The 57394-nt window shown below is 69.2% G+C and carries 48 protein-coding genes (2 of these 48 running past the window's edge); 23 read left to right on the top strand and 25 right to left on the bottom strand.

Annotated elements, in window-relative coordinates:
- Positions 1–2073: the 3' portion of a SpoIIE family protein phosphatase gene (locus ACZ7L5_RS32525; RefSeq protein WP_471521253.1), read on the top strand. Its footprint begins 48 nt before the window's first position; 2073 of the gene's 2121 nt are visible here — the last part of the coding sequence; its start codon lies off the left edge, out of view; its stop codon occupies positions 2071–2073.
- 56 nt (positions 2074–2129) lie between these two features.
- On the opposite strand, the gene ACZ7L5_RS32530 is transcribed toward ACZ7L5_RS32525, so the two are convergent.
- From ACZ7L5_RS32530 to ACZ7L5_RS32545, 4 genes are all read right to left on the bottom strand, one after another.
- A complete protein-coding gene (locus ACZ7L5_RS32530; RefSeq protein WP_471521255.1) occupies positions 2130–2663 on the bottom strand; it encodes a hypothetical protein in 534 nt (177 codons plus the stop codon).
- 110 nt (positions 2664–2773) lie between these two features.
- Entirely contained in the window at positions 2774–2944 is a 171-nt protein-coding gene (locus tag ACZ7L5_RS32535; protein ID WP_471521257.1) for a hypothetical protein, read from the bottom strand.
- Positions 2945–3062: 118 nt separating this feature from the next.
- A complete protein-coding gene (locus ACZ7L5_RS32540; RefSeq protein ID WP_471521259.1) occupies positions 3063–5483 on the bottom strand; it encodes a SpoIIE family protein phosphatase in 2421 nt (806 codons plus the stop codon).
- A gap of 76 nt (positions 5484–5559) precedes the next feature.
- The gene (locus ACZ7L5_RS32545; RefSeq protein WP_471521261.1) at positions 5560–9831 is read right to left on the bottom strand and encodes a HAMP domain-containing protein; all 4272 of its coding nucleotides are present in this window, start codon (positions 9829–9831) and stop codon (positions 5560–5562) included.
- Between the two features lie 320 nt (positions 9832–10151).
- On the opposite strand from ACZ7L5_RS32545, the gene ACZ7L5_RS32550 reads away from it, so the two are divergent.
- From ACZ7L5_RS32550 to ACZ7L5_RS32560, 3 genes are all read left to right on the top strand, one after another.
- Complete coding sequence (locus ACZ7L5_RS32550) at positions 10152–10382, top strand: hypothetical protein (protein WP_471521263.1); 231 nt, start codon at positions 10152–10154, stop codon at positions 10380–10382.
- Positions 10383–10692: 310 nt separating this feature from the next.
- Complete coding sequence (locus ACZ7L5_RS32555; RefSeq protein WP_471521265.1) at positions 10693–11094, top strand: hypothetical protein; 402 nt, start codon at positions 10693–10695, stop codon at positions 11092–11094.
- A 183-nt stretch (positions 11095–11277) separates the two neighbouring features.
- Positions 11278–12021, top strand: coding sequence for a class I SAM-dependent methyltransferase (locus ACZ7L5_RS32560; RefSeq protein WP_471521267.1), 744 nt, complete (start codon positions 11278–11280; stop codon positions 12019–12021).
- Positions 12022–12253: 232 nt separating this feature from the next.
- On the opposite strand, the gene ACZ7L5_RS32565 is transcribed toward ACZ7L5_RS32560, so the two are convergent.
- The 5 genes from ACZ7L5_RS32565 to ACZ7L5_RS32585 all read right to left on the bottom strand — a co-directional run bounded on the left by ACZ7L5_RS32565 (position 12254) and on the right by ACZ7L5_RS32585 (position 20052).
- A complete protein-coding gene (locus tag ACZ7L5_RS32565) occupies positions 12254–12637 on the bottom strand; it encodes a VOC family protein (RefSeq protein ID WP_471521269.1) in 384 nt (127 codons plus the stop codon).
- Between the two features lie 52 nt (positions 12638–12689).
- Positions 12690–13973, bottom strand: coding sequence for a S1 RNA-binding domain-containing protein (locus ACZ7L5_RS32570; RefSeq protein WP_471521271.1), 1284 nt, complete (start codon positions 13971–13973; stop codon positions 12690–12692).
- A gap of 328 nt (positions 13974–14301) precedes the next feature.
- Complete coding sequence (locus ACZ7L5_RS32575) at positions 14302–14865, bottom strand: IclR family transcriptional regulator domain-containing protein (protein ID WP_471521273.1); 564 nt, start codon at positions 14863–14865, stop codon at positions 14302–14304.
- 178 nt (positions 14866–15043) lie between these two features.
- On the bottom strand, positions 15044–17176 hold the full coding sequence (locus tag ACZ7L5_RS32580) for a glycoside hydrolase family 99 protein (protein WP_471521532.1): 2133 nt from the start codon (positions 17174–17176) through the stop codon (positions 15044–15046).
- Between the two features lie 14 nt (positions 17177–17190).
- Positions 17191–20052, bottom strand: a complete 2862-nt coding sequence (locus ACZ7L5_RS32585; RefSeq protein ID WP_471521275.1) for a carbohydrate-binding protein — start codon at positions 20050–20052, stop codon at positions 17191–17193.
- Positions 20053–20445: 393 nt separating this feature from the next.
- Here ACZ7L5_RS32585 and ACZ7L5_RS32590 point away from each other — a divergent pair, with 393 nt between their 5' ends.
- Positions 20446–21165, top strand: a complete 720-nt coding sequence (locus tag ACZ7L5_RS32590) for a hypothetical protein (RefSeq protein WP_471521277.1) — start codon at positions 20446–20448, stop codon at positions 21163–21165.
- A 95-nt stretch (positions 21166–21260) separates the two neighbouring features.
- On the top strand, positions 21261–21902 hold the full coding sequence (locus tag ACZ7L5_RS32595) for a nucleotidyltransferase domain-containing protein (RefSeq protein WP_471521279.1): 642 nt from the start codon (positions 21261–21263) through the stop codon (positions 21900–21902).
- Here ACZ7L5_RS32595 and ACZ7L5_RS32600 read toward each other — a convergent pair.
- Positions 21818–22156 carry an undecaprenyl diphosphate synthase family protein gene (locus tag ACZ7L5_RS32600; protein ID WP_471521534.1) on the bottom strand — a complete coding sequence of 113 codons (339 nt, stop codon included), beginning with the start codon at positions 22154–22156 and terminating at the stop codon, positions 21818–21820. The genes ACZ7L5_RS32595 and ACZ7L5_RS32600 overlap by 85 nt on opposite strands.
- 186 nt (positions 22157–22342) lie before the next feature.
- On the opposite strand from ACZ7L5_RS32600, the gene ACZ7L5_RS32605 reads away from it, so the two are divergent.
- From ACZ7L5_RS32605 to ACZ7L5_RS32630, 6 genes are all read left to right on the top strand, one after another.
- Positions 22343–23374, top strand: coding sequence for a LacI family DNA-binding transcriptional regulator (locus ACZ7L5_RS32605; RefSeq protein WP_471521281.1), 1032 nt, complete (start codon positions 22343–22345; stop codon positions 23372–23374).
- A gap of 575 nt (positions 23375–23949) precedes the next feature.
- Positions 23950–25044: an ABC transporter substrate-binding protein gene (locus ACZ7L5_RS32610; protein ID WP_471521283.1), complete on the top strand. Its 1095-nt coding sequence runs from the start codon at positions 23950–23952 to the stop codon at positions 25042–25044.
- 78 nt (positions 25045–25122) lie between these two features.
- A complete protein-coding gene (locus ACZ7L5_RS32615) occupies positions 25123–26682 on the top strand; it encodes a sugar ABC transporter ATP-binding protein (RefSeq protein ID WP_471521285.1) in 1560 nt (519 codons plus the stop codon).
- Positions 26675–27637 carry an ABC transporter permease gene (locus ACZ7L5_RS32620; protein WP_471521287.1) on the top strand — a complete coding sequence of 321 codons (963 nt, stop codon included), beginning with the start codon at positions 26675–26677 and terminating at the stop codon, positions 27635–27637. The genes ACZ7L5_RS32615 and ACZ7L5_RS32620 overlap by 8 nt, the downstream gene beginning before the upstream one ends.
- Positions 27634–28668, top strand: coding sequence for an ABC transporter permease (locus ACZ7L5_RS32625; RefSeq protein ID WP_471521289.1), 1035 nt, complete (start codon positions 27634–27636; stop codon positions 28666–28668). Before ACZ7L5_RS32620 ends, ACZ7L5_RS32625 begins: the two co-directional genes overlap by 4 nt.
- Before the next feature lie 126 nt (positions 28669–28794).
- A complete protein-coding gene (locus ACZ7L5_RS32630) occupies positions 28795–31164 on the top strand; it encodes an AbfB domain-containing protein (protein WP_471521291.1) in 2370 nt (789 codons plus the stop codon).
- Between the two features lie 138 nt (positions 31165–31302).
- On the opposite strand, the gene ACZ7L5_RS32635 is transcribed toward ACZ7L5_RS32630, so the two are convergent.
- Positions 31303–34578: a LamG-like jellyroll fold domain-containing protein gene (locus tag ACZ7L5_RS32635; protein WP_471521293.1), complete on the bottom strand. Its 3276-nt coding sequence runs from the start codon at positions 34576–34578 to the stop codon at positions 31303–31305.
- 388 nt (positions 34579–34966) lie between these two features.
- Here ACZ7L5_RS32635 and ACZ7L5_RS32640 point away from each other — a divergent pair, with 388 nt between their 5' ends.
- The 3 genes from ACZ7L5_RS32640 (at position 34967) to ACZ7L5_RS32650 (ending at position 37593) form a co-directional block, all read left to right on the top strand.
- On the top strand, positions 34967–35749 hold the full coding sequence (locus ACZ7L5_RS32640) for a calcium-binding protein (RefSeq protein WP_471521295.1): 783 nt from the start codon (positions 34967–34969) through the stop codon (positions 35747–35749).
- 77 nt (positions 35750–35826) lie between these two features.
- A complete protein-coding gene (locus ACZ7L5_RS32645) occupies positions 35827–36963 on the top strand; it encodes a hypothetical protein (RefSeq protein ID WP_471521297.1) in 1137 nt (378 codons plus the stop codon).
- A gap of 114 nt (positions 36964–37077) precedes the next feature.
- Positions 37078–37593: a hypothetical protein gene (locus ACZ7L5_RS32650; RefSeq protein ID WP_471521299.1), complete on the top strand. Its 516-nt coding sequence runs from the start codon at positions 37078–37080 to the stop codon at positions 37591–37593.
- On the opposite strand, the gene ACZ7L5_RS32655 is transcribed toward ACZ7L5_RS32650, so the two are convergent.
- The 6 genes from ACZ7L5_RS32655 to ACZ7L5_RS32680 all read right to left on the bottom strand — a co-directional run bounded on the left by ACZ7L5_RS32655 (position 37572) and on the right by ACZ7L5_RS32680 (position 43218).
- Positions 37572–39074 carry a SpoIIE family protein phosphatase gene (locus ACZ7L5_RS32655; RefSeq protein ID WP_471521301.1) on the bottom strand — a complete coding sequence of 501 codons (1503 nt, stop codon included), beginning with the start codon at positions 39072–39074 and terminating at the stop codon, positions 37572–37574. The genes ACZ7L5_RS32650 and ACZ7L5_RS32655 overlap by 22 nt on opposite strands.
- A 238-nt stretch (positions 39075–39312) precedes the next feature.
- Entirely contained in the window at positions 39313–40128 is an 816-nt protein-coding gene (locus ACZ7L5_RS32660; protein ID WP_471521303.1) for an SAM-dependent methyltransferase, read from the bottom strand.
- Between the two features lie 81 nt (positions 40129–40209).
- Positions 40210–41070: a helix-turn-helix transcriptional regulator gene (locus ACZ7L5_RS32665; protein WP_471521305.1), complete on the bottom strand. Its 861-nt coding sequence runs from the start codon at positions 41068–41070 to the stop codon at positions 40210–40212.
- 84 nt (positions 41071–41154) lie between these two features.
- A complete protein-coding gene (locus ACZ7L5_RS32670; protein ID WP_471521307.1) occupies positions 41155–42552 on the bottom strand; it encodes an amidohydrolase family protein in 1398 nt (465 codons plus the stop codon).
- 65 nt (positions 42553–42617) lie between these two features.
- Entirely contained in the window at positions 42618–42764 is a 147-nt protein-coding gene (locus tag ACZ7L5_RS32675; protein ID WP_471521309.1) for an Atu4866 domain-containing protein, read from the bottom strand.
- A 130-nt stretch (positions 42765–42894) separates the two neighbouring features.
- A complete protein-coding gene (locus ACZ7L5_RS32680; RefSeq protein ID WP_471521311.1) occupies positions 42895–43218 on the bottom strand; it encodes a hypothetical protein in 324 nt (107 codons plus the stop codon).
- Positions 43219–43522: 304 nt separating this feature from the next.
- Here ACZ7L5_RS32680 and ACZ7L5_RS32685 point away from each other — a divergent pair, with 304 nt between their 5' ends.
- The 3 genes from ACZ7L5_RS32685 to ACZ7L5_RS32695 all read left to right on the top strand — a co-directional run bounded on the left by ACZ7L5_RS32685 (position 43523) and on the right by ACZ7L5_RS32695 (position 46698).
- Positions 43523–43813, top strand: coding sequence for an Atu4866 domain-containing protein (locus ACZ7L5_RS32685; protein ID WP_471521313.1), 291 nt, complete (start codon positions 43523–43525; stop codon positions 43811–43813).
- Between the two features lie 169 nt (positions 43814–43982).
- Entirely contained in the window at positions 43983–45221 is a 1239-nt protein-coding gene (locus ACZ7L5_RS32690) for a SpoIIE family protein phosphatase (protein WP_471521315.1), read from the top strand.
- A gap of 451 nt (positions 45222–45672) precedes the next feature.
- Positions 45673–46698, top strand: a complete 1026-nt coding sequence (locus ACZ7L5_RS32695; RefSeq protein ID WP_471521317.1) for an alcohol dehydrogenase catalytic domain-containing protein — start codon at positions 45673–45675, stop codon at positions 46696–46698.
- Between the two features lie 137 nt (positions 46699–46835).
- Here the strand turns inward: ACZ7L5_RS32695 and ACZ7L5_RS32700 are convergent, their stop codons facing one another.
- The 7 genes from ACZ7L5_RS32700 to ACZ7L5_RS32730 form a co-directional block, all read right to left on the bottom strand.
- Positions 46836–47453 carry a VOC family protein gene (locus ACZ7L5_RS32700; RefSeq protein ID WP_471521319.1) on the bottom strand — a complete coding sequence of 206 codons (618 nt, stop codon included), beginning with the start codon at positions 47451–47453 and terminating at the stop codon, positions 46836–46838.
- Between the two features lie 191 nt (positions 47454–47644).
- On the bottom strand, positions 47645–48196 hold the full coding sequence (locus tag ACZ7L5_RS32705; protein WP_471521321.1) for a hypothetical protein: 552 nt from the start codon (positions 48194–48196) through the stop codon (positions 47645–47647).
- Between the two features lie 14 nt (positions 48197–48210).
- The gene (locus tag ACZ7L5_RS32710) at positions 48211–48588 is read right to left on the bottom strand and encodes a PadR family transcriptional regulator (RefSeq protein WP_383243953.1); all 378 of its coding nucleotides are present in this window, start codon (positions 48586–48588) and stop codon (positions 48211–48213) included.
- An 85-nt stretch (positions 48589–48673) separates the two neighbouring features.
- Positions 48674–48931, bottom strand: coding sequence for a hypothetical protein (locus ACZ7L5_RS32715; protein WP_471521323.1), 258 nt, complete (start codon positions 48929–48931; stop codon positions 48674–48676).
- A gap of 117 nt (positions 48932–49048) precedes the next feature.
- On the bottom strand, positions 49049–49873 hold the full coding sequence (locus ACZ7L5_RS32720) for a hypothetical protein (RefSeq protein ID WP_471521325.1): 825 nt from the start codon (positions 49871–49873) through the stop codon (positions 49049–49051).
- A complete protein-coding gene (locus ACZ7L5_RS32725; protein ID WP_471521327.1) occupies positions 49870–50244 on the bottom strand; it encodes a TraR/DksA family transcriptional regulator in 375 nt (124 codons plus the stop codon). Before ACZ7L5_RS32725 ends, ACZ7L5_RS32720 begins: the two co-directional genes overlap by 4 nt.
- A 52-nt stretch (positions 50245–50296) precedes the next feature.
- Positions 50297–50623 carry a TraR/DksA family transcriptional regulator gene (locus tag ACZ7L5_RS32730; RefSeq protein WP_471521329.1) on the bottom strand — a complete coding sequence of 109 codons (327 nt, stop codon included), beginning with the start codon at positions 50621–50623 and terminating at the stop codon, positions 50297–50299.
- Between the two features lie 355 nt (positions 50624–50978).
- Between ACZ7L5_RS32730 and ACZ7L5_RS32735 the strand changes: the two genes are divergently transcribed.
- The 4 genes from ACZ7L5_RS32735 (at position 50979) to secD (ending at position 55425) form a co-directional block, all read left to right on the top strand.
- Positions 50979–51932 carry a HAMP domain-containing sensor histidine kinase gene (locus ACZ7L5_RS32735; RefSeq protein ID WP_471521331.1) on the top strand — a complete coding sequence of 318 codons (954 nt, stop codon included), beginning with the start codon at positions 50979–50981 and terminating at the stop codon, positions 51930–51932.
- On the top strand, positions 51929–52594 hold the full coding sequence (locus tag ACZ7L5_RS32740) for a response regulator transcription factor (protein ID WP_328884076.1): 666 nt from the start codon (positions 51929–51931) through the stop codon (positions 52592–52594). Before ACZ7L5_RS32735 ends, ACZ7L5_RS32740 begins: the two co-directional genes overlap by 4 nt.
- 119 nt (positions 52595–52713) lie before the next feature.
- The gene (locus ACZ7L5_RS32745; RefSeq protein ID WP_471521334.1) at positions 52714–53118 is read left to right on the top strand and encodes a hypothetical protein; all 405 of its coding nucleotides are present in this window, start codon (positions 52714–52716) and stop codon (positions 53116–53118) included.
- A gap of 66 nt (positions 53119–53184) precedes the next feature.
- Positions 53185–55425, top strand: a complete 2241-nt coding sequence (gene secD, locus ACZ7L5_RS32750) for a protein translocase subunit SecD (RefSeq protein ID WP_471521336.1) — start codon at positions 53185–53187, stop codon at positions 55423–55425.
- Positions 55426–56003: 578 nt separating this feature from the next.
- Here secD and ACZ7L5_RS32755 read toward each other — a convergent pair.
- Entirely contained in the window at positions 56004–56681 is a 678-nt protein-coding gene (locus tag ACZ7L5_RS32755) for an alpha/beta fold hydrolase (protein WP_471521338.1), read from the bottom strand.
- 261 nt (positions 56682–56942) lie between these two features.
- Here ACZ7L5_RS32755 and ACZ7L5_RS32760 point away from each other — a divergent pair, with 261 nt between their 5' ends.
- On the top strand, positions 56943–57394 hold the 5' portion of the coding sequence (locus ACZ7L5_RS32760; protein ID WP_471521340.1) for a DUF4352 domain-containing protein. The gene runs 178 nt beyond the window's last position; the window shows 452 of its 630 coding nt (coding positions 1–452); it begins with the start codon at positions 56943–56945; its stop codon lies beyond the right edge, outside the window.

Below are 57394 nucleotides of genomic sequence, written 5' to 3' on the forward strand. Positions count from 1 at the left end.
GCGTTCGCGGAGACGGTGCGCCGAACCGGCGCGTCCATCGGCGCGCTGTACCTGCTCGCACCGGACCAGCGGCTGCTGTGTCTGGACGTGCTGTGCGGGGTGCCGATCGAGTTCGCCGCACCGTGGGCCAGGGTTCCGCTCGCCTCCCCGGCACCCGTGGCCGACGCCGTACGTGAGGACCGCCTGGTGTGGGTCGGCAGCCAGGACGAGATGGTCCGCTCCTACCCGCGCACGGCCGTGGTGCTCCCGTACCCGTTGGCGCTGGTCGCCGCGCCGGTCACCGGCGTACGGCCGCGCGGGTCCCTGCTGCTGATGTGGCCGGCCACGCGCCCGCCGTACATGACCCAACGGGAGCGGGGCAACATCACGTCCAGCTGCCGACGGCTGGCCCGACTGGTGGAGGAGGCCGCCGAGAAGCCGGGATCCGCAGCCCGCCGCGAACAGCCACGCGTCGTCGCCGTCGGCATCGGTCGCCGAACCGCGAGCACCGATCCGGCCGTGGCGGACTTCGTCGAGCGCCTGCCCGGCGGAAGCTGCGCCCTGGACCTGGAAGGGCGCTTCACCTACGTCAGCTCCGGTGCCTGCGCACTGCTGGGCTGCGAGGCCGGCCGTCTGCTGGGCACCCGGCCCTGGCAGTCCCTTCGCTGGCTCGACGACCCCGCCCACGAGGACGGCTACCGCGCCGCGCTGATCAGCCGGGAACCCGTTTCCTTCACCGCGTGCCGTCCCCCGGACCAATGGCTGGACATCCACCTGTACCCGGACGCCAGCGGCATCAGCGTCCGCATCGTCCCCACCGGCGGGCCCGCGCCGCCCTCACCGGCGCCCCGCCGGTCCACGCGCACCGCCACGCCGGCTCGCGGCGGACAGCTGTACCAACTCACCCACCTCGCCGCCGCGCTGACCGAGGTCGTCGGCGTCCAGGACGTCGTCGACCTGGTCGCCGACCAGATCATGCCCGCCTACGGCGCCCAGGGCCTGGTCATGTCCACGGCTGACGCCGGCCGGCTCCGCATCACCGGTCACCGCGGCTATCCCGCCGACACCATCAGACGGCTCGACGGCCTCCCCCTCGACACGTCCTTCACCCCGGCCGGCAAGGTCCTCAGCAGCGGCATCCCCGCGTTCTTCGCCAGCGTGGACGAGATGCGGCGCGACTACCCCGAGGCACCGCTGATCAGCGGCAAACAGGCCTGGGCGTTCCTGCCGCTGATCATCTCCGGCAGGCCCGTCGGCGTATGCATCCTGTCCTACGACAGCCCTCACGAGTTCCCCGCCGAGGAACGGGCCGTCATGACCTCCCTCGCCGGACTCATCGCCCAGGCCTTCGACCGCGCCCGCCTGTACGACATCAAACACGAGCTGGCCCACGGCCTCCAGCAGGCGCTGCTCCCACGCAGCCTGCCCGCCGTCGCCGGCCTGCGCGTCGCCGCCCGCTATCTGCCCGCCACGCGCGGCATGGAGATCGGCGGGGACTTCTACGACCTGATCCGGCTCGGCGACACCGCGGCCGCAGCCGTCATCGGCGACGTCCAGGGCCACAACGTCGCAGCCGCCGCCCTGATGGGCCAGGTACGCACCGGTGTGCACGCCCACGCGACCCTCGGCACGCCTCCCGACCAGGTGCTCCACCGGATCAACCGGGTCCTCGTCGACCTCGCCCCCGACCTGTTCACCAGCTGCCTCTACGCCCACCTCGACTTCGCCCGCGGACGCGTGACCCTCGCCAGCGCCGGCCACCCGCCACCCCTGCTGCGCAGCCCCGACGGGGACACACGGCCCGTCGCCGTCCCGCCCGGGCCCCTCCTCGGCATCGACCCCGACGCCGACTTCCCCGTGACGGGGATCCCGCTCACTCCCGGGACGCTGCTCGCCTTCTACACCGACGGCCTCGTCGAAACACCGGGCACCGACCTCGACGACTCCATCACCCAGCTCGCACACCATCTCGCCGCCGCCGACGACCGAGACCTGGACGGCCTCATCGACACGCTGCTGAGGAACGCCGCCGCCACCGCACAGCGCACCGACGACATCGCCCTGCTCGTCCTGCAGCACGAGACGCACCACTGACGACAGGCGGTACCAGCGCTGTGACAGCGCCTGCACGGCCGCCCCGGCCGGCCTCCTCAGGAACGCTCGTCGGAGAAGCCCGGTTCATCGTGGTGGGTGGAGGCCTCCGCGACCCGCTTGAGCCCCGATGCCGTGGCCGGGTCCCCGACCTTGGCGGGTTCGTCGTGCACGGGGGCCGCAGGACGGTCCTGGTGGAAATGGGAGGAAGCCAGCTTGTTGCCGGGACCGTGGGGCTCCGGACGGGCGTCGGCGGCTTCCGTGGAGGCAGGGCCGGATCCGGCCGCAGGGCGCTGCCTGCCGTCTTGCGCCGCCTCCTCCTGCCCGCCCTGGCGCGGACGCGGCTGGGTCAGCCAGGCGACGGCCGCGCCGGTGACGGCGACGGGCCATTCCACCACCCCGGCCACGCCGAGCACTCCCGCTCCGGTGTAGACCGCGATCCGGCGGCCACGAGGAGACACCGCCCCGATCCGGTCCAGGGCACTGCCGGCGACCTTGCCCACCTGCTCAGCCCCGGGCAGACGCCGGAGCCCGGAGCCGACGATCCGCAACGGAAAAGGCAGATCCGACGCACTCGTCCTGACCTGGCTCATCTCGAACTCCCTCCGCAGGTCTCCAAGGGTCTTCGCCCCGGGTTTCCACTCTCACACCGCCTATCCGGTGTTCAGGAGGTTTGTGTGAATGACGGCATGACCAGGCACTCTCAGTGCTCGCTCCGCTGCCTGACAGTGGTCTCGGCCGTAGTACGGATCCGCTTGGCACGGCCGCCCGCGGCGAGGATCTCCAAGGCCTTGCTGCTCGACGCGGCGGCGGCTTTGAGCTGAAGCCAGCCGGCTCGGCGATCCAGGTGCCGTAGCACGGCGGACTGGGCCATCGACTGGTCCGTATCGGTGGGGTCGAGCGCCAGGAGCCTTGGCGTCCTCGCGGCCGATCCCGGCGATGTCGTCGGCCATGTCGCGCACCCGGTCGACCCGAGGGTGTATCCACTGCGCTCAGTCCACCCGGACGCCCACGATGCAGGTGTCGTCGTCCGTGTCGGACTTGCTGTAGGTGAGCAGACGGTCCAGCTGCTGTTCGAGCGTGGGCGGGACCGTGCGGGCAGCCGCAAGCAACTGGGTCAGCGATTCCTCCACGGTACGGTCACGGCGTTCGATCAGACCGTCCGTGTACATCAACAGCGTGTCGTCGACGGCCAGTTGGACCTCGTGTTCCTGGTACGCCGCTTCGGGTACGGCACCGAGCAGCATGCCCTTCACCAGGGGCAGCGGCGTCGCTTCGCTGCCGCGCACCAGCACCGGCGGCAGATGGCCGGCCCTGGCCCAGCGCAGCGTGCGGCGCTCGGGGTCGTACAGGCCGCACACCGCGGTGGCGGTGACGGCGCCCGTCAGATGGTGGGCCACCATGTTGAGCCAGGCCAGCAACTGGGCCGGTCCGGCACCCGTCACGGCGAGTCCGCGCAGCGCGTTGCGCAGGACGACCATGCTGGTGGCCGCCTCGATCCCATGCCCGGCGACGTCTCCCACGCACAGCAGCACCAGCCGGGACGGCAGCACGACCGCGTCGTACCAGTCGCCGCCGACGAGCTGCTGGGTCTCCGCGGGCCGGTAGCGCACGGCCACGCGCAAGCCGGGGGCCTCCAGCGGGGCATGCTCGGGCGGCATGATCGCGTGCTGCAGCTGGAGGGTGAGCCGAGCGCGTTCGATGGCCTGCTGCTCGGTGTGGGCGAGCTGGTCACGCGTGGCGGCGAGCGCGACCTCCGTCCAGTGGTGGGCGGAGATGTCCTGGTAGGCGCCTCGTACGACGAACAGCCGGCCGTCGGAGTCGAGTTCCGGCTCGGCGACCACGCGGATGTGCCGGGTCACCCCGTCCGGCCGCAGGAGCCGGAAGGCCGTGGACGCGGGACGGCGGTGATGCAGCAGGGTGCGCAGAAATCTGCCGATGGCGACCGCGTCGTCGGGGTGGGCATGGGCGGGCAGGTCCTCCAACGGAATCGGACCGCTCGCGGCGGGCTTGCCGTAGAGGCTGTAGAGCTGAACGTTCCAGGTGATCTCGCCGGTGAGGAGGTTCTCCTCGAAGCCGCCGATGCGGCCCAGGCGCTGAGCGTGCTGCAGCAGGCTCGCCAACCGTGCTGTTTCGTCCTCTATGCGCAACAGGAGCAGGACGCTGCCGCCATGCCGGCTGATGTTGATGTCGGCGACCGCTGCCAGCGGGACCTCGTCGACCAGCGCGGTGAGCCGCATACGCTGGGCGCGGAACGGCTCGCCCGTGGCGTAGACACGCTCGATCTGCTCGAACAGCTCGCTCTCCCCGGCGACCATCGGGTACGCCTCCAGCAGCAGGGAGCCGTTGACGACACCCCGCGGCCGGCCGGTCGGGTCCAGGAAGCGGCTGTTGACGTGGTGGATGTGGAAGTCGACGAGTTCCCCGGCGGCGTCCAGCCTGGGAACGAGCACCAGCGCCGGGTCGTGGAGGCCGTCGGCCAGGTCCATCAGCTCGGCGACGTCCGGCAGGACGGCGGGCCGCGCAGCGCCGTCGGGGTGGTGCGGGGCGGAGGTCTCCAGGGTGTGCGCACACAGCTCGGCCAGGGCCTCGACCTGGCGGACGATCTGCGGCGGCTGAGGTTCGAGCGGTGCGGGCCAGACGATCTCCAGTACGCCGTGGATCCGGCCTCCGGTGCCCGCAGGCACGGCGACCCGGCCGCCGTCCGGGTGGTGATGCCCGCCGATGGAGGGCAGCCCGGTCTCCGACAGACAACCGATCCACTGGCCCGTTCGCTCGCCGAGCCCACGACGCGCCACGGTCGCCACACCGGGCGGCACATATCGCCAGCGCCCCGCCTCGGCGAGCGAGAATCCCGCGCTGCCCGCCAACGTGAGCGACCCGTCGCCGCCCAGCGCCCAGATGGCCACCGCCTCCGCGCCGAGGGGCCTCAGCGCGTGCTCCATCAGTGAGTCGGCCACGGCTTGGGCGTCGCGGGCGGCCAGCGCACCGCTCTCGGCGGCCCGTAGCCGTACGGCGGAGGCGTCGCTCCTCGGTGGGCCGGTGACTTCGGCGCCGCCCGCTGTGGTCGCCAGGAAGGCGGAGGTCACTTCGGAAAGCCGGTCACGCGAGGCCTGGTTGATGACCTCGACCGCGAATTCGAGCGGTGTCATGCCCGCCTGCTCGGTCAGCTCGGCGAGCTGCCGTGCCGCCTGCGCCGGCCCGCACCGGAGCCGCTCGACGAGGATGCCCTTGGCCAGCTCGATCAGGGCACGCCCGTCCGCCTCCGCCTGGGCCGCCCGTACCTCCCGGCGCAACCGATCCACGGTCGCCGCCAGCCTGCCGACGGGGGAGGGGTTCGGTGTTCCGGCGGGTGGCCTGCCCGCCGGAACACGGGCGGATTCCGGCTCTGCCGGCTGGTGGGGATGGGTCACGGTTGACCTGTTCCTCGGCTCGGACGTCCAGGGACGCCGGGTGGGCGGCTGGTTCGGACGGCGGCATGACACCCCGTCACATGGCCAGCCAGTGCTGGACGCGGCCGATGAGCTCGTTGGTGTCGACAGGCTTGGTGACGTAGTCGTTCGCGCCGGACGCGAGACTCTTCTCCTGGTCCCCGGGCATGGCCTTCGCGGTGACCGTGATGATGGGCAGGTTCGCGTAGCGGGGCATCGCACGGATCTCCGCGGTGGCGGCGTAGCCGTCCATCTCCGGCATCATCACGTCCATCAGGACCAGCGAGATGTCGGTGTGCGCGAGGAGCGTCTCGATGCCCTTGCGGCCGTTGTCGGCGTGCAGGACGCGGAAGCCGTGGAGCTCCAACGCCCCGCTGAGTGCGAAGAGGTTGCGCGCGTCGTCGTCGACCACGAGCACTGTGCTGCCGACGAAGGCCTTGTCGACGACCTGCGCGATCGGTCGCTGGGGTTCCTCGACGCGTACGAGCGACAGCACGTCTCCCGGTTCCTCGGCGGACAGGTGCAGGGTGATGCGTTCGCGCAGATCGTCCAGGCTGGACAGGAAGTCCAACGGGCGGCCGTCCGCGCGGGAGCGCAACATCTGCTCCTGCGCCAGGTCCACGTGATGACCGGTGTGCACGAGCACCGGCACGCTGGCCAGCGCCGAGTCGCCCTCCATGGCCTGCAGCAGACGGGCGCCCTCGTCGTCGGGCATGTCCAGCTCCAGCACGACGCAGTGACAGGGTTCCGCGGCCAGCGTGCTCGCCGCTTCCTGCGCCCCGACCGCCGTGATCACGTCGATCACCCCGAGCGGGTTGTGGGGGTCGGTGGCGATGTCCGCCACCGCGCGCTCGGCGACCAGGGTCAGCAGCCCGCGCGGACGGCCCTCGACGACGAGCAGGCGCCGTCTGCGCTGCTCGGGAGCCTTGATGGCAGCTGCCTCCGACGGGGAGGCCGGCAACAGCTCGGCTGCGGTGGCATGCGGCTGGTCCGCCCCGAGGTTGCCACCGTCGAGCAGATCCTCGAAGTCGGCGCGTGTCACCGGAAGGTAGAGCGTGAAGGTGCTGCCCTGGCCGGGCGTGCTGTCGACCGTGACGGCGCCGCCGAGCAGGTAGGCGATCTCCCGGGTGATCGACAGACCGAGGCCGGTGCCGCCGTACTTGCGGCTGGTCGTGCCGTCCGCCTGCTGGAACGCCCCGAAGATCGTCTCCAGCTGCTGCTGCGGGATGCCGATGCCGGTGTCCTTCACCCGGAAGGCCACCACGGGAGCGCCGCGGAGGACGCCCACGGGCACCTCCCGGTCCGCTGCGGGTTCGATGCGCAGCTCGACGCTGCCCTGTTCGGTGAACTTCACCGCGTTCGACAGCAGGTTGCGCAGGATCTGACGCAACCGGGAGCCGTCGGTGAGCAGATCGGCCGGGGTGCCCGGCGCGGTCGCCACCGTGAAGGCCAGACTCTTCTGCGTCGTCATCGGCCTGAACGTCGCCTCGACGTACTCCAGGAGCTGGCGCAGCGGGATGCGCTCGGGGGCGACGTCCATCTTGCCGGCCTCGACCTTCGACAGGTCGAGGATGTCGTTGATCAGCTGCAACAGGTCCGAGCCCGCCGAGTGGATGATCCCCGCGTACTCGACCTGCTTCGGGGTGAGGTTGCGCGAAGGGTTCTGCGCCAGCAACTGAGCCAGGATCAGCAGGCTGTTGAGCGGCGTACGGAGCTCGTGGCTCATGTTCGCCAGGAACTCCGACTTGTACTTCGACGCCAGCGCCAGCTCCTGCGCACGGGTCTCCAGCTCTTGTCGTGCCTGCTCGATCTGCAGGTTCTTGGCCTCGATGTCGCGGTTCTGCGAGACCAGCAGGGACGCCTTCTCCTCAAGTTCGTCGTTGGAGCGCTGGAGTTCGTCCTGCTGGACCTGCAACTCCTCGGACCGCGCCTGGAGTTCAGCGGTCAGGCGTTGGGACTCGTCCAGCAGCTCGTCCGTGCGGGCGTTGGCCACGATGGTGTTGAGGCTGACACCGATGGTCGGCATCAGCTGGGCGAGGAAGTCCTGATGGATCTGGGTGAAGCGAGCGATGGACGCCAGCTCGATGACACCGAGGACCTGGTCCTCGACGACGATGGGCAGGACCATCAGGGCGCTGGGCACGGCCTGCCCGAGACTGGAGGAGATCGTCACATAGCCCGGCGGCAGTTCCTCCACGCTGATGGGACGGTGGTTGCGTGCGGCCTGCCCGACCAGGGAGCGCCCGACGCGGATGCGCTCGGGCCGGCCGGTGTCGTCGGGATAGCCGTACGAGCCCACGAGCCGCAGGTCGGAGCCACGCTCGGTGTCCTCGGCGAGGTAGAAGGCGCCGTACTGCGCCGAGACCAGTGGCGCGAGTTCGTCCATGACGAGCTCGGCGACGACAGGCAGGTCGCGGTGACCCTGCATCAGTGCGGAGATCCGGGCGAGGTGCGTCTTGAGCCAGTCCTGCTCCTGGTTGGCCCGTGTGGTCTCACGCAGGGACCCCACCATGGAGTTGATGTTGTCCTTGAGCTCGGCGACTTCGCCCGATGCCTCCACGTTGATGGAGCGGGTCAGGTCCCCCTCGGCGACGGCGCTCGCGACCTCGGCGATCGCACGGACCTGGCGGGTGAGGTTCCCGGCCAGTTCGTTGACGTTCTCCGTCAGCCGCTTCCAGGTGCCCTCGACTCCCTCCACCTCGGCCTGTCCGCCGAGCCGCCCCTCGCTGCCGACCTCACGGGCCACGCGGGTGACCTCGGCGGCGAACGACGACAGCTGGTCGACCATCGTGTTGATGGTGGTCTTCAGCTCCAGAATCTCGCCGCGGGCGTCCACGTCGATCTTCTTCGACAGGTCACCGTTGGCCACCGCGGTCGTGACCAGGGCGATGTTGCGGACCTGCCCGGTCAGGTTGTTGGCCATGGAGTTGACGTTGTCGGTGAGGTCCTTCCACGTGCCCGCCACGTTCGGTACGTGCGCCTGACCCCCGAGGCGTCCCTCGGTACCGACTTCGCGGGCGACACGCGTGACCTCGTCCGCGAACGCGGAGAGCGTGTCGACCATCGTGTTGATGACGTCCGCCAGGGCAGCGACCTCGCCCTTGGCCTCCACCGTGATCTTCTGAGAGAGGTCACCGCGCGCGACGGCCGTGGCGACCTTGGCGATCGAGCGGACCTGGCCGGTCAGGTTGGACGCCATCACGTTGACGTTGTCGGTGAGGTCCTTCCACGTCCCCGACACGCCTCGGACGGTCGCCTGGCCGCCCAGATTGCCCTCCGTGCCTACTTCGCGCGCCACGCGGGTGACTTCGTCGGCGAAGGCGGAGAGCTGGTCGACCATCGTGTTGATGGTGGTCTTGAGCTCCAGGATCTCGCCGCGGGCGTCCACGGTGATCTTCTGGGAGAGATCGCCCTTCGCGACGGCAGTGGCCACCTGGGCGACGTTGCGGACCTGCGCGGTCAGGTTGCCCGCCATGAAGTTCACGGAGTCCGTGAGGTCGCGCCAGGTGCCCTTCACGCCCTTGACGTCCGCCTGTCCGCCGAGGCGCCCCTCGGTGCCGACCTCGCGGGCGACGCGGGTGACTTCGTCGCCGAAGGCGGAGAGCTGGTCGACCATCGTGTTGATGGTGTTCTTCAGCTGGAGGATCTCACCGCGGGCGTCCACGGTGATCTTCTGCGACAGGTCGCCCTGCGCGACCGCGGTCGTCACCTGGGCGATATTGCGGACCTGGGAAGTGAGGTTACCGGCCATGAAGTTGACCGAATCGGTGAGGTCGCGCCACACACCACCGACACCGGGCACCCGGGCCTGTCCGCCGAGGCGTCCCTCGCTGCCGACCTCACGGGCCACGCGGGTGACTTCGTCGGCGAAGGCGGAGAGCTGGTCGACCATCGTGTTGACGGTCTCCTTCAGCTCCAGGATCTCGCCGCGTGCGGGGACGTCGACCTTCTGCGACAGATCGCCCTTCGCCACCGCGGTCGCCACCTGCGCGATGTCACGCACCTGCGTGGTCAGATTGCCCGCCATGGCGTTGACCGAGTCGGTCAGATCGGCCCAGGTGCCCGAGACGCCCGGCACCTCGGCCTGACCGCCCAGCGTGCCTTCGGTACCCACCTCCCGCGCCACTCGCGTCACTTCCGACGTGAACACGGACAGTTGGTCCACCATGCCGTTGAAGACCGTGGCGATGTCGCCCAGCAGACCCTCGCCGTCGGCCGGCAGCCGGGTACCGAAGTCGCCGTCCCGTACGGCGGTCAGTCCGGCCAGCAGCTGCCGCAGCTCCTGCTCGCCCGGGGGTCCGTCGACGGCCTCGATCATCTTGCTGGTCATGCGCACCCTCGTTCCGCTCCCCAAGAGCCCTCACCCCGAGGACTCGGAACCGCGCCGGGCCTGTGAAGGCCCACTCACCGTCCGGTTTCCGCTGTTCACACGCCTCGACCGGATGAGAAAATCCCGTGAAGATTAACTCAGTTGCCAGGCGACAACAAAAGCCTGGCGCAGAGGTCCCGACTGGACGGAAACCCGCCCTTCCGGGAGGCATGCTCGACGGGATTCGAGGTACTTGGAAGGTTTTCGCTCGGACTTCGAGGCGGCGAAGTGGTCTCCCTCGGGGTGTCGTATGCACCGCTTCGGCGGGTACCCGGGGCCGCATGCCGAAGAGGGTGAAGTATGCAGGTTTTGTCCTGGTGTTCTTTGTGCTGATGGCTGTGGTGATCCGGTTCGGAGGCGCGGGAGTCGGCTGGGGCCATGCCTTGCTGGGTGCGCTCGTGGCGACGCCGCTGGGCCTGTGGATGATCTGGTTGCGTCGTCGCATGACGGAGCAGGCGCAGGAGTGGGGACGACGGAGGTTCCGACCGTGGCCTGAGGAGCGCCGCCGCTGAGCCCTGCGGCCCGCCAAGGCAATCACCGCCCCGGCGGACCGCTACCACAGCGCCGCACGTGGATCCGCCGAGCCGGGCTGACCGCGCCGTTCCTCCGGCGCGGCGTCTCCTTGGTGCGCCGCTTGGTGCGCCGCCTGTGCGCCGCGGGTTGTTCAGGGTGAGGGAGCGGCTTACTGAACAATCGGGCAGGCGCTGGAATCGGTGCTGCGGGGCACCAGCCGGCCGGGCCGGACCCGAGCCCGCCGGGGCGTGTGGGCTCCGGCGGCGGCAGGAATTCCCGCCCCGTTTCCACCGATCGAAGGGCGATGACGTGAACCGTATCCGCCGACTGGCAGCCGCCAACCTGGTCACTACGGCCGCTGGGCGCCGCCGGGCCACGACGACGGCCGTGACACTGACCATAGCGGCCACACTCGGGTTCGGACTCATGACGCCGACGGCGTCCGCTGCCAACGGGCCCTGCTACGACGGGCGGTGCAAGACGACCGTGTCTGCGCCCAGGACCATCAAGGTCGACAGCCGCAAGTTCGGGTTCGGGAGCCTGAAGATCACGAGCATCAGCTCCCGATCCGTGAAGATGTCGGCCGCCGGCGGAAGCCTCAGCGGCAGCACCAGCCCGGGCGGCACCGTCAAGTTCAACAACCTGAAGATCTGGGTCAAGTCGGTCTCCGGCAGCAAGGCCAACCTCCAACTGTTCCCCACGCGGTACTGAGCCTGTCTGCTGGAGGAGTGTCCGGTGTTTGGCCGGTCACGGGCTGGCTTCTTTGTGTCATCGGTCTGTACGGCGGCCGAGCAGCCGCGCACGAGACTGTCTGTCACGACCGCGACCGGCAAGCCCGTGGATCGGGCGGGCCGGCGCGGCCGTGTACAGGACGACCAACAGGGGAGCGCAGCCGTGAGTGTGCAGCAGTACGACCAGATCGGCGAGGCATTCGAGGGGTTCAAGTCCCTGCCGTTGACGCGCTATGGGGAAGTACCGAGCTTTCTGGGATTGGTCGGGGAAGTGAGCGGCAGGTCGATTCTTGACCTTGCGTGCGGCACCGGTTTCTACAGCAGGGAGTTCAAGCGGCGCGGCGCCACGGATGTGCTCGGTGTCGACATCTCCGTCGAGATGATCGCCGCCGCGCGGGACTTCGAGCAGCGTGACCCGCTGGGTGTGCGCTACGAGGTCGGTGACGTGGCTGAACTGGGTACTTTCGACCGGCGCTTCGACATCGCGGTGGGAGTGCAGTGCCTCAATTACGCCGAGGACATCGCGGCGATGGAGCGGATGTGTCGCAACATCCACCGGAGCCTGGTACCGGCTGGAGAGTTCTTCGTGTTCGCGCAGAAGCCCGACTACCGGTTCGACTGTCCCTCGCTGGAGAAGTACGGGTTCCGCTGTGAGCCGACCGGCGAGGAGATGGAGACGGGTCCGGGGGTGCGGGTCACGGCTCTCCTCGACCCGCGGCCCGTCAGCATCGTGGCCACGGCACCGCGCCGCGAGGTCTACGAGCACTGTCTGCAGGCGGCCGGATTCAGTGCGGTGGAGTGGGTTCCACTGCAGGTGGCCGAAGCCGGCATCCGTGAGTTCGGCGAGGATTTCTGGGCTGACCTTCTCGCCTACCCGCCGCTGGAGATGCTGCGCTGTCGCGCCTGACAGGCTGATCGGCTGACTGGCCAGGCCAGCGTTGTCCCGAAAGGGATTGAACGACGGCCGTGTCGTCTGCGAGGGCGGCGCCGCGACTGGAGACACCGGCAGTCCGGCGCCGCCCAACCGGCTGGCCTGGCTCAGCCCCGGCCGCCCCACGGACCGGTCTTTCGCACCGATGACAAGGCCCGAGTGGCTGTGACAAGCTGCTGCACGAACCGACCAGGGCGGCGCGTGAGGGTCAGGAATTCATGGTCGCCCGGTCGGACTCGCTGCGCAGCACGCAGAATTCGTTGCCTTCGGGATCAGCAAGGATTGCCCATCCCGAACCATCGGGATTCCGGTGATCGGCGACAAAGGTGGCACCGAGGTCCAGCAGCCGGCCCACCTCCTCGTCGCGCGACGTCTCAGGGCGCAGACACAGATGGAGCCGGTTCTTGATCGTCTTGGCTTCGGGCACCTGGTTGAAGTACAGCACCGGGCCCTCCGCCAGCAGCACCTGAGTCTCCCGGTCACCGGGTCTGTCCTCCGGATGCAGCGGACGTCCCGTCACACCGCTCCAGAACCGAGCCAGCTCGTAGGCATCCGCACAGTCGATCGCCACGTTCTGCAATATCGAGACCATGCGCGCGAGCCTTCCTGATCTCCACGCCGAACGCCACCTGTGGGTCGTCCCATCAGGGTTCCGTGCTGCCTGCTTCTGCTTGCCTGTGGGAGAGCCTGATCTGGCGGCTGACAGTGTCGATGTCCAGGACCTTTACCCGGAGGGTGTCACCGGCCCGGATGTCGAGTCGCGACGTGTCCGGGTTACCGTCGGTGAGTTCGGAGTTGCGCACCAGTCCCTCGAAGCCGTCCTCCGCCTCTTCGATGCGTACGAATACTCCGAAGGGAACGAGTCTGGTGACACGACCGGTGATCGTCTGGCCGATCTGTCCGATCAGCAGCGCCATCGGATCTTCCTGCAGAGCCTTGAGGGAGAGCGATACGCGTTCGCTGACGGGGTCGACATCGAGAATCTCGGCGCTGATTTCCTGACCAACGGTGAGGATGTCGGAGGGATGGTCGATGTGGCGCCACGACAGTTCCGGGAGATTGATGATCGCAATGAACCCGCCGATGTCCACGAAGGTGACGCCGAAGCTCGCGATATGAGCGACTGTGCCGGTGACGATCTCGCCACGGTGAAGGGTCTTGAGGAAGGCCCAGTTCCGGTCGCTCGGCGTCGGCTCGGTCCGCCATCGTGCTCGGACCACTCCGTCGCTGTCAGGCATGACGGCGGTGAACAGGGGCGCACACTCATCGGCGTACACGGGCAGGAGCGCTGCCGCGACGGCGCCGGATATCCGAGCGGCCAACTCCGGGAAGGCATCCTCGTCAGCGAGGGCGCTGTGGATCCGGCCATCACTGTCCTGCCAGACACCTTCGACGAGACCCTCGGCCGGGAGGGCGCCCAGGACCGCGTCGACATCGGAGGACAGGTCTGGCCACACGGCCAAACGGGCGCGGGGAGCGAGCCCGGCGCGCACCGTGTCGACAGTGTCCCGCGTCAGACGGTGCCACCTTGAGGCGCCCTCAAGGTATGTCTCTTCCAGCAGCCCGGCACGGCATGCGGCGACTGCCCAGCGCAGACACGCCCAGAAATCGTCGTCACCAGGCCGCTGGATCCCTTCGCCACCGGTGTCCATCTCGTAGGGAGAGGAGTCCAAGCGTTCCGGGAACAGCCCCAACGCGCGTGTTCGTGCCAATGCCTGCTCGCAGGGTTGGACGCTGCTGATGTAGAGGTACTGGTCCCATCCCACGTGGACCGCGAACGCGCCTTCCACCTCCAGCCGGCACCAGGCGCCTGTGTCGCGCAGCATGACACGCACCAGCTCCAAGGCGACTTCGAGCGATACCTGAGCTCCGTCGTGAAAACCGGTCGGGCCCCCGGGGATGAGTCCGTCCAGTCCGAAGCCGTCCACCGGGGGCACCAGGCCGAAGTGCGTGAGGGAGGGCACCTGCGGTTCACGCACGGCCAGGTGGTCGACGCCGGTGGAACTGGCGAAGGCCGCGACCGCCTGTAGATAGGCCGCCTCAACCTCGCCGTGATCGCTGGCGGTGTCCTCGGCGCCGACGTAATGCCCGTGTTCGTCACGGTCGGCGGGGTCGAACTTGGTCACACGGTAGACGTAGGGGAGCTGCACCGCTCCATCATCCAGCGGCGCTCCGCCACCCCGCCAGGTCGAGCAGCTTGGGTACAGCCGGGCCCGATTGCAGCAGCGCGTCGTGCGGCATCCCCCGCGACGGTGATCAGATCACTGGGATCTTCACGAAGCGCGTCGCCGTCGCGTACTCAGTCTCGATGCGGGCCGCCGTGGCACGGAGGTGGGGGAGGAGGTCGGTGGTGCACTCTTCCGGGGTGCGGCGGCTGGTGTGCATCGCCACGTTGACGGCCGCCACCACCCTCCGGTCGCGGTCGTGCACGGGTACGGCGATCGAGCGCAGTCCTTCGTCCAGTTCGCCTTCGTTCAGCGCGTAACCCTGCTCAGCCACCTGGTCCAGCAGCTCCTCCAGCCGTCCGCGATCGGTGATCGTACGGCCCGTCAGTCGTTCCAACGGGCCGACGCGATCCAGGACATCCCGGCGCTCGGCAGGCGGCAGCCCGGCCAGAAGCACGCGCCCCATGGAGGTGGCGTAGGAGGGAAACCGGGTGCCCACCGTGATGTTGACACTCATGACCCGGTATGCGGGGACGCGGGCGGTGTACCGGATGTCGCTGCCCTCCAGCACCGCCATGGAGGCGGAATCCTGCACCCGGGCTGCCAGGGCGCCGATGTGGGGCTCGCTGAGCTGGGCGAGCGAGGTGCGGGACATCGGTGGGAAACCCAGCTCCAGGACTCGAGGGGTGAGCCGGTATCGACGGTCTTCGGCGACCACGTAACCGGTGCGGTTGACTCGGAGGCCTGTCAACCGGTTCGGGACGCAGACGAGCGGACGCACCGAATGCCCGGTCGAGCGGATGGCTGCGACCGGGCATCTTGCCTGTGCGGCTTCAGTCGGCGGTCGGCCCCTGGAAGCGGCCGACCCAGTACGCGGTGCGGTCCAGGTACGCCGTCTGGGCCGCCTCTCCCGTCTGGCCGTACGCCCCGTTGTACGTCAGGTAGCCGTGGCCGGCCGGCGGGGTGGAGTCGGCCGGCTCGATGGAACTTCCTTCGTGCCACTCGTTGAACGAGGTGACCGACACCCAGGTCGGTGACCCGCCGATCGCCGGATCCAGGGCGTTGGACCACTGCCGGTCGTACGCCGCGCCGTCGGCGCGCTCCACGGTGGGCGTCGCGTTGCCCGGCACCGCCCGGTCGTCGATGTAGCCCGGCGCGACGGACGGGGCCCAGATCAGGCCGTGGGTGCGGGCGTAGTCGCCGGCCTGCTTCCAACCGGGGGCCGTGGCGCCCGCGATGCCGTCGTAGGTGTACATGCCGGAGAAGTGCGCGATCTTGGTGGTGTCCGTGGTCTGGGCGAGGACGATGCTCGTGTCGGTGACCTGGTCGAGTGCCGTCCAGTCGGGGATGTCGAGGCTCTGGAAGACGTAGAACGCGCCCTTGCCTCCGTGGTCCGCCGAGCGGTGGAATGCGGGGTGGCTGCCGTAGGTGCGGTTGATGTACTCGATATCGGCGGCCGTCGACGCCCCGGTGCGGCCCGAGTACGGCTCCAGATGCCAGGCCACCCGGATGCCCTGCTCCTGCGCCGCGTCGAGGACACCGCGCGCGAGCCGGTCCTCGTAGCTGTTCCGGCCCCACCAGCTGTAGACGATCACGCCGGCGCCCGACCGGGCGACCCACTTCATGTGCTGGTCGACTGCGCCGTCGAAGTCACCGGAGTCGTACGGGCCGAGTGCCGGGTAGAGGTCGGCGCCGATGTCTTCGGGTGGGATGTGTCCGCCCTGCTGCCAGTGCCGCCAGCCGCCGTTCACCGCCGGGCTCCCGTACCAGGGGTAGTAGAAGAGGTGCACGTCGTCGGACAGGGTCCCGGCGGTGGGTTCGGCGCCGAGGCTGAAGGTGTCGATGTCGAACAGGGCCCCGCCGCCTCCGGTGAAGCGCAGGAAGAGCGGGCTTGACGCGGTGCCGGTCAGGGTCGTGGTGACGGTCGTGAAGGTTTCCCAGCCTCCGGTGACCGGCACCGTCACCGAACCGAGCAGAGTGCCGCCGGCCGAGCCGGACCGGATCTCGATGGTGCCGCCCGCGCCCGCGGAGGACACCTTGGCCGTGAAGGTCTTCGCCCCCGCGGTGGTGACATTGGAGTAGCCCGCCCAGTCCCCGTTCTCGATGTAGCCGAGCGTCTGTCCGCCGCTGGCCGGGGCGTGCGCGGCCACCTGGACACCGGAGCCGACGCTGTACGACTCGGCCTCGATCTGTCCGTTGCCGGCCGGAGCCGAGCAGTTGGCCGTCGCCTGCCCGGCTGCGTACCGGACCCCGCCCAACAGCAGGGCACGGAAGGCGGGGTCGGCGTAGGACTCGATGGTGTGGCCGAGCCCGGTGTAGAAGGATCGGCCCGTGCCCTGGCTGTGGCACCAGGTGATGGGGTGGTCGGCGCCCATCGAGCCGCCGCTGTAGGTGCTTTCGTCCAGTGTCTGCAGGACGCGCACGTCGGGGCGGGTGTTGGTGCGGTAGTTGTACCACTCATCGGTGCGGGTCCAGGTCGCCCCCAGGTGGGAGGTGGCCGGGTGGGTCCGGTCCGCGTTGCGGATCGTGGCCTGCTGGATCGCCGGGTGGCTCTGGAACCAGGCGCCGACGAGCTGTCCGTAGTAGGGCCAGTCGTACTCGGTGTCGGCCGCGGCGTGCACGCCGACATAACCGCCGCCGGAGTCGACGTACGACTGCAAGGCGTTCTGCTGTGCGGAGTTGAGGACGTCGCCGGTGGTGTTGAGGAACACCACGGCCTCGTAGCTCGCGAGATTCGACACGGTGAAGGCCCCGGCGTCCTCGGTGGCCGTGACGGTGAAGTCGTTCTGACCGCCGAGCGTGCGCAGGGCGTCGATGCCGGCCGGGATCGCGTCGTGCCGGAATCCGGCCGTCTTCGAGAACACCAGGACCTCGAAGGCCGCCGCGTGTGCGGTACCGGCCGGGGTGAGCAGGGCGCCGAGCAGGCCCAGGGCCAGTGCAGCGGTGCCGTGGCGCAGTCGTCGCATCAGGATGCTCATGGTCATCGCCCCGTTCGCGCGGCGGAGGCGGAGGCGGAGGAGGTGAGCGTGAAGGTATCGACGTCGAACAGGGACCCGGAGCCTCCGGTGAAGGTGAGGAACAGCGGGCCCGATCCAGCGCCGTTGAGTGCGGTGCTCACGGTGGTGAAGGTGTCCCAGCTGCCGGTCACAGGCACGGTCACGGAGCCCAGCAGGGGCCCGGTCTGCGAACCGGAGCGGAACTGCAGGGTGCCACCCGCACCGGCCGAGGAGACCCGGGCGGAGACGGAGGCCGCGCCGGCGGTGGAGACGGAGGCGTATCCCGCCCAGTCGCCGTTCTCGATGTAGCCGAGCGTCAGACCCCCGCTCGCCGAGCCATGCGCCGCGGACTGTACGCCCGAGGCGGAGCTGTACGACTCCGCCTCCCACGGCGTGGTCGTGGTGGAGCCGGAGCCGAGCGTGAAGGCGTCGACGTCGAACAGATTGCCCTGCCCGGTCGGCCCCCGGAACACCAGGAACAGCGCGGTGGTGCCGGCGGGCGCGCCGGAGAGGTTTGCGGTCACGTCGGTGAAGGTGTCCCAGCCACCGGTCACCGGCACGGTCGCGGTGCCGAGGAGGGCGCCGGAGGCGGAACCCGCGCGTACCTGGAGGGTGCCGCCCGCGCCGCCGGATGCCACCCGGGCGGTGAACTTCGTGGCGCCCGCGAGGACATACGGCTTGAACGAGATCCAGTCGCCGTCATCGGTGAACCCGACCGTCCTGCCGCCCTCCGCCGTGGCGTGATCGGCGATCTGGATGCCGGACTGGGCGCCGAAGTGCTCGCCCTGCCGATGACGCGGTTGCAGGGTGCGCACGGAGTGCGTGGCCAGGCCGCCGGCGTCGGTGTACTCGGCGTCGAAGACACCGTACAGATTGGCGGCGCTGTCGTGTTCACCGTCGGCGGGCACGGTGAGGTTGCCCTCGCAGCCGTTCGTGGAGGTGATCGCGTGGGTGTGGCTGTCATGGCCGAGGAGATAGGTGACCTTCACCTTGGAGCAGTCGACGTTGCCATCCTCGGGGTCGCTGACCTGCACCCTGAACGGCACGGTGTCGCCGAAGGCGAACGGCTGCCCGTCCAGGGGCTGTTGGAGGGTCACCGTCGGCGCCGTGTTGCCGGCGGTCACCACCAGGCTGGCGGTGCCGGTCAGGCCCTCCGGGTCACGGACCGTGAGGGTCGGCCGATAGGTGCCCGCGCCGGTGTACATGTGGCTGGGGTTGGCCTGCGTGGAGGTGGTGCCGTCGCCGAAGTTCCAGGAGTAGGTCAGCGTCCCGCCCTCGGGGTCGGAGCTGCCCTGGGAGGAGAACCGCACGGTCAGCGGCAGGGCGCCGGAGGTGCGGTCGGCGGAGGCCCGGGCCAGCGGGTTGCGGTTGCTGCCGGCGATGTACTCGATGCGGTACAGGGCCGAGTTGTTGCTGCCGGTGCCGTAGTCCAGGACGTACAGCGCGCCGTCGGGCCCGAAGTCGGTGTCCATCACCTGGGTGCCGTTCCAGGGGACGTCCTCGATCGTGCCGTAGGAGCCGTCGCTCTTGACCTCGATGGCCTTGATCCACTGGCGGCCGTACTCGGCGGCGAAGTAGCGGCCGTCGAGGGACTGCGGGAACTTCACCTGGGAGGCCGAATTGGCGTCGTAGCGGTAGACCTCGCCGCCCATCGGGGACTCCGAGCCGCCACCGAACTCGGGTGGCGAGCCGTCCAGCCCGTACTTGATCCAGCTCGGCCTGGCCGGGGGCAGCTGGGTCTGCCCGGTGTTGCGGAAGGAGTTGTTGGCGGGCCCGCCCGCGCAGTTGTACTTGGCGCCGGAGGGACCGCTCGGGAAGGTGTACTCGTTGTACGTCTCACTCGTGGTGTTCGTGCCGGTGCAGTAGGGCCAGCCGTAATTGCCGGGCGAGGTGATGCGGTTGAACTCGACCTGCCCGCCCGGTCCCCGGTTGGGGTCGGTGCCGCCTGCGTCGGGGCCGTAGTCACCGAGATAGACCGTGCCGGTGGGCCGGTCGACGGACATCCGGAACGGATTGCGGAAGCCCATGGCGTAGATCTCGGGTCTCGTGCCGGCGGTGCCCGGTGCGAAGAGGTTGCCCGAGGGGATGGTGAACCCGCCGGCCACGGTCGGCTTGATCCTCAGCACCTTGCCCCGCAGGTCGTTGGAGTTGCCGGAGCTGCGCTGGGCGTCGAACTGGGGGTTGCGGTTGGTGCGTTCGTCGATCGGCGCGTACCCGGACGAGTCGAACGGGTTGGTGTCGTCGCCGGTCGTCAGATAGAGGTTCCCGGCCGCGTCGAAGTCGATGTCGCCGCCGACGTGGCAGCACTGGCCGCGGTCGTTGGGCACCTCCAGGACGACCTTCTCACTGGCCATGTCCAGAGTGCCGTCGGTGCCCAGCCTGAACCGCGACAGGTTGAGGTGGCCCTTCCAGGGCTCGAAGTCGGCGGCCGTACCGGTCGTGGGGGCGTCGCCTGCCGGTGTGTTGAGCTTGGGGGAGTAGTAGACGTACACATACCGGTTGGCGGCGAAGGCGGGATCTGCGGCGATCCCTTGCAGGCCTTCCTCGTCGTGCGTGTAGACGTCGAGTTTCCCGACCTGCTTCGTGTTGCCCGCGGCGTCCGTGAGGCGGATCGTGCCGTCACGGGCGGTGTGCAGGACCGACCGGTCGGGCAGTACGGCCAGGGACATGGGTTCGCCCATCTCGGCCGCGCCGGTGGCGAGTTGGACCTGCTGGTAATCGCCGGGCGGAAGATCCGCCGGGGCGGCGGAGGCGGTGGTGGCCGGGGGAGCCGCCGTGGCGACGCCGGCCAGCATGAGCGCGAGCGCGGTGAGCGTTCTCAGCCCCGCGCGAGGGCGCGAAAACATGGGGGGTTGTCCTTTCTGACGGTGACAGATGTCAGGCAAGGCGCGCGCCGGCCGCGCTTGCCGGGTGAGGTGCGGGGCACGACGACGGACCTGTCGGACCACCGCGTGGGAGCGCCGTACGTGAATTGCGCTTCAAGCAAAGGGAATTGCGACCATCTGATGGCATTTTGCATGCTGGTGGCCTCGGTCGAATATGTCAAGGCCCTGTCAAAATGCTGGGTGGAACTGACTCGCCGCCCGCTATGGGCTACGGCGTCAGAGGGTCGGCCTGTCTGGTGCCGACGTGCCCGAGGGTGGTGGCCAGGGGGGAGCGCGTGGCGATGGCCTGGAGGGTGGCGCATCAGTTCTGCGACCGTTCGGAGCGCCTCCGAACTGCTCGTCTAGGCTCGTCCCATGACCCACGGCAACCGCCTCCGCGCCCTCCTCGACACCGGACTCATGGACTGTCTCGACGCTCGCGACAAGCGGATCCTCGAGCGGCGGGCCGACCTCGCCGGTGCGGGTGAGGAGGCAGCACCGGTGCATCCCCGGGGCTGGTGGTACGCGGTGCCCGCAGACGCATACGAGGGTGTCTTCGAGGTGTTGGGGCTGCATGACCGCTTCCCCTGCACCTTGGCGGAGGGCGCCGACGTGGAGGACATGCGGCACAGGCGGGGGGCGACGCCCGTATCCATCACCCCCGAACTGGACGGGTGGCGGCTCGTGTTCGGGAATCTCGACAGCGTCGTGGGGGTGGACTGGGACGACTGGATGGGGACCGTGGAACGCCTCAGCGCGCGCTGCGGCCTGGCCCAGATGTTCTTCATGGACGGCGCCGGAGGGTCGGACGTTTGGGTGGTTGCCGAGCAGGGCCGGATCCGTCGGCGGTACGCGGCCGAGAGCGCCCCGGAGTGGATCGGCGCGCCCCTGCCCTGGGAGGAACCAGGCACCGACGGCCAGGATCTCGACGGGGACGTGCCCAACGTCGAGGGGACCGCAGGAGCCGCGGAGGCCTGCGGCGCGCTCTCCGTCGACCCTGCGGAGATCGGTACCGGGACCCGGGTACGCGGGCACGGGTGGCTCGCGCTCAGCGCGCCGGGGGTCGGGCACGAGGAGCTGGGTGTGTTGGTCTAGCCGAGCCTGGGGGCTGGAGGCGGGGGCCTGCGCTGAACTGGTCGGCGGCCCGCTGCCTTTCCCTGAACTTCCAGTTCACGCAGTACGTTGTACCGATGACCGACTCTGTGCCGCCGGGCGGCGCCGTCCTTGGTGCGGACGAACTCGACGCTCGGTGGCAGGATGCCTGGCGGCCGGAACAGGTCGCGGAGCGGTTGGCTGGGGTCGGTGCGCCCTGGTGCGTCGCGGCAGGATGGGCGCTGGACTTGTTCCGCGGACGGCAGTCTCGGCCGCACGGTGATCTGGAGATCGCGGTGCCCTCGGCGGGGTGCACGGAGATTCGGCAGCGCATCCCCGAGTACGTGTTTGACGCGGTGGGCTCGGGACGGGTCTGGGCGAGTGCGGACGCTGAGGTGCTCGCGGCCACGCACCAGACCTGGCTGCGGGATCCGGTGAGCGGTCGGTTCCTGTTCGACGTCTTCCGCGAACCGCACGACGGCGGAACATGGATCTGCCGTCGGGACGAGAGCTTGCGGCTGCCTTACGACGCGATCATCGAGCGGACTGCAGACGGCACCCCTTATCTGGTGCCGGAGTTGGTGCTGTTGTTCAAGGCGAAGACGGCACGACACAAGGATCAGGCGGACTTCGACGGGGCCCTTCCGCAGCTGAGTCAGACGCGGCGCGACGTTCTCACCGGCTGGCTGACGCGCGTGCACCCCGGACCTCCCTGGCTGGAGAAACTGGCAGGACGGTGACGCAGGTCCTGGCCTGGGCAACGCACCGCCTCCCAGGTGGACGTGACGGGCCAAAGGGCCGATGTGAAGTGCAGCTCGGCGTAGGTGGTGTGCCAGGGCAGGAAATTGGACGTGCGCCGCCTGCATGGTGCCGTAGGAGGGCACGCAGAGAGTGCGCGGGGTGCCGGCGCCTCGACAGGCCGCGAGCAGCAACCACCACATCGCTTCCGGAGCGCCCGTGCGCCCCGTCGCTCACGGCAAGTACCTCCAGGCAGGGTTCGGCCTCCCGAACGCGCAGGTACGGTGCATACGCAGGGCGCTCGTCCAACTCCTTGTCAGTGCGAAGAGAGCACATGTATAACGTTGTAAAAGTCAAGCACTGGGACTCGGCGCCAGGCTCACGGTGACCACACCGTCCCCGCACCGACCACCCGAGTCGGGCCGCTTCGAAAGGGAATGCCGTGCGGGTCAGCCTCAAGGACGTCGCCGCCCACGCGGGGGTCTCCATCAAGACCGTCTCGAACGTGGTGAACAACTACCAGCACGTCACCCCCGCCATGCGCGAACGGGTCCAGCGGTCCATCGACGCGCTCGGCTACCGGCCCAATCTGGCCGCCCGGCACCTGCGCAAGGGCCGCACGGGCATGATCGCCCTCGCCCTGCCCGAACTCGGTAACCCCTACTTCGCCGAACTCGCCGCCGCCGTCATCGATGCCGCAGCCGCCCACGACTACATCGTGCTCCTGGACCACACCGGGGGACGCCGCGAACAGGAACTCCTGGTCAGCCAGGGCTTCCGCGCACGCGTCATCGACGGACTCATCCTCAGCCCCATCGAGTTGGAGACCGAAGATCTGCGCGACCGAGCGGAGAACGTCCCTCTGGTGCTGCTCGGCGAGCGTGACTACGACCTGCCGTACGACCACATCGCCATCGACAACGTCGCCGCGGCCCGCGCCGCCGTCCGGCACCTGGTCGGCCTCGGACGCCGGGAGGTGGCGTTCATCGGCGACCGACGCGGCCGCAGCGAGCCCGCACAACTGCGCGTACGCGGCTGGCGAGAGGAACTCACCGCAGCCGGACTGCCCGCCGACGACGGACTTGTCGCCGCCACCGACGGCTGGGGACATGCGGACGGCGCGGCGGCCATGACCCGCATCCTCGACTCCGGCCGGCGGCCCGACGCGATCTTCGCCTACAACGACCCCATGGCCATCGGCGCGATGCGCGTGCTGCACGAGCGCGGACTGCGCGTCCCCGAGGACATCGCGGTCGTAGGCTTCGACGATGTAGTCGAAGGGCGTTTCGGCGCGGTGACGCTCACCTCCGTTTCGCCGGACAAGGAGGCAATCGGCCGACTTGCCGTGGAGTCGGTGCTCGCCCGCCTGGGCGGTGAGGCTCCCGAACCCCGCCGTGTCTGGGCGGACTACCGCCTGGTCGAGCGGGAGAGCACCGTCGGACGCGGGGCGGCGAAGGACGGGCCTCAAGCCTGACCCGCCCGTAGTCAACTAGGCCGTGAAACACGTCAGTTGCTCATCCGACACGGCGAGGTCAATCGGCGTGCCGCCGTCAGGCGGGTTTGAGTGCCGCGTCAGGCGAGTTCGGACGCCCCGTCTTCGCCCTTCGCCCCCGCCCCAGCCTCCGCCGCCGGGCCCAGCACACCGCAGGGCACTGCACAGCGCCCACCGAGGTCGACGGTCCTCCCCGATATGCCAAGGCCCGCCCCAGCGTTCCGATGCTCGCGCCCCTTCGGCGCGCGGCGGCCAAGCCCCGAGGGCGTCACATCCCTCCCCGCAGCGGCAAAGACCCTGGCCGCCCTGGGCCCCAAAGCCGTACGGGAGTTGATGCCCGCCGCGAGAGCCGGCCATCGAGCAAGCGCTTCCCCCGTACCCCCGCCTCCTCGCGAAGCGCACAGGTGTGCGCACAGGGGGTTTACAGCATCCTTCCAACGATGTAAAAACCTCCTTGCAGCGGGCTCGACAACGTTGCCCGCCGGGGGAGATGCACCGTTTCTGCTCATGCGTCAGCTCCCCAGTTCCCTTTCAGCGTCGCCCGGATCGGGGTCACCATGCAGCGCACCACTCACCGCCCTCGTCTCCTCGCCCGCCCCGGGGCCGTGGCCTTGGCCGCCGCGGTCGCCCTGACCGCCGGCGCTTGTGCGAAGTCGGAGGACGACGCGTCGAAGGACACCAAGTCCCCGGCGGCAGCCGGGGCCGAACAGAAGGTCGTCACGCCGAAGCCGGGCAGTAAGACCTGCGCCATCGACACTTACGGCGCTGAGAAGCTGGATCTGAAGAACGCGACCGTGGGCTTCTCCCAGTCGGAGAAGGAGGCCAACCCGTTCCGCATCGCCGAGACCCAGTCCATCAAGGACGAGGCGAGGAAGCGGGGCGTCAAGTTGCTCACCGCCAACGCCCAGTCGCAGTTCTCCAAGCAGATCAGCGACGTCCAGGACCTGCTCGCCAAGGGCGCCGACCTACTGGTGATCGCCCCGCTCAACTCCGACGGCTGGGATCCGGTCCTTCAGGCCGCGGCCGCCAAGAAGGTCCCGATCGTCACGATCGACCGCAAGATCAACGCCACCGCCTGCAAGGACTATGTCTCCTTCATAGCCTCCGACTTCGTCGAGCAAGGCCGCCGCGCCGCCGACCGGATGATCGAGGCGACCGGCGGCAAGGGCGAGGTCGCCATCCTCCTCGGCTCGGCCGGGAACAACGTCACCACCGAGCGCACCAAGGGCTTCAAGGAGCGGATCGCCGAGAAGGCACCGGACTTGAAGGTCGTGTTCGAGCAGACCGGTGACTTCGCCCGTGAAAAGGGCCAGCAGGTCACCGAGCAGCTCATCCAGTCGAAGCCCGGAATCAAGGGCGTCTATGCCGAGAACGACGAGATGGGGCTCGGCGCGGTGGCCGCGCTGAAGGGCGCCGGCAAGAAGGCGGGCGACGTCAAGATCGTGACGGTCGACGGCACCCGCAACGCCGTCCAGGGCATCGTGGACGGCTGGATCAGCGGCGTCATCGAGTCCAACCCCCGGTTCGGCCCGCTGGCGTTCCAGACCCTGGACACCTTCACCAAGGGCGAGAAAGTCCCGCAGGACGTCATCATCCAGGACAGCGCCTACGACGCGGACAACGCGAAGACGGAGATCAGCAAGGCGTACTGACCACCGGGGGGCACGGGCAACCGTGCCCCCCTCGCCTTCCCTTCACCACGTTCCGCACCACTCCTCCTGGAGGCACAGGTGGCACCCCCCGCCGAAGTCCTCGCCGTCCGTGGACTCAGCAAGAATTTCCCCGGCGTCCGGGCCCTGGACGACGTGGACCTCACCCTGCACGCCGGTGAGGTCCACGCCCTGATCGGCGAGAACGGCGCCGGCAAGTCGACCCTCATCAAGCTCCTCACCGGCGTGTACCGCCCCGACGCCGGCGAGATCACCTTCCAGGGCAGCAAGGTCTCCTTCGCCACACCCCTGGAGGCGCAGAAGGCGGGCATCTCGACCATCTACCAAGAGGTCAACCTGATCCCGCTGCTCAGCGTCGCCCGCAACCTCTTCCTGGGACGCGAACCGCGCAACCGCTTCGGTGTCCTGGACGTCGCACGCATGAACCGGGAGGCCGAGGAGACCCTGCGCGGCTACGGCGTCCGCGTCGACGTCCGCCGACCGCTGCGCACCCTCGGAGTCGGCGCCCAGCAGATGGTGGCCCTGGCCCGTGCCGTCGCCACCGACGCACGCATCGTCATCATGGACGAGCCGACCTCATCCCTCGAACCGCGCGAGGTCGAGACCCTGTTCTCGGTGATCCGGAGGCTGCGCGACGCGGGCATCGCCGTCGTCTACGTCAGCCACCGCCTGGACGAGCTCTACGCCGTGTGCAGCACGGTCACCGTGCTCCGCGACGGCCGGCGTGTCCACCACGGCCGCCTGGCCGACCTCGACCGCCTCGCCCTCGTGTCCACGATGCTCGGCCGGGACCTGGGCGAGGTCCGCGAGGAGGGTCTCACCAAGTTCACCGGTGACCACCAGGCGGCCGACACCGAACCGGTGCTCGACGCCAAGGAACTGACGGCGCCGCACAAGCTGCACGGAGTGTCCCTGAGCATCCGGCCCGGCGAGGTCGTCGGCCTGGGAGGACTGCTCGGCTCCGGACGCACCGAGACCGCGAAGGCCATCTCCGGTGCCCTGCCCGTCCGTTCGGGCCGCGTCACCGTGGCCGGCGTCCCGCTGCGCGGCGGTTCGGCACCGGCCGCCATCCGGGCGGGCGTCAGCCTGCTGCCGGAGGACCGCAAGAGCGAGGGCATCGTCCCCGGCCTTTCGGTCCGGGAGAACATCGCGCTCGCCGTCCTGCCCCGCCTGTCCCGCTTCGGCCTCGTCTCGGAGGCCCGTGTCGACAGCGTCGTCGACACCTTCGTCAAGCGGCTGCGCATCAAGGCGTCCTCGCCCCACCAGAAGGTCGGTGAACTGTCCGGCGGCAACCAGCAGAAGGTGCTGCTCGCTCGCTGGCTCGCCATGAACCCCAAGGTGCTGCTGCTGGACGAGCCCACGCGCGGCATCGACGTCGGCGCCAAGGCCGAGGTGCAGAAACTCGTGGACGAACTGGCCGCCGACGGCCTGGGCGTCCTGCTCATCTCCTCCGACCTGGAGGAACTGATCGAAGGGTCCGACCGCGTGGTCGTACTGAAGGACGGTGCCGTCGTCGGCGAACTGACCGGGGACGACGTCACGGAGGACAAGCTGATGCGAACCATCGCCGGGGACGCCGCGGTGGAGCACCTGGCCAAGGAGGTGGCCGCCGATGGCTGAGGCCGCCCTCCGCACCGCCCCGCTGGACAAGGCCCGCGCGCTCCAGTGGCTTCAGACCTACGGCGTCTACGCGGGCGTGACGGCGCTGCTCGTCGTCAACACCGTCATCACACCGCACTTCCTCTCCGCGGAGAACTTCCGCACCCAGGCCGTCCAGGTCGCCCCCGTCATCATCGTCGCCCTCGGCATGGCCCTGGTCATCGGCACGGAGGGCGTCGACCTGTCGGTCGGTGCCGTGATGGCGCTGGCGGCCTCCGTCACCGCGCTGTACCTCGGCTACGGACTGCTGCCCGCCCTGCTCGTGGTCGCGCTCTTCGCCGCCGGGGTCGGACTGGCCAACGGCGCGCTGGTCGCGTTCGTGGGTGTGCAACCCATCGTGGCGACCCTGGCGCTCATGGTCGGCGGCCGGGGCCTCGCCCTGGTGCTGCTGCCCCAGCTGGAGGACCTGCGTAATCCCTCCCTGGCCTCCCTGGGTTCCGGCGACGTCCTCGGCATCCCCTACCTGATCCTGATCGCCGCCGTCCTGGCCCTGCTGGTGGCCTTCGTGGTGCGCCGCACCACCTTCGGACGCCAACTGCTCGCCATCGGTGACAGCCGCCCGGCCGCGCAACTCGCCGGGCTGCCGGTGCGGCGCGTGCTGATCACCGTGTACGTCGTGTGCGCGCTGCTCGCCGCCGTGGCAGGTGTGCTGGCGACCGCCCGCCTCCAGGCCAGCGACCCGACCTCGCTCGGCAACCTCATGGAGCTCTCGGCGATCACGGCCGTCGTCGTCGGCGGTACACCGCTGACCGGCGGCCGGGTCAACATCACCGGCACCGTGGCGGGAGCCGTACTGATCCAGCTGCTCACCGCCACCCTCATCAAGCACGATCTGCCGCCCTCCTGGACCCAGATCGCCCAGGCCATAGTGATCGTCGCCGCGGTCTACGCGGCACGGGGACGGGGGAAGCGATGACCGTAACGAAAGCGGACGCACCCGTGACCACCGCGAACAACGAGCCGACGGGGGAGACCGAACCGATCGGCTCCGCGCGCTCCGAGAGGCTGAGCGCCCTGATCCAGCAGCACGGCGCGCTGGCCGTGCTGGTCCTGGTCTCCCTGGTGGCGTCGTTCTCCTTCGACGCCTTCGCAACCGGCGACAACATCGGCAACATGGCGACCAGTTCGGCCTTCCTGGCGATCGTCGCCCTCGGCATGACCTTCGTGATCATCACGGGTGGCATCGATCTGTCCGTCGGCTCGCTGTTCGCCCTCGGTGGCGTGCTGGCGGCCTGGGGGTCACGCCACGGCACCCTGGTGGCCCTGCTGCTGCCGCTGGCGGTGTGCGGACTGATCGGCGTCGTCAACGGCCTGCTGGTCGCCCGCTCCCGCCTCGCCCCGTTCATCGTCACGCTCGCGGCCATGCTGGGCGCGCGCGGCCTGCTGCTGGCCATCACCGACGAGGGCGCGGACACCTTCCTGATCGGCAAGGGCTCCTTCCTCGCCGAACTGGGCCAGGGCACCACCCTGGGACTCGGCAACCCGGTGTGGATCACCCTGGCCCTGTTCGTCGCGGGCGCCGTGGTCCTGCGCCGCACCCGCTTCGGACAGCACGTCTACGCAGTCGGCGGCAACGAGGACGCGGCGGCCCTGATGGGCGCCCCCGTGGCCCGTACCAAGATCCTCGTCTACACCCTGTCGGGCCTCCTCGCCGGCCTGGCCGGCGCACTCAACGCCGCCTGGCTGGCCTCCGGCGTCACCATCCTCGGCAACGGCATGGAACTGGAGGCCATCTCCGCCGTGGTCATCGGCGGGACCCTGCTGACCGGCGGTCTCGGCTACGTCAGCGGCTCACTCGTCGGCGTGCTGCTGCTGAAGGTCATCCAGAACGTCATCAACCAGATCGGCTCCCTCGACTCCTCCTACCAGCAGGTCGTCAGCGGCGCCTTCCTCGCCGTCGTCGTCATCGCCCAGACCTGGCTCGGCCGCAGACGGCAACTGATGTGACAAGCCCCGGACCCGTCGGCCGAGTCCTCACGGCCCGGCCGCCGGGTCCGGTTCCAGGCGGCCGGGCTCCCCTCCGGCCGTCGCCCGCACGCGCACGTCTCCCACCCCACGACTCAAGGAGGCACGATGCGTCGAGTACCCGCAGGCCGAAGGCCGTTCGCCTGGCTGAGACGGCGAGCGCGGTGGGCGACCGCCGCGCTCGCCGCGCTCGCCGCGCTCACCCTGGTCGGCGGCACGGCACTGACAGCCACCGGATCCGCCGCCGCCGCGCCCCGGGCGTGGGCACCCAAACCGTCTCCCATGACCACCCCGTGGACGAACCAGGTCCCCACCGACAACCCGCTCCCCGCATACCCCCGCCCCCAGCTGACCCGCCCCGACTGGGCCAATCTCAACGGCATCTGGGACTTCGCCGTCACCTCGGCGGACGCCGGACAGCCGGCCGCCTTCACCGAGCAGATCCGCGTGCCGTTCGCCGCCGAGTCCGCGCTCTCCGGCATCCAGCGCAAGATCACCCAGAACGACAAGCTCTGGTACAAGCGCACCTTCACCGTCCCCTCGAACTGGAACGACCGCCGCGTCCAGCTGAACTTCGGCGCCAGTGACTGGCGAACGACCGTATGGGTCAACGGTCGTCAGGCCGGAGCCACCCACAGCGGCGGCTTCGACGCCTTCTCCTACGACGTCACCGAACTCCTCAGCGGCGGCACCAACACGATCGTCGTCTCCGTCTGGGACCCCACCGAGACCGGCGGCCAGGCTGTCGGCAAGCAGCGGATCCGTGACGTGGCCCCGCACCCCGGCGGGGGCATCTTCTACACCGCGGCGTCCGGCATCTGGCAGACCGTGTGGCTCGAACCGACCGCCTCCGCGCACATCGCCCGCCTCGACCTGGTGCCGGACGTGGTGAACAGCCGCCTCAAGGTCACCGTCCGAGGCGCCGGAACGAGCGGCCACCAGGCCCGCGTCACCGTCTCCACCGGCGGCACCACGGTCGGCACCGCCACCGGCCCGGTCGGCACCGATTTCACCGTGCCCGTCCCGAACCCGCACCTGTGGACCCCGGAGGACCCCTTCCTCTACGACGTGAAGGCCGACCTGCTCTCCGGCAGCACGACCGTCGACTCCGTCGGCAGCTACACCGGCATGCGCTCCATCGGCATCGCCCGGGTCGACGGCGTCCTGCGCCCGGTCCTCAACGGCAAGTTCGTCTTCCAGACCGGCACCCTGGACCAGGGCTACTGGCCGGACGGCATCTACACCGCGCCCACCGACGCCGCCCTGCGCCACGACCTCCAGAAACACAAGGACCTCGGCTTCAACATGGTCCGCAAGCACATCAAGGTCGAACCGCAGCGCTGGTTCTACTGGGCCGACCGGCTCGGCCTGCTGGTCTGGCAGGACATGCCGTCCATGGAACACACCCCCGACGCCGCCGCCCGTGCCCAGTGGGAGGCCGAGTACGACCGCATCATCGACCAGCACCGCAGCTCACCGTCCCTGGTCATGTGGGTCAACCAGAACGAGGGCTGGGGCCAGTACGACCAGGCCCGCATCGCCGACGAGGTCAAGGCCTACGACCCCTCACGCCTCGTCGACAACATGAGCGGCGTCAACTGCTGCGGCGCCGTCGACGGCGGCAACGGCGACGTCGTCGACCACCACGTCTACGTAGGGCCTGGCATCACGGTGCCCAGCTCCACCCGCGCCGCCGTGCTCGGCGAGTTCGGCGGACTGGGCTTCAGGGTTGCCGGCCATGAGTGGTACCCCGGCGGCGGCTTCAGCTACGAGGACCAGCCCGACCTCGCCCACCTCAACAACCGTTTCGTGGGCCTCATCGACGCCATCCGCGAGGTACGCATGCCCCGCGGCCTGTCCGCCTCGGTCTACACCGAGATCACCGACGTCGAGAACGAGGTCAACGGCCTGCTCACCTACGACCGTCAGGTGGTCAAGGTCGACGAGGCCCGGGTGCGCGCCGCCAACCGGGCCCTCATCGACGCCTCCCGCGGATCGACGGCACCCATCACCCTGCCCACCAACCAGTACAAGTCCCTACGCGTGACGACCCCGGGCCACACCGGCCGGTTCGTGCGCCACAAGGACGGAGCGGCCTTCACGGAGGTCGTGAGCAGCGGCAGCGACGTCCTGCTGAAGAACGACGCCACCTGGAAGATCGTCCCCGGACTCGCCAACCCCTCCTGCTACAGCTTCGAGTCGCGCAACTACCCCGGCGAGTACCTGCGCCACCGCGAGTACCGCGTCCACAAGGAAGCCGGCAGCGGCGACCTGTACCGGGCCGACGCCACCTTCTGCCCCGTCCCCGGAGTGAACGGGGGAGTGCGGCTGTCCGCGTACAACTTCCCGGAGCAGTACCTGCGCCACTACAACGCCGAGTTGTGGCTCGCCACCCCGGGCGGCACCCACACCTGGGACACCTCCGCCCTGTTCACGGAGGACACCACCTGGGCCGTGGAGGGACCTTGGGCGCCGTGAACGGGGAGCAGCAGGCCAGAGCGGGCGGCGCTGTCACTTGACGCCGCCGCCCGACTTCCGGCGCGGGTGATCCGACAAGGGCGACGTAGGGCCCCGGCGGGGGAATATCCCCCCGGGGCCCCTTCGTCGCCGTTGCCGCTACGGCTTCTCGTCCGTGTAGAGCGCGTTCACCTCCTCGGCGGTGAGGGCCTTGTCGTAGGCGTGAACCTCGTCGACCGCGCCGTTCCAGAAGTCGGTGTCGTTGCCGCCCCACTGGGCGCGGCCGACGGCCAGGGCGCCGGTGCTGGGGTAGGCCGCACCGCCGGAGGCGCTCGCAGCCGGCTTCCCGTCGACGTACAGCTTGATCGTGTTGTCGGCGCTGTCGCGGACGCCGACCAGGTGGTACCAGCGGCCCTTCTCCGGGGTGGTGACCAGGCGGGCACGGCTCTCGCCCGGTGTGCTGAAGGCGAACGCGCCCTGTCCGTACTGGAGGTAGAACGGGCTGGCCTGGCGACGTGTGTCCTGGCTGATCGCTGTGGCGTAGTTGCCGGGGAGTTCGTCCAGCCGGACCCACGCGGAGACCGAGTAGCTTCCGGTGGTGTCGAGCACCGGTCCATCGGTCTCGGCGTACTGGCCGTTGCCGTTGAACTTCAGCGCGCTGCCGCTGACTCCGGGCGTCCAGGTGGTGCCCGTGGAGAGCGTCAAGGGCTTGGTGTTGGGGCCGTCGTCCTTCGCCGTGGTCCCGGCGCTCTCGTCGAGGGCCCAGTGCCCGCCGCCCTTGAGCGGCTGCCGTTCGCCGGCGGCGGCACCGGCCGCGATCACCTTGCGGTTGACCTCACGGACCCGGACCGGGTCGACCTTGATCTCCCGACGGTCGTACGTGTACAGGCCGTTGAGCTCGTTCTCCAGGTCGGAGATCTGCGTGTAGACCGAACCGGACAGCTCGGCGCCGGCCTGGTCGAGATAGAACTTCTCGGTGTTCTCGACGTACTTGCGGGTCAATGCCTCCTTGTCGTTGACACCGCTGTAGATCACCGTCGGAGCGCCCGGCCACATGTGCCCGGGGGTACGCAGGGTGAAGCCGCCGTGCTCACCGTCCATCGCCGCCCGCTTGTCGTCGGGGAACGGCGGGTCCTCGTTGTTGTAGTCGTGGTGGTCGATGATGTCGCCCTTGCCCGAATCACCCTTGGAGTTGCAGCAGTTGACACCGCTGTGGGCGTTGACGACACGGGACGGGTCGGCCTCCTTCACGGACTCGGCGATCTTGCCGGTCTCGGTGCGGTCCCACTCGCCCCAGCCCTCGTTGAAGACGATCCAGCCGATCACGGAAGGCGCGTTGTGGTGCTCGCGCATCATCTCCCGGCCCTGGTCGACGAAGGCACGCCGCCCGGTCTCGTTCGTGATGTTGCCGGAGACGAAGTCCTGCCAGACCAGCAGGCCGAGCCGGTCCGCGTGGTAGAACCAGCGCGCGGGCTCCACCTTGATGTGCTTGCGCACGGCGTTGAAGCCGAGCTCCTTGTGCGCCTTCAGGTCGAACGCGAGGGCCTCGTCGCTGGGCGCGGTGTACAGGCCGTCGGGCCAGAAGCCCTGGTCGAGGGTGGCCAGGGAGAAGACCGGTTTCCCGTTGAGCACGAGCTTCTGGAAACCGCCTACCTTCGCGACGCCTATCTCGCGCATACCGAAGTAGCTGCCGACCTTGTCGGTCGACCTGCCGTCGGTGAGCCTGACGTCGAGGTCGTAGAGGTAGGGGTCGTCCGGGCTCCACAGGTGCTGGTTCGCCACCGGCAGCCGCAGTTGCTCGTTGGCCGGCCCGCTGACCTTGCCGACGACCTTGCCGCGCTTGTCGCGGGCGACCGCCTCGACCCGGGCCCCGGCGGACGCATTGCCGGACTCGACCGTCACCGCGAGGCTGCTCGTGCCGATGTCAGGGGTGGAGACAACGTTATCGATCGCTGCGACGGCGACCGGCTCCATCCAGACGGTCTGCCAGATGCCCGACGACTGGGTGTAGAAGATGCCGCCCGGGTTGGTGGACTGCTTGCCCATCGGCTGGTCGGCGCCTCCGGTGTCGGTGACCGCGACCACGACCTCCTGCCGCCCTGTGCCCTTCAGCGCGTCGGTGATGTCGGCGCTGAAGGCGTCGTAGCCACCGGTGTGTTCGGCGACCTTCGTGCCGTTGACGAAGACGCGGGCCTGGTAGTCCACGGCGCCGAAGTTCAGCTTCAGCCGGTTGCCCTTGCCGTCCTTGCCGACCTTCCAGTCCTTGGGGACGTTCACCAGCCTGCGGTAGAACATGTGGTCCTCGTGCCGCTCCAGCCCGGAGAGCTGCGACTCCACCGGGTACGGGACCACGATCTCTTCGTCGAGGTTCTTCCCGAACACCGGCTGCTCGCCCGCCTCGGCGCCGCTGAACTGCCAAGAGCCGTTGAGGTTCTTCCACTTGGAGCGCACCTGCTGCGGACGCGGGTACTCCGGCAGCGGGTTCTTCGTGTCGACCTTGTCGCCCCACTTGGTGGTCAGCCGGTGGATTGAGGCGTTGTCGGCATAGCGGATGACCTTCGGTACGGTTTCGCCGCCCGACGTCAGGCCGCCCTCGCCGTCGTAGGTGACCCGTACCTGCTGGCTCTTCTGTATGGGTTCGGCGAGCGTGACGAGGAGGGAGTTGCGGTCGCGGGAGGCGACGGTGACGGACTTCAGGGGCATGGCCGTGGTGTCGGCCTCGACCTCGAGGTGGTCCTTGACCGCCTGGAGGTCGCCGACCCTGCCCTCGAACCGGGCCCGCAGCCGGCGTCCGTCCGCGCCCACGGACATCTCCACCGGGTAGACCTCGAAGCCCTCGGGCGGAGTGAATGCCGACATCGGCACGAGCTGCTTGGACAGGCCCGGGCCGGCCCAGCGCAGGAACATGTTGGAGCCGCCGAAGTCCTGGAACATCTCCAGGCGGAAGTCGTGCTTCTCGCCGCCGGTGAGCCGGATCGCGGCGCTGGTCTGCTCCTTGTCCCAGTCCGGCTCCCAGTGGTCGATGACCGGCTCGCCGTCGATGTAGAGCCGGAAGCCGTTGTCGCCGATGGCGTAGAAGGTGTAGTCGCCGGAGGCCGGTGCCTCGATCTGGCCCGTCCAACGGGCGGTCGTGTGCTCCGACTTGCCGGTCAGCTCTTGGAAGGTGCTGGTCAGGCCCGAGAAGTTGATCTGCGGATCGAGCAGCGTGCCACCGAGTTCGGCGAAGTCCCGTGCACCCGGGGCCGACATGCCGAAGTACTCGCCCTTCAGACCGTGCACCTCGACGTCGGCTGCTTCGGTGGAAAGCACTGAGGCGCTGCCGGTCGGCTCAACTGCCGACGCGGTGGCGGCCAGACCGCTCGGGGGCACAACGAGAGCGGCCGCAGCCAGCAGCGCCCACAGTCTGGCCCGTGGGCTGATGTGTTGTCTTGTCATCGAACCTTCCTCGCACGGAGGCCGCAGACCGGGACCGGCCATCTGGGCCCTTTCAACGTTGGAAATTCTTGTGACAGCCGAAATGACAGCACGCCCCTCGATCGCTGTCCAGACCTCGCGCGCCACTGTGTTACTCACCCTCACCAGGCTCCCAGGGCAGGCAACTTGTGGCATTCGGTGCTCCTTGGCACTGACCGGCGACGTGGGGGAAGGTGGCCGCCGGATGACCGTTCCGTCCCTCCAGGTCGCACAAGGTGCCCTCACCGCCGGGCAACGATCGGGCCGTCTCGGCAGTCGTAGGGAGTGACGGACTTCCCGTCTCCTGAGCCCCCTGCCAACTACCGTTCCCTTCCGGTGGATGGCAGGGCCTGTCACCCCTGGAGGGTTCATGAACCGCTACGCCGTACCGCTTGGCGACAGACCGAGCCGCGTAGTCGTGCTGGGGGCCGCCTTCGTTCTGCTGGCCGGTGTCGGCACCCCGGCCGATGCCGCGGCCGGCGAACCGGTGGTCAGCGGTGCCACCGTCAACTCCGGACGGGACGTCGTCGTGGGTATCACGCACGACGTGGTGTTCCCGGTCGCGGTGAGCGGATCGGACGACTCCGGCCTGTCCTTCGTAGACGTGGATCTGAAAGGACCGCACGGCGGCTTCTACACCACCGACGCGTTCTGCGAGAGCGCCACGACCTGCACGACGGCGTTCACCGTCAACGCCCACCCGGCTCCAGGCAGCGACGATCCGGTGGACCTTGCCAACGCCAACGCGGGAACGTGGTCTGTCGACGCCTTGGCCGACGCCAACGACGGCGCATCCGTCTTCGCCCCGCGCGTGGGGTCGTTCAGCCTCAAGCGTGCCGCGCAGCTCACCGTCAACGCGTCCCCGGAGCCGGTGACCAAGGGCGCCCGTATCACCGTCAACGGCAAGCTCGTGCGGGCCGATTGGGACACCTATCGGTATGCGGGATACGCGGGTCAGACCGTGCACCTGCAATTCCGCCCGAAGGGCAGCAGCACCTACGCCACGGTGGTCGCCGTGAAGAGCAGCAGCACCGGCACACTGCGCGCCACGGTCAAGGCGGTCCAGGACGGTTACTGGCGTTGGAACTTCACCGGCACGACCACCACCGGACCGGCCAAGGCCACCGGTGACCACGTCGATGTACGCCCCTGATCCCGTTACGACGTCACACCTCGCCGCGCCGAACGGCTTTCTCTGAGGCCACTGCTGCGGGGTGTGAGGATGTGCAAATGTCGTCGCTGAGGAAACCCGGGAGGCGGGCGGTCGGGCTCGTGGCCGCGGCCAGTGCGGTGCTGGCGCTGACCGCCTGCGGACCGGGGGGACCCGATGACGAGTCCTCGGGGGACCGGGAGGCGAAGTACAAGCGCGTCATCGAAGATCCTCGCCCGCAGCCGGCCGACGTCATCGAGATGGCCGGCGCGCCCACCGCAGTGGTCCGCGCGGGCGAGGGCTCGCTGCTTCTGACGTACGACGCCGGCAACGTCGAGGACGACGAAGGGCCGGCTGCGTCCGCGTGGCGCATCATCGACCCGGACGGCGCTACGGTCGCGCAGCACGCGGAACACACCGACGCGGAGGCGACACAGGCCGCGTACAAGGGAGTGACCGGCGGCTTCGTGCGGGTGCCGCCGGGTGAAGGAGCCGACGGAGCCTACGCCCTCGACGTGCGCGGCAAGCGGCAGAAGGTCGTCATCACCGGGGCCCCGTTGCGCAGCCGACCCGGCGACGTCCTGCTCGCCGAGTTGGAGCCGACCCTTGTCTACCGCCCCGCCACACGCACCGTGGCGCCACCAGCCGGCGTGCCGCAAGACGCCGTCCGTCTCGCCGTCGACGAGCGGGGCACGATCTGGAGCCTGGAGCAGTCACTGACCGAGGACCCCCACCGCGTCCTGTGGCAGCGCGACGGCCGCACCCTGGGCTCCACGGCGGTCCCGAAGCCGTACACGGGTGGCGTCCTCGTCGCGCGCGGTGGCACCGCGGCGCTGTCCCTCATCCGCGGCGAGAGTGTGGCCGGGCTGCTGGTGACGACGGACAGCGGCCAGCACTGGCGGACGGTACTCGGCGGCGGCGTTGCCTGGACGGACCTGAAGCGTGGCCCGGAGTCATGGGTCCTTGAGGTCCTCGACGACGGGCGGCTCCTCCTCGGCGAGGAAGGCGGCCGCTACTGGCTCGCCGATGACCACACCAACAGCGCCTTCCACCAACTGAAGACGCCGACTGCATTCACGTCGCTCACCGTCCACGGCAAGACGCTCTACGGCATCGCGGACGCGACGACAGCGACGTACAGCCTGGTGAAGGGCGAAGGGCTGTGGATCTCTCCTGACGGCGGCCGTGCTTGGCGGCGCCACGAAGAGCGCGGATGACGACGTCCGCTTTGTCCTCTGGCCAACGCGCGTAGACCGCGGGCACCATTCTTCCTGCACCACCTGCACAGCCGCCCCACAGGAACCGTGGCCCACCGCAGGAAGGTCCCCCGTATGAAGGTCACCCAGGCCTTGAGGCTCCGCTCGGTCCTGACCGCTCTCGCCCTCGTCATCGCCCCCAGCGCCGTCGTCATCGGCACCGCCGGCGAAGCGTTCGCCGTCACCAAGATCAGTCACGCCACCGCGACGTCCATGTTCCAGCAGGTCGGTATCACCTGGTCGTCGTCAGGGAACTGTTCCAACCGCAACAACCCCACCTGCACATCCTTCGAGCAGCTCAACCTCGCCACCGCCCAAGGCGCACAGACGCTCAAGCGCGCCAGCGGCTGTGCCCTGAACATAACGGGCGGTACCGAAACCGGACACGCCTCCGGCACGTACTCGCACTGGAACGGCTACAAGCTCGACTTCGGCAAGTACACCTGTCTCGGGAACTACATCAAGAACACCTTCACCTACATCGGCCCGCGCGGCGACGGGGCCCTCCAGTGGCGTTCCGGCTCGGGCAACATCTACGCCGACGAGGGCAACCACTGGGACGTCCTCTACTACAACTGCGGCGGTTGCTGACCTGCCCGAGCGATCAGCAGGGCTACGTCGTCGTGGTCGTCATCGTGACGCAGGGTGTGCAGGAGAACGTCACAGGTGGCGTCGATGGAGCGGTTGGGGTCGTCCAGGACGTCGAGGAGGGCGTCCAGGCGTGCGTCGATCGGCTGGTCGCGGGTCTCGATGAGGCCGTCGGTGTACAGGACAAGTTGGTTGCCGGGCCCGAAGTCGATCGAGGTGGAGTCGAAGGAGATACCGCAGCCGCCCAAGGGTGCGCCGGTGGGCAGGTCGAGCAGCTCACGTGTGGCGTCCGGGCGCAGGAGCACGGGCGGCAGGTGTCCGGCGAGGGAGACGCGGCACTGCGCGGTGTGGGGGTCGAAGACGGCGTAGACGCAGGTCGCGATGGTGTCGAGGTCGTCCGTGATGTGGTCGAGGTGGTGGAGGACCTGGTCGGGGGGCAGATCGAGGTCGGCCAGTGTTCTGGTGGCGGTGCGCAGCTGTCCCATGCTGGCGGCGGCTGTGACGCCGCTGCCCATGACGTCGCCGACGACGAGGGCTGTCTTGTCGCCGTTCAGAGGGATGACGTCGAACCAGTCGCCGCCGATTTCGATGGTGGCCTGGGCGGGGCGGTAGCGGAAGGCGACATCGAGACCAGGCCGTTGTGGAGAGGGGTGGGGCAGCAGGCTGCGTTGGAGGGTGAGGGCGGTCCGCCGCTGTTCTTCCACGGCGTGGTGTCGGTCGGTGACATCGACGCTGGAGGTGGCCACGCCCAGCACTTTTCCGTTGGGGGATTCGAGCCGGTAGAACGAGATCGACCAGGCGTGATCGTTGTCCGGGTCCGCCGCCGTGCGGCCGACGATGTACTGGTCGACAATCGGTGTCCCGGAGGCGAGGACTTCACGCATGGCGCCTTCGAAGGACTTGTCCAGGTAGGGCACCACCTCGTGGACGTGGCGGCCGATGTGCTCGGTGGCCGGCACGCCGTTCATCCGTTCCTCCGCGGGGTTGACGGAGATGTACCGGAGATCGGTGTCCAGCATGCCCAGACCGATCGGTGACTGGGACACCAGTTGGGCGGACAGGGCCAGGTTGCGCTCCACCTGCCGTAGCGTCGCCTGGTCCGTGGCCAGACCCAGGGCCCAGTACTCACGGTGGTCGTCCTGCAACCGCATGTTGCGGAACTCCACCAAGCGCCTGCTGCCGTCCTTGTGCCGTACGGGAAAGACCCCTGCCCAGCTCTCGCCGTCCTCCATGACCTGCGTGAACAGTGCCAGCACCGTGTCGAGGTGCTCTCTGTCGATCAACAGCCGGGCCGCGTACTGGCCCAGTGCCTCCTCGGCGGTGTAGCCGAAGAGGGTCTCGGCCTGTGGGCTCCAGAGATCGATCCTGCCCTCGGCGTTGAGGAGGACCGCGGCCACGTTCAGCACATCCAGCAGGCCGCCCGGCCGGGACGCAACCCCACCCGACGTGCCGGGATCATCCCGGAAGGGTTCGGTCGGCCCCATGCCCGACCTCCTTCCCTGCCGCAGATCGGGCTGCCGTGCTGCTGGGCGGACGTGTTCCGGCGCAAGTGTCCGCCCTCCCATCGTCCTCCACTGCGGCCGACGCATGCACGCCGGCGTCGGCCGCGGAGCAGGAGCCTGCCGGACGTCATCCCGCCGGGTTCGTCGGCGGCGCTGGTTGCGGCGGCGGGCCCGCAGTTCGCCGGGGGACCCTCTCGGAGCTGCACGCAGACGCCGAGTCCTACGCCTTCCGGGCAAGACCGCCGTGCTCGGCGACGACCTCCCCGGTGGGCGAACCCGGCTCCGGTCGCCACTGCGTCACCGAGACGACGCCAGGTGCGATGAGGTCCAGGCCGTCGAAGAACGTGGTGATTTCATCGACCGTGCGCAGGTTGTAAGGAACGGCGCCACTGCTGTTGTAGGCGTCCTGGGCCTGCTCGAAGACCGGGTCGATGCCGCGCGATCCGTCGTTGATGGAGAGGTAGCTGCCCGAGGGCAGGGCGCTCATCAGCCGGGTGACGATGGAGCGTGCCTGATCGTAGTCGGGCACGTGGCCCAGGATGTTGCTGAGGATGAGCGCGGTGGGGCGGCCGAAGTCCAGTGTCTTCGCGGCGGCTGCCAGGATGCGGTCCGGGTCCGTCACGTTGGCGTCGATGTAGGCGGTCGCGCCCTCGTGGGTGGAGTAGAGCAGGGCGCGAGCGTGGGCGAGCACCATCGGATCATTGTCGACGTAGACGATCCGTGTCTCGGGGGCCAGTCGCTGGGCGACCTCATGGGTGTTCTGGGCGGTTGGAAGACCGGTGCCTATGTCCAGGAATTGCCGGATGCCCGCCTCGGAGACGAGATACGTGATGTTGCGGCGCAGGAAGGCGCGGCTGGAGCGGGCGATGGTGACGATGCCGGGGAAAACCGCGGTGTACGCGTCGCCTGCTTCCTCGTCGACGGGGTAGTTGTCCTTGCCGCCGAGCCAGTAGTTCCAGATGCGGGCGGAGTGCGGAACCGAAGTGTCGATGTTCTGGTGGTTCGCCGGTTCCGGCGTCGTCACGGGGTCGGTCATGAGTCGTGTCCGTTCTTGAACCGCAGTATGGATGCTTCACGGCACAACCTACGTCCGAACGCCCTGTGTATCTGCAGCAGTTCACACTTGGCCGGTCACGGGCACCGCTGCCTGGGCCTGCTCCGGCTGTGTGGCCATGGCCCTCAGCGTCTCGAACGCGGCCGCTGCCGGGCTGGCCGGTTCAGCCTGATAAACCACCAGTTGCTGGTGCGAGGCCCCATTGACGGTGAAAGCCGCGAACGTGATGTGCAGATCTCCGACCTGAGGGTGTTTGAGATGCTTGCCCTCCTGGGACTTCGCCTTCACGTCGTGCATCCGCCAGATTTCAGCGAACTCCACGCTCTGGTCGGACAGTTCCGCCACGACTTCGGCAATACGGGCCGATTCGGGGTCGCGTCCGTACGCGGCCCTGATTTCGGCGACGCAGGAGTGCGCGGCTCGCTCCCATTCCTGGTAGAACTCGCGTCCTGCGGGGTCGACGAACATCATGCGGGCGAGGTTGTCGAACTTCTCGAATCCGCTGTGGAGGGCTGTGGCGAGGGAGTTGCCCGCCATGATGTCGAGGGCCGGGCCGACGACGAAGGCCGGAGTGTGCTCCCATCCGTCCATCAGCTGCAACAACTGCCGGCTGACGTCCCTCTCGCCCCAGTCGCGTGGGCGCTGCGAGGCGGTGAGGCAGAGGCGGTTGAGATGACCGGTGGCTTCCGCGTCCAGTCTCAGGGCCCGTGCCACGGCATCGAGGACCTGCGGGGACGGGCTGTTCTCGCGACCCTGTTCCAGCCTGATGTAGTAGTCGGCGCTGACCCCGGCGAGGAGTGCGACTTCCTCTCTGCGCAGTCCCGGCACCCGGCGTCGCCCGTGTTCGGGAAGACCGACATCGTGTGGCTTGAGGGCTTCTCGGCGGGCTCTGAGGAAAGCACCCAAAGGTGTCCCACTGCTCATGGGGCAAGACTAGGCGTTTCGCGGCCGACCAGAACAAGCAGCCATGGGGGAACGATGAAGGGAATGCCGGGGCGGCGGGGATGTTCAGGAGGCGGTGGCCGGGGTGTTCAGTACGTATTCGCGAGAGGCCTGCACCTCGCCGCGCAGGGCGTTCAGGTCGACGTCGAGGACGTGTCCGTCCCACTTGCGGGGCTCGCCGTTGATGAGGACGGCGCTGATGTTGCGGGCGTCGGAGCCCAGCACGATCGTGCCGATCGGGTCGTTGAGCGGCATGTTGTTGAGGTCCTCGGCCTGGATGACCAGCAGGTCGGCCTTCTTGCCCGGAGTGAGTGAGCCGGTGACGCCGGCCAGGCCGTTGGTGTGGGCGCCCTGGAGGGTGGCGAAGTCCAGGACGTCGTGAGTGGTGATGCGCGAGGGCTGATCGTCGGTGCCGTAGGCGGCGTGGACCGCGCGCATCCGCTGGATGGCGTGCAGGGCCCGCATCTGCGTGAACATGTCGCTGGCCAGGGCGACTTCGACGTCGATGCTCAGTCCGGGGCGGATGCCGACGGCGAGGGCCTCGTCGACGGCCGGTATCGCGGTCTCCAGTCCGATCTGGGCGTCGGAGGTGGGGGCGAGGGCGACCGTGGTACCTGTCCCTCCCATGGCCTTCCATGCCTCGGCGGTCAGTCCCGTGGAGTGGATGAGGGTGACGTCGGGGCTTAGGACGCCGTCCTGGGCCCAGCGCAGGACCGCGTCGGAGGAGGACGTGCCGAAGACGGCGTCCACGCTCACGCCGATTCCCAACTCCGCCGCGACGCACGCGAGTTCGGGGCCGTATGCGAGAACCGGGCCGGCGATCTCGTCGGTGGCCAGCGTCGCGAGGCGCAGCGTGAGCAACTGGTCGCTGCTGCTGAAGTACTGGTCCTTGAGGCGGGTCAGGTCGCCGGGCCACTGCCGGTCCCACTCGCCGAAGTGCGGCCCCATGGAGGCGTGTACGCCGCGGATGCCGGTGTCGACGAGGGCTTCGATGGCGGCGTCGGAGTGCTCGCGGGTGCGGGAGTTGTGGGAGAAGTCGAGCATCGTCGTGATGCCGCTGTCGATCGCGGTCAGGGCGGCGAGCCGGGTACCGATGTACATGTCCTGGGGCCGGTAGACGGTGGCGTATCCGGCCAGGGTGGACATGACGTAGCCGCCGAGGTCGTCGACGTCCGGCATGATCCGGCGCAGCTGGGCCTGCCAGGCGTGCCGGTGGGTGTCGACGAATCCGGGGGTGAGGATCGTGCCGGTGGCGTCGACGACCACCGCACCGTCCGCGTCGAGGTGACGGCCGACGGCGGTGATCGTGTCGCCCTCGACGAGGAGGTGGCCGCCGTTGATGACGCCGAGGTCGGGGTCCATGGTGACGAGGGTCGCGCCGGTGAAGAGGATGCGCCGCCGGTCGGCCGGCCGACGCCGGAGCTCTTCGAGGACGGCGGCGCCGGTGGTGTCGTTGACGTTCATGAGAGGTGTTCCTTCTGTACGGCGGACAGGGCCGTGAGGATGGGCCGTGCTCTGGAGGGGGAGGGTCAGCCGAGCTTCATGACATAGCCCGCGTGGTGCAGTTCGTGGCCCTGGAACTCGCCGTAGGCCCAGAAGCCGAGGTCGTCCAGGTAGTCGATGCGGTCGCCGTCGATCCCGTACCGGCCTTGGCAGGAACGTCGGTGCCGGCCCACAGGACCGGGCGGCCTGCTGCGACGAGTGCGCGGACCTGCCCGGGCCGGGTCATGAGGGTGGTCACCGCGCTCGGCACGTCCGCGGCGAGTTCGTCAGGCAGCACCAGAAAGTCGGGGGCGCTGCCCGGGGTCAGCGTCGCGACGTACTCGGAGCGGTGGCCGCGGCCACCCGCCGGCGCGACGGTGTCCACGACGGGCGGGGGGCGATGGTCAGGCCGGTGCAGTCGACCACGATGGCGTTGTCGTCCCCCGCCGCGGTGATGATGCCCGGGCCGACCCCCACGAGCAGGGAGCCGACGAACAGGAGGTCGGCGCCGCTCATGGTTCCGATCAGCGGGTCCATCGTCAGGATGCGGGCGTGGGCGAAGAGGACGGGACGCCCCTCGTCATTCGAAAGGATCTCCTTGAGAGCCTCGGGGTTCCAGCTCACGGTGCCGGTCTCGGTGGTGCTCATTGCCTGCTCCTCAGTGGGGTCGCCGCGTAGGTTTCCCCGCTGCGCGAGATGGGCGCCGGTACAGGTCCGAGGCGAGGGTTCGGCAGCCGCAGTGGCCACCCGACCATTAGGTTCGGTGCGCGGTGGATCCGGAACCAGGCCACGCTGTACCTAGGTGTCGGACACCCACCATCCGTTCCCCCGCCTGCGGAAATGGGGCATGGGCCCGGCCCACGGTCCGTCCTGGGTGCGCGACACCCAGGAAGCTCTCACCTGGGCAGACTGTGGCCTGGTTGCCGCCGGGCGCCCAGGCGACCGTAGAGCCATGACCAGCACCGACACACTCCGCGACCCTCACCCCTACGTCGGAATGTGGGTGACAGCGGACGGTTTCATCCGCCAGGAACTCCTGCCCGACGGCCGCTACGACGAAGCCCGCGGCAACCGCCTCAGCGCCTACACCGGCAGCTATACGGTCACCGGCAACCACATCGACTACGTCGACGACACCGGCTTCACCGCCACCGGCGACGTCCGCGACGGCGTTCTCTTCCATGAGCACCTGGTGCTCTACCGCGAGGGGGACGAGCAGACCAGGCGGGCATCTGGACCGTAGCCAAGAACCACACGCGGGCAGCCGCACTGGCCTCGATTTCGTGGCGCGTCCCGCCCGGACAGTTCGGTGGGATGTCTTGAGCCAAGTGAGGCTGGTTGAGCCCGGCTGCCGATTCGCTCGTAGATTGGAGGTACAGGCGGTCGCACTCGCAACTCTGGGAGAGCGCCCGATGACAGCGGAGATTGAATTCACGGCGTTCTTCGACGCCACACCGAGCCCGTACCTGGTGATGGGTACGGACCTGGTGATCCGCTACGTCAATCATGCATACCTGCAGGCCACCGGGCGGTCCCGGAACGAGCTGGTCGGAAAGTACTTCTTCGACGCACTGCCGGAAAACCCCCATGCCCCCGTCGAGGCGCAGCGGAACCTGAAGGCCTCACTGCTCCGGGTCCTGGAGACCGGGGAACCGGAGACCCTGGTGCTTCAGCGGTACGACATCCCCGCCCTCCAGCATCCGGGCGAATTCGAAGAGCGCTGGTGGTCGGAGATTCACACACCTATTTCCGGGGCTGACGGCAGCGTGAAGTGGATCGTTCAACGGGCCGAAGACGTAACCGTCTTCATCCGGTCACGCCGGGCGCGCGCGCTCACCGCGGGCTTCACCGAACGCGAGAAGGGCATGGCGGCCGAGTTGTTCGCGCGGGCCCGCGAGTTGCACCACTTGAATGAGGAACTGCGCCAGGCCCACGCCCGCGAACGGCAGGTCGCGGTCACCTTGCAGGAAGCCATGCTCTCCGCCCCCGACCTGGACCACCACACCGAGAACATCGCGGTCCGCTACCTGCCGGCGACCACCTCACTGAACGTGTGCGGCGACTGGTACGACGTCGTCGACCTGCCACCCGACCGCTACTCCGCGGCGGTCGGAGACGTTGTCGGCCACGGCCTGCACGCCGCCGCCGTCATGGGAATGCTGCGCAGCGCACTGAGCGCCGTCATCCGCACCACTCCCAGCCCCGCCCAGGCCCTGGAAGTCCTTGGTCTGTACGCCCGCTCCCTGGACGGCGCGACGGCGGCAACCGCGGTCAAGGTACTGATCGACACCCGCAGCAAGCTGATCATCTACAGCAATGCCGGACACCCGCCACCCGTCCTGCTCCACTCCGACGCCACCTGCGAACTCCTGGACCAAGCCACCGACCCGCCGCTCGGCGCCCGCGAGCACCATGTCCCCCGCCCTCAGGCCGGCCTCGCCTACACCGTGGGGGACACCCTCGTGCTGTACACGGACGGCCTGATCGAGCGCCGCGACGAGGACATCGACGTCGGCCTGACACGTCTGACGACGGCCCTGGCCCAGGTCAGCTCTCTCGCCCCTGACCAGCTCGCCGACGAACTGCTGACCCGCCTCGGCGTTGCAAGGGGCGCCCCCGACGACATCGCCCTCATCGTCATCCGCCTGTGACCGAGATGGATCCGCTTGAGGAGCGGCGGCATCGGATGCCCCACCGTGGCCTCAAGCGGATCACGGCCCTGGATCCCGCTCGATGGAAGGAAGCAATTCGACGGTCAAATGGGGCGCTTGGCGCCGGGAGGACGCGTCGTCCGTGCTGCACGTGCCGCTGCCGGCCATGATCTACGCGGACCCCGACGGTGACACCAAACTCGCGTGCGATCTCAGAACGCGCTAAAGGCTGGGGCAGCCGCTCTCGGGGGGACCGGCCTACGTGCTGTCCACGTGCTGTCCCTTCGCCCCGGCGGACAGACAGCTTCGGCATCCACGGGCGGCAACGGCTGCCACGTACCACGGGCGGTCTCATCCAGGTCAGCGCATGCGCACAGGACTCGACGCGCGTGATCGCGCCAGACCTGTTGCCCTGGTATCAGGCCCTTGCATTCGCCCACTGGAGGGACCAATGAACAGCTACCGAGTCGCGCAGGTGACGGCCCCAGGCGGCACCCTCGAGATCGCCGAGCGAGAGGTGCCGCAGCCCGGCCCCGGTCACGTCAGGATCGCCGTGGAGGCCTGCGGTATCTGCCACAGCGACGCCAATTTCGTCGATGGTCGCCTACCTGGTGTCTCGTTCCCGGACGTGCCTGGACACGAGATCGCCGGGCACATCGAGGAACTGGGCGACGGGGTGCACGAGCGGGGGTGGCAGGTGGGCGACCGAGTGGCGGTCGGCTGGTTCGGCGGTAGCTGCGGCCACTGCACACGCTGCCGGCAAGGCGACTTCATCGTCTGCGAGAACCTGAAAGTTCCTGGCTGGACCTACGACGGAGGCTTCGGGGAGAAGATGATCGCGCCCGCCGACGCCCTCGCCAAAATCCCTGACGATCTCGCGGCAACCGACGCGGGGCCCATGGCCTGTGCCGGCGTGACCACGTTCCACGGACTGCGACGCAGCCCCGCTGAGCCCGGCGACCTCGTCGCCGTCCTTGGCCTGGGTGGCCTGGGGCACCTCGGAGTCCAGTACGCAGTCGCCATGGGCTTCGAGACCGTGGGGATCGCCCGTGGCGCCGAGAAGGCCGAGTCCGCCAAGCGGCTGGGCGCCCACCACTACATCGACAGCACCTCGGACGTCCCGGTCGCGGAGGCGCTCCAGGCCCTCGGCGGTGCGAGGACCGTGCTGGCAACCGCCGGAAACTCCCAGGCCATCAGTGCGACCGTGGAAGGCCTGACACCGCGAGGGGAGCTGGTGATCATCGGGGCGGATCCCGCACCCATGAGCACCACCCCCGCCCAGCTGCTTCTCAGCGGCCGTGTCGTCCGCGGCCATCCATCCGGCACTTCGCAGGACGTGGAAGACACCATGGCGTTCAGCGTCCTGCATGGCATCCGGCCAATCACCGAGACCGCGCCGCTGGACCACGCCGATGAGGCTTACCAGAAGATGCTCTCCGGAGCCGCCCGCTTCCGGATGGTGCTCACGCCCAGCTGACGCCGGCCGGCTCACGCCCAGCTGACTTCGGCCGGCCAAGGCGACGCGGGGCGACGGCATGACCAAGAACGTGAACAGGCCAGGCCCCGCCGCATCCATCCAGACGGCCTCGCCGAGGTCTGAGGCGGTCGCAGCGACTACGACGGGAGTTCGGTTCCTGCCTGCTCGCGCACCATGTACTGGGCGTACCAGTCCGGCCAGTTCGGGTCCTCCGCACCGATGCGCGCCTCGTGCTCACCGTGCGCAGCCGCGGCGCGGCGCAGTGCGTTTGCCAGGTCTTCGGCCGAGGTGAACGTCGTGGTCGCGGGATCGAGGCGCCCGGGGAGGCGGGCCGTGATCTCCTGAAGGAGCCAGCCGTTGCCGTCCGGGTCACTGAAGGACAGAAACGAGCCGTAGCTGGTGCGCTGCGGATCGGGACCTGGCACCCGGGCGTCGGTCCCGGCGTGGTGGAAGACGCCGCCCGCGTCGTGGAACACCTCGCTCGGCTCGGCGCCGAGCCGCTTCAGCTGATCGTGTGCGGCGTTGATGTCGTCCACGATCAGGTGCAGCCCCTGAGCCGAGCCCGGCGTCTGGGACGTGACCGAGGCGCCGAAGATGACCGACGCCGGCGAGCCCGGCGGCGTCACCTGCACCACCCGGAAGTTCTCGTCCGCGGCGACGTCCGCGTCCAGCCTCCAGCCCAGGCGCGTGTAGAAGCCCTTGGCCCGGTCGACGTCGGACACCGGCACCACGACGACCTCGAGTTTCATGTCCATGACTGGCACCTCCCGCGTTCGTACAAGGAGCCGACGCGACGAGGCTCGCACGGTCTTGCCGGAGAGCCACCGAGCGAGTGAACGCCGTCGCCACTAACAGCGTGGTTCGTGAGTGGATTGTCGGCAACGCGGGGATCGGGCAACTCCACCGAGGCCGCCTTGCCGACCCGCCCGCGATGTCCCAGTCGATCTCACCTGCTCTTCCTGCCTCGCGCATCGGCGACGGCATACGGCAGTCCGGGAAGGAGCAGCACCGGGGCGGCCCACAGTGGCAAGGTGAACAGCGCCCTGTCGCCGACCAGCCACTGGGAGAGCAGCACCGCGCCCAAGCCGGCAACCAGCGCGACCGCAAGGTTCTTTACGAGCCCGAGGCGGCCGCTCCGCAACTCCCAGGCGACCGTGACCGCTGCGACGACGGCCCAGAAGGCGACCTCGTCGACGCTGACGACTCGTTCGGTGGTCCACCGGACCAGACACGTGGCCAGCAGCAGCCAGCCGATCACGAAGCAGACCATCGCCGCGGTGCGCAGCAGCCGGCGGGGGAGCGGAGCGCGGGCCCGCGCCCACGACGCGGCGAACTCCTTGACGTCGTCGCCCACGACGTCCTGAGGCGTGCGCCCTGCGGCCGCCGCGTCCTCCAGATGGGCGGAGAGCTCGTCGAGCATCTCCCGGACGGATCCGTCGTCGATGCCCCGGTACTCCCAGTTGCTGCGGCAGACCGCGAGTACCTGTTGTTTCGTCATGGTTCGCTGGTCCGTCATGGTGCGCTTCCCCCCGTGGGTTCGGTGTCGGTCAGGATCCGCCCCACACGCCCGCTGAAGGCGTGCCACACGGCCCGGCCGCTGGTCAGTTCGGTACGTCCCGCTTCGGTCAGGCGGTAGTACTTGCGGGGGGCGCCACCGCTGGCCGACGGGGCGCTGTACGAGGAGATGAGCCCCTCCCGCTCCATCCGGGCGAGCAACGGATAGATACTGCCTTCGCTTACGAGATCGAGCCCGCTGTCGGCGAGTGCCGTCACGAACTCGAAGCCGTAGCGCGGTCGTTCGGCGATCAGCGACAGCAGGCACAGATCGAGAACTCCGCGCAGCATCTGACTACGACGCTGGTCACCGCTAGCGGGCCGCCCCTTTGTCATGCGGTACAAGATAGTCAGCTATTGCCATGCGTCGCAAGATACTTGCGGTGCACGGCAATGAACTCGGACGGTACGTCGTGTCGGACTACCTCCGGGCCGGCGCGCGAGTGAGTCCGGCTGCGACGGTCGTGGCGAGGATCCAGCCGGCGGCAATGAGCGCTGCGGCCGGCTTCACCGCGGGCGGATGGTGGACGGCAAAGGTGCCCGTCCCAGCGATCAGCACGAACAACAGCCACACCGCGGACCGCAACGGCCGGTAACCGTAGCCGACTGTCCAGTCCTGCAGCGGGCCCCGCCAGCGCCGGGCCGTCGGCTGCCGCCTGCGGCATTCGGCCAGGAGCACCTCCGTGTCTCCACAGACCGCCTCCCGAGATGCTCGGCTCGAATGTGAGGTTCCAACCAGGCCGACAGCCCGGAAACCAGTGAGGACCCCGATAAAGGCGACAGCCGTAGGCCGAACTCAGTGCGACGGCTCGGGGAGTTCGGCGGCTCCGGTCGTCGACGGGTGGGTGTGCGCGGCTTCGAGGAGTCTTGCCGCGCCGCGGACAGCGGCGGTGTGCGGGGCGGCAACGGGCTTGATGGGGGCGTGCAGCCGGGCGGCGAGGGGGTAGGTGATGTCGGGGCGCAGCGCGCCTCCGCCGGCCAGGAGTACCCCCCGTTGCAGGGCGTCGAGCGTCTGCGTGGTGTGGTCTTCCTCCAGCATCGTGGTCACCATTGCGGTGACCGCGTCGGTGATCTGCGTGGGCGGGGTGAGACGGTCCAGGTCGCTGGTGCCCAGGACGGCGTGGCGGGCATCGGTCACGGTGCCGTCGGCGAGCAGGACGACCTCGGTGATGTCGGCGCCGATGTCCACCACGAGCAGCGGCCGGGTCAGACCGGCACCGGCGGCCGTGGCCACGGCTCGTGCGGAGGGGACGGTCAGCACGGTGTGCGGCCGCAGGGGTTCCAGTGCGGTGCGGGCCTCCTTCCGGAAGGTGACTCCACCCAGGACGGGCGTGGTCAGGACGATCAGGCGACTGCCGAAGCGGGGCAGGAGGTGGCCGAGCAGGCGGTCGAGCATCCGGGCGGTGGCGGGGGTGTCGACGATGGTGCCGCGCAGGATGGGGTGGGTCGTGCCGTCGCCGGGCAAGGTCACCGTGGGCACGTCGAGGATCGTTCGGCGGGCGGACACCCAGGCGCGGGTTCGGGCGCTGCCGAGGTCGAGAGCGATCCCGGAACACTGGCGGTACAAGGGCCAGGTACGGTTCGGGGCGGTCGCGGTCCGGGGGCGGGCTTGTGCCGTCATCGTCCGGCCTCTCTGACCTGCTGGCAGCGGGCGCAGTAGCGGGCCTGCGGCACGATCATCAAACGCTCGCGGTCAATGGGCCTGCGGCACAGGTGGCAGGTGCCGTAGCGGCCCTGATCCATGCGTGTCAGGGCCGCTTCCACGTCGGCGAGCACCATGCGGGCGGAGGCGGCGAGTTTGACGTGCACTTCGAGCTGAGAAGCGGCCCGCCGGTCGAGCAGCGCCTCGGTGCGGCTCGTGGCGGGGACGGTGAGCTGCTGGAGCTGTTCCTGGCGGAACAGACGTTGCTCGCGCAGGTTCTCGCGCAGCGCGGCAAGGTCCTCGACCGACAGGGTCGTGTCGCGGCCACTGATGATCTGTTGGTTCACCACTTCACCCCTCGGGCAGGGCAGGGCAGGAGACGGAGACTGGGTGGCGGTTGTGTCAGGCGGCATTGATCTGGCAGGAGACGCAGAACCGTGTGTAGGGCAGGATCTCCAGGCGCTCGACCGGGACGGTCGTGGAGCAGCCCAGGCAGGTTCCGTAGCTGCCGTCGTCGACACGGGCAAAGGCAGCCTCGATCTCCTTGAGGACCCGTTCGATCGTGTCCTTCTGTACCGACATCAGCTGCTCCGCCGCGCCAGGCCCGGCCTCGTCCATGGCCTGTAGCTGCGTCAGCCGGGAGCCGCGTTCGTGCTCCAGGCGTTGGCGGGCCTCGTGCGCAGTCAGACGCACAGGACGGGATTCGGTGCGGGGCGTATCGAGCGACATGGTCGGTCCTTACCTACGAAAGACGGATAGTGCGGAGGGCGCGGATGGCGTACGGAAGCGGGACTGGGAGCCGAGGCGTCGGGGGATCACGGTTGGTGGTCATGCCCCCCACCGTGGCCGATACGCCGGGTGAAACCCATCGGGCGTGATACCCATCTGCGGCCGTTACCGGGGCCCACCGCGCCGTATGCACGCCGAGGTGCGGAAATGGGCATTGGAGCCCATCGACGGATCCAGCCGGGCGGGGCAGGCTGGCAGCAGGCCGGTCAGAGCAGTGGCCGCGGCTCGTGCTCGGGGAACGCGTTGACCGACAAGACAGACAGAGCCGTGTCACGAAAAGGAAGGCGTCATCCCGGTGTCCCTGTTCTGGCGGATTTTCGTTCTCAACGCCGTGGTGCTGGGAGGCGCGACCGCGCTGCTGCTGTGGGCTCCGGTGACCGTTTCCGTACCGGTCCTGCTGACCGAGGCGATCATCCTCGTGGCCGGCCTGGCTGTCATGCTGATCGCCAACGCCGCCCTGCTGCGCATCGGGCTCGCCCCATTGGACCGGCTCACGCGGTTGATGACCACCGTCGACCTTCTGCGCCCCGGGCAGCGGCTGCCGGAGCACGGCCGCGGTGAGACCGCCGAGCTGATCCGCACCTTCAACGCCATGCTGGACAGGCTTGAGCATGAGCGGGCCGCGAGCAGCGCCCGCGCACTGCTCGCGCAGGAGGCCGAGCGGCGCCGCATCGCCCAGGAACTCCACGACGAGGTCGGCCAGAGCATGACCGCGGTCCTGCTGACGCTGAAACGGGCAGCGGACGACGCGGATGAGCCCTTGCGCGGTGATCTCCAGCAGGCACAGGAGATCACCCGGGGGAGCCTGGACGAGGTCCGCCGCCTGGTGCGCCGGCTACGGCCGGGCGTACTGGAGGATCTCGGCCTGGCCAGTGCCCTGACCTCGCTGGCCACCGAGTTCGCCACCCACACCGGGCTGCGTGTGGTGCGCCACTTCGATGTCGGCCTGCCCGAACTGGATCAGGAAACCGAACTGGTGCTGTACCGCGTCGCTCAGGAGGCCCTGACGAACGTGGCCCGCCACGCCGAGGCCGACCGGGTGGAGGTGCGCCTGAGCCACACGGACGACACGGTGGTGCTGGCTGTCGCGGACGACGGCAGAGGGACGGGAGTCGCGCAGGAAGGCGCGGGGCTCCGCGGGATGCGCGAGCGGGCTCTGCTCATCGGGGCCACGCTGGATGTCACCTCCCAACCGCTGGACGGCACACAGGTTCGGCTGACCGTGCCCGTTCCCAGGAAGCAGTCATGACCACAAGCGACACGCCCGTGATCCGGATCCTCCTCGCCGACGACCACGCGCTGGTGCGGCGCGGCGTGCGGCTCATCCTGGACCAGGAACCGGACCTTCAGGTCGTCGCCGAGGCCGGCGACGGCGCCGAGGCGATCGCATCGGCCCGCACCCACGAGGTCGACCTGGCCGTGCTGGACATCGCCATGCCCCGGATGACCGGCCTGCAGGCCGCCCGCGAACTGATCGCGCTGAGGCCGGACGTGCGCGTGCTGATGCTGACCATGCACGACAACGAGCAGTACTTCTTCCAGGCGCTCAAGGCCGGCGCCAGCGGGTACGTGCTGAAGTCCGTGGCCGACCGCGACCTGGTCGCCGCCTGCCGGGCGGCCATGCGTGACGAGCCCTTCCTCTACCCGGGTGCGGTCACCGCCCTCATCCGCAACTACCTCGACCGCGTCCGCCAGGGCGAGGAACCTCCCGACCAGGTGCTGACGCCCCGGGAAGAGGAGGTGCTCAAGCTCGTTGCCGAGGGCCACTCCTCGAAGGAGATCGCCGAGATGCTCTTCATCAGCATCAAGACCGTCCACCGGCACCGGGCGAACCTGCTGCACAAACTCGGCCTGCGAGACCGCCTGGAACTCACCCGCTACGCCATCCGCGCCGGCCTCATCGAACCCTGACCCGGTTCGCCCTTCTGAACTGCCTCAAGGTTCCGGCTGCCACTCCCCAGCGGGGACCTTGAGGTCCCCGACACCCCGGCTTTCACGAAGCCACCGCCAGACCAAGAAGGGGACGGCGCATGGCACGCTCCTTGCAAACCGCCCCCCGCGCGGGCGGCCTCGGCCCTGCCGGAGTGATCGCTGTCCTGCTGGCCATCCTCGCTGCTGTGGTCAGCCCGTCGGCGCAGGGCAACCCTGACTTCACCGACAGCGCGGCAATGACTCCCGTAGTTGTACAGGCCGTCGGCGAACCGCACGCAGACGATGGGCACTTCGCTGTCTGCGACGCGCTGGTCCGAGGCCATCGCGACATCCCCGACGAGCGTCTTTCACCGCCGGTCACCGCCACCCTCGCCTCGTACTGCAGGGCCTACAGCCCGCCGCAGTCCGCACACACGTCCGCGCCGGCGGCGAACCGGCCCGCCTCTCCGCACCTGACGGGCCGTCACCAAGGGCGGGCGCCACCACCGGCCTCAGGCACCTGAACCTCTCCCAACTTCCTCGTCACCGCTGCCACTGTCCTGGCCGTGGTGTGCCTGCCGGAGGCCCACTTGACCCGCGCCCTGCGCATCCGAGGGCTGCTCGCCCTCGCTGCCCTTGCCCTGTCGCTGTACGTCGCCCTCACCGTCCCTGTCCACCTCGGACTCGATCTGCGCGGCGGTACACAGATCGTGCTGGAAACCCGCCCCACCGCCACCGCCACCGCCACCGCCGACGCGGACGCCGATGCCACCGACCGAACCCTGGAGGTGCTGCGCGGCCGCATCGACGCGCTCGGCGTCGCCGAACCCACCCTCGCCCGATCCGGCGACAACCGGATCGTTGTCGAACTGCCCGGCGTACAGGACCCGGCCAAGGCCGCGGACGTGCTCGGCCGCACCGCCCAGCTCACCTTCCACCGCGTCGTGGGCACGGCCGCCAGTGCCGACGACACCGCGAAACCGCTGCCCAAACGGCCCCGCCAACAAGTCCTGGCCGACGAGTCGGGCCGGCTCCTGAGCCTTGAAGCAGCCTCGCTGACCGGCAAGGACGTCAAGGAGGCAGTCGCCCAATTCGACCAGCGAAGCGCTGCCGGATGGCAGGTCGCCGTCGACTTCGAGGGTTCCGGCCGCGACGGCTGGGCCCGCCTGACCGGCCAGGCCGCCTGCCACCCCGCAGAGGATCCATCCCGCCGGGTCGCCATCGTCCTGGACAACAAGATCATCTCCTCGCCGCAGGTCGACCCCTCGGTCGCATGCGGCTCCGGAATCGGCGGCGGCACCACGCAGATCACCGGATCCTTCACCGCCGACGAAGCCAAGGACCTGGCCCTGCTCATCAACGGCGGCGCGCTGGCCGTACCCGTCGACACGGTCGAACAGCGCACCGTCGGCCCCACCCTGGGCGCCCAGGCCATTACCGCCAGCGCCTGGGCCGCGGCCGTGGGCACCACGCTGACCGCGCTGTTCATCATCGTGATCTACCGGCTCATGGGCGCTCTGGCCACCATGGCGCTGGCCTGCTACGGCCTGATCTCCTACGCCGCCCTCGCCGCCCTTGGCGCCACCCTCACCCTGCCGGGTCTTGCCGGGTTCGTGCTGGCCATCGGTATGGCCGTCGACGCCAACGTCCTGGTCTTCGAACGAGCCCGGGAAGAGTACGCCTCCCGCAACCGGCCCAGCCCGCGCTCGTCCCTGAACGCAGGATTCCGCGGCGCCTTCAGCGCGATCGCCGACTCCAACATCACCACCCTCATCGCCGCCGGCCTGCTGTTCTTCCTCGCTTCAGGACCCGTGCGCGGCTTCGGCGTCACCCTGGGCATCGGCGTCCTCGCCTCCATGTTCAGCGCCCTGGTCATCACCCGTGCCCTCGCCGAGTACGCCGCCTCCCGGCGTTGGCTGCGCCGCCGCCCACGCCTCACCGGCATCGCCCACACCGGTGCGGCCCGCGACCGCCTCGCCCGCACCGATCCCCACCTGATGCGCAGCCCCCGGCGTTGGCTGGCCGCCTCCGCCACCGTCCTGGTCCTGGCCGCCTCCGGAATCGCCGCACGCGGCCTCGACTTCGGCATTGAATTCACCGGAGGCCGTCTCATCGAATACACCACCGCCACCCCCGTAGACCCCGACCGGGCCCGCACCGTCCTTGCCGACGCAGGGTTCCCCCGTGCCGTCGTCCAGACATCCGGCGACACCCAACTCACCGTCCGCACCGACCAGTTGACGCGCGCGCAAGCGGCCACCGTCACCCAAACCATCGGTGCCCTGGCCGGTGACGCCGAGAAGCTCCGCGACGAAGCCATCGGCCCAAGTCTCGGCAAGGAACTACGCCAGGGCGCTCTGATCGCTCTCGCAGTCGCCCTGGGCGCTCAACTGCTGTACCTCGCGGCACGCTTCCGCTGGCTGTTCGGCACATCCGCGGTCGCTGCCCTCGCCCACGACGTGGTGATCCTCACCGGCATCTTCGCCTGGCTGGGAAAGCCCATCGACGGCGTCTTCCTCGCCGCGCTGCTCACCGTCATCGGTTACTCGGTCAACGACTCCGTCGTCGTATTCGACCGCATCCGGGACCTGAGCCGACGCGACCCCAAGGCACCCTTCACAGCCATCGCCAACCGCGCTCTCCTACAGACCCTGCCTCGCACCATCAACACCGGCATGGGCGCCGCCTTCATCCTCACAGCCCTGGCCGTCCTCGGCGGCGACTCCCTCACCGACTTCGCCCTCGCCCTGCTCATCGGCCTCGCCGTAGGCACCTACTCCTCCATGTTCACGGCCACACCCCTCGCCATCGAACTCCACAAACGCACGTAGGCAAGGCTCGCCGCCCCCGGGCTGCCGGAAGTGACCACTGCCCCGGCAGGCCACCCAGGTCGCAACCCATGACCTGCGCACGGTGGTGTCCGTACGCACCCAGAAATGGGTACGGCGCCCGATGGCGAAGCCACGCGGCTCCATGTGACGGTGGCATGGATCCCAACTGCCGCCGGTTCCCGCAAGGAGGGAGTCATGCCCCGCCCCGGTACCGATCCCCTGCACTACGAAACCCGTACGCAGCCAAGCGGCCCGCAACCAAGTGGCCCTCATGCCGCCCGCGATCCGGGAGCGGGGCGTCAGCTGCCCGAAGACCGGCGACGACGAGGCCCGGTCTGGGCCCTGCTGACCCTCTCCGTGGCGATGCTGATCACGGGCATGATGCTGCCGCAGGGTCTGCTCCTCGCGGCGGGTCTGGTCACGGCCGGGATGGCGACGTATCTACTCGTGCCTCCTCATGGCCCGGATGGCCCCGGCCTGTCCTTACCCGCGTCGGCCCGTCACGGCAGCGATCACACTCGATGACAGCCCGGCACCAAGCCGGTCCGTCCGGCGGACACGGGGCCGCTGGGAAAGGCTCATCGGATGGCGTCTGCGTCGGCCAGTAAGCCGACCACGGTCGACGCGGCGGTGCGGTGCCAGTGTCCGCTCCGGCGGAGCATGGCGTGGCCCCCTCCGGCCATGATCTTCAGCTCGGCCCGTGCGCCGGCCGCACGCGCGCGGCTCACGAACGACGCCGACGCGCCCGGATCGGTGACTCGGTCGCGGTCACCGTGGAGGACGACCACCTCCTTGCCTCGCAGGTGGGCCACCGGCTCCCCTTCCGGGCACCAGGGTGCAAGCGCGAGGACCGCCCGTACCTGCGGGGCGACGGCCGCGCGCAACGCCGCACGGCCGCCCATGGAGTGACCGACCAGGACGACCGGTACGTCTTCGGCCAGCGCGGCAAGTTCCCTGAGTGCCCGCCGGGTGTCGCGGACAGGATCAGCGTCGGGACCGTTCCAGCCGCACACCCTGTAGCGCACCTCGGCCAGCAGGACATCGTCATCCGGCACGGCCGCGGCGACTGCCCGTACGAAGGGTCTCATTCGGAGCGGTGAGGGATACCAACTGCGCGACATGGCCCGACTGTGCGCTTGGCCGCCGTGGAGGAACAACACGGCTGCGCGAACCGAGCGTGGGCTGCGCCGTGCCCGCAGCGCGGCTGCGCTCTTGCGTGTGGCCGTGGACGCGGACATGCGTTCGTTGCCGCCCATCCATCCTCCTGAAGTGATCAACGAGCGTCGCCGATCGTGCTGCAGCGTAGAGGGTTCACACAGGGGCCGGCTCCAAAGCGTGCCGTGGTCGTCCTGTAGACGTCGCCTCCACCCCCAGCGCCCCGCCAGGGTGGGTGGTGGGGCGAGGCAAGGAAGCCGCCACCAGAGCTGTGATCATTCGTTCGCCTCGTCCTGCGCGGGGTATTACGCTTGCTGCTCCGTGTGGCCGGGGGAGGTCACCGATTCATGGGGGGATGCGCGATGCGCGCCTACATTCGCCGTGCCTGTGTGCCGGCCGTGCTGCTGTCCGCCGTTCTGTTGGCGGGGTGTTCGTCAGAGAGCGACTCGGGGGACTCGATCGCAAGCCAGGAGCCGGCGGGCGAAGCGCCGGTCGACGAAGCAGCCGTTGAGGCGTCGAAGTCTGCGTCCTCATCCGGTGCCGGCCCCGTACTGGAGGTCGGAGAGACGGGCGAGTTCGCCACTGGCGAGACGGACGAGGACGGCGAGAACTACAAGGTCACGTCGAAGATGTCCGTCGAGGTCGTGAGTGCGGACTACGTGACTGCCGAACAGGCCGACAGGTCGAACGAGCCGGAGAACGGTCAGTACGTCAAGCTGACGCTGACGTTGAAGAACGTGGGCGCCGCTCCGGCGGAGATCATGACGTACGGCAGGATGGAGTGGGAGGACACCGACACGGCCGCTCAGGACGC

It is taken from the genome of Streptomyces sp. NPDC107528, from assembly GCF_055639295.1.

Excerpts from the sequence above, each read along its gene's own strand:
- ACZ7L5_RS32625 (WP_471521289.1), top strand. The coding sequence starts at position 27,634 with ATGACCGTAACGAAAGCGGACGCACCCGTGACCACCGCGAACAACGAG.
- ACZ7L5_RS32665 (WP_471521305.1), bottom strand. The coding sequence starts at position 41,070 with ATGAGCAGTGGGACACCTTTGGGTGCTTTCCTCAGAGCCCGCCGAGAA.
- ACZ7L5_RS32640 (WP_471521295.1), top strand. The coding sequence starts at position 34,967 with ATGAACCGCTACGCCGTACCGCTTGGCGACAGACCGAGCCGCGTAGTC.
- ACZ7L5_RS32585 (WP_471521275.1), bottom strand. The coding sequence starts at position 20,052 with ATGTTTTCGCGCCCTCGCGCGGGGCTGAGAACGCTCACCGCGCTCGCG.
- ACZ7L5_RS32705 (WP_471521321.1), bottom strand. The coding sequence starts at position 48,196 with ATGACGAAACAACAGGTACTCGCGGTCTGCCGCAGCAACTGGGAGTAC.
- ACZ7L5_RS32580 (WP_471521532.1), bottom strand. The coding sequence starts at position 17,176 with ATGCGACGACTGCGCCACGGCACCGCTGCACTGGCCCTGGGCCTGCTC.
- ACZ7L5_RS32745 (WP_471521334.1), top strand. The coding sequence starts at position 52,714 with ATGGCACGCTCCTTGCAAACCGCCCCCCGCGCGGGCGGCCTCGGCCCT.
- ACZ7L5_RS32720 (WP_471521325.1), bottom strand. The coding sequence starts at position 49,873 with ATGACGGCACAAGCCCGCCCCCGGACCGCGACCGCCCCGAACCGTACC.
- ACZ7L5_RS32635 (WP_471521293.1), bottom strand. The coding sequence starts at position 34,578 with ATGACAAGACAACACATCAGCCCACGGGCCAGACTGTGGGCGCTGCTG.
- ACZ7L5_RS32650 (WP_471521299.1), top strand. The coding sequence starts at position 37,078 with ATGAAGGTCACCCAGGCCTTGAGGCTCCGCTCGGTCCTGACCGCTCTC.
- ACZ7L5_RS32630 (WP_471521291.1), top strand. The coding sequence starts at position 28,795 with ATGCGTCGAGTACCCGCAGGCCGAAGGCCGTTCGCCTGGCTGAGACGG.
- ACZ7L5_RS32575 (WP_471521273.1), bottom strand. The coding sequence starts at position 14,865 with ATGTCCCGCACCTCGCTCGCCCAGCTCAGCGAGCCCCACATCGGCGCC.
- ACZ7L5_RS32700 (WP_471521319.1), bottom strand. The coding sequence starts at position 47,453 with ATGGACATGAAACTCGAGGTCGTCGTGGTGCCGGTGTCCGACGTCGAC.
- ACZ7L5_RS32645 (WP_471521297.1), top strand. The coding sequence starts at position 35,827 with ATGTCGTCGCTGAGGAAACCCGGGAGGCGGGCGGTCGGGCTCGTGGCC.
- ACZ7L5_RS32670 (WP_471521307.1), bottom strand. The coding sequence starts at position 42,552 with ATGAACGTCAACGACACCACCGGCGCCGCCGTCCTCGAAGAGCTCCGG.
- ACZ7L5_RS32680 (WP_471521311.1), bottom strand. The coding sequence starts at position 43,218 with ATGAGCACCACCGAGACCGGCACCGTGAGCTGGAACCCCGAGGCTCTC.
- ACZ7L5_RS32660 (WP_471521303.1), bottom strand. The coding sequence starts at position 40,128 with ATGACCGACCCCGTGACGACGCCGGAACCGGCGAACCACCAGAACATC.
- ACZ7L5_RS32550 (WP_471521263.1), top strand. The coding sequence starts at position 10,152 with ATGCCGAAGAGGGTGAAGTATGCAGGTTTTGTCCTGGTGTTCTTTGTG.
- ACZ7L5_RS32590 (WP_471521277.1), top strand. The coding sequence starts at position 20,446 with ATGACCCACGGCAACCGCCTCCGCGCCCTCCTCGACACCGGACTCATG.
- ACZ7L5_RS32610 (WP_471521283.1), top strand. The coding sequence starts at position 23,950 with ATGCAGCGCACCACTCACCGCCCTCGTCTCCTCGCCCGCCCCGGGGCC.
- ACZ7L5_RS32620 (WP_471521287.1), top strand. The coding sequence starts at position 26,675 with ATGGCTGAGGCCGCCCTCCGCACCGCCCCGCTGGACAAGGCCCGCGCG.
- ACZ7L5_RS32595 (WP_471521279.1), top strand. The coding sequence starts at position 21,261 with ATGACCGACTCTGTGCCGCCGGGCGGCGCCGTCCTTGGTGCGGACGAA.
- ACZ7L5_RS32565 (WP_471521269.1), bottom strand. The coding sequence starts at position 12,637 with ATGGTCTCGATATTGCAGAACGTGGCGATCGACTGTGCGGATGCCTAC.
- ACZ7L5_RS32730 (WP_471521329.1), bottom strand. The coding sequence starts at position 50,623 with ATGTCGCTCGATACGCCCCGCACCGAATCCCGTCCTGTGCGTCTGACT.
- ACZ7L5_RS32755 (WP_471521338.1), bottom strand. The coding sequence starts at position 56,681 with ATGGGCGGCAACGAACGCATGTCCGCGTCCACGGCCACACGCAAGAGC.
- ACZ7L5_RS32740 (WP_328884076.1), top strand. The coding sequence starts at position 51,929 with ATGACCACAAGCGACACGCCCGTGATCCGGATCCTCCTCGCCGACGAC.
- ACZ7L5_RS32685 (WP_471521313.1), top strand. The coding sequence starts at position 43,523 with ATGACCAGCACCGACACACTCCGCGACCCTCACCCCTACGTCGGAATG.
- ACZ7L5_RS32695 (WP_471521317.1), top strand. The coding sequence starts at position 45,673 with ATGAACAGCTACCGAGTCGCGCAGGTGACGGCCCCAGGCGGCACCCTC.
- ACZ7L5_RS32655 (WP_471521301.1), bottom strand. The coding sequence starts at position 39,074 with ATGGGGCCGACCGAACCCTTCCGGGATGATCCCGGCACGTCGGGTGGG.
- ACZ7L5_RS32535 (WP_471521257.1), bottom strand. The coding sequence starts at position 2,944 with ATGGCCCAGTCCGCCGTGCTACGGCACCTGGATCGCCGAGCCGGCTGG.
- ACZ7L5_RS32710 (WP_383243953.1), bottom strand. The coding sequence starts at position 48,588 with ATGACAAAGGGGCGGCCCGCTAGCGGTGACCAGCGTCGTAGTCAGATG.
- ACZ7L5_RS32530 (WP_471521255.1), bottom strand. The coding sequence starts at position 2,663 with ATGAGCCAGGTCAGGACGAGTGCGTCGGATCTGCCTTTTCCGTTGCGG.
- ACZ7L5_RS32690 (WP_471521315.1), top strand. The coding sequence starts at position 43,983 with ATGACAGCGGAGATTGAATTCACGGCGTTCTTCGACGCCACACCGAGC.
- ACZ7L5_RS32545 (WP_471521261.1), bottom strand. The coding sequence starts at position 9,831 with ATGACCAGCAAGATGATCGAGGCCGTCGACGGACCCCCGGGCGAGCAG.